The sequence below is a fragment of the Microcoleus sp. D2_18a_D3 genome, from assembly GCF_036702455.1.
In the GTDB taxonomy this organism is placed as follows: Bacteria; Cyanobacteriota; Cyanobacteriia; order Cyanobacteriales; family Microcoleaceae; genus Microcoleus.
Window position 1 is genome coordinate 1 of sequence record NZ_JAUBTK010000039.1, and the last position, 57,498, is coordinate 57,498.

Sequence of the window (57,498 nt, forward strand, 5' to 3'; positions counted from 1 at the left end):
TTAAGTTATTAATACATTACTTGAAGTTTGACGATATTCCCATTCCTGGGGCATTCATACCTTGATTCAGCAACGCCCGATCGTCATCACAGACCTCATCCAAGCTAACCTGGAACCGTTGGGGATTCCCTGTCCAAGAACAATTCTCATAGTTGGATTCACACTGATCGCTTATATTGTGGCATTTAGCGGCACTCGCGCCCTAGGAATACTGCACGCATTTTTCGTGTTCCCAGCAATTGGATTTCTACTGGTGTTTGGCATTCAAGGGATGGGGTGGTTAGCTTTATCTCCAGAGAGTCCCGGACTTTTCCCCAGCAGTTGGCCAACCTTAACCTTTGTGGACTGGGCTAAGTGGTCGTGCTTCGCGATCTACGGTACTTGCGCCTGCGAAACCGCTTCCTCTTTTGTCGCCGACAGCCGTCGTCCCAGTGAAACTTTGCGGTTTCTAAACTTAGCTGCGGCGCTAATTGTGCCAGTATTTCTAGCCAACTCCTGGGTACTAATGCGCTTAGCCACCGCTGAAGGACTGGGGGAAGACTCGTTTAAGAATTTATTAGCAGCCGCCGTACCATTTTGGGGCCCATCAGCTTCATTAATCGTGACACTGTTGCTGGCTTCAAGCTGTTTTCTAGCTTGCGCCACTGCGGTTTCTAACTCTCCCCGAATTTTGTACCAACTCGCTCTTGATGGATATGTGGCACCCGTTTTTGCGATCGTTTCCCGACGAGGTGTTCTGCAACCGGGCTTGATATTTTGCGTTTTAATTAATTTGATCGGTTTACTTTGGATAGATATAACTCGGCTATTGGTCATTGGTTGTGTTGCCTTCATCGTAATGTTAATGTCGCTCTATTTCGGACTCTGGCTGCGGCGAGGATCTCCAGAGGTACGATGGCCTTGGTGGGCATTAGGCTTCTTGATTTTTGATGGTGTGGTGTTGCTGGTTGGAGGCTTAGCTTGGAGTCGGGAAGATGTGCTGATTGGGTTGCTGTTTCCTGTGGTTATTTTCGTAGTGGATGCGGCTATCCGTCGCATTCCCTTTGCACCGTTTCATCCAGAATGGTGGATTCAGCGTTATCGGCAAGAGCGCAAGAGCTTGATACCAGATTTTGTGGCGTTTCAGGTTGTAGTCGCGATTTTACTGATTTGTAGCGCCGTTACTATCGGCTGGTTGTTTGGTATTCCCTTAGAGGCTAACTCAAGTCTTGCCTCTAATCTTTTGGTAGTGCTAGTCTTGAGTATCACCTTCGTCGGGGTAGCAGTTGCCTGTTGGACGAGCATATCCCAGGTTGTCTTAATGGACGAGGCACGAGAGGGAGCACAACAGCTTTTTACCATTGCCCTAGATGCTATTGTAGTGCTGGATGAAAAAGGTGTAATTCGTCAGACTAATCCCGCTGCTGAAAGCGTCTTCGGAATAGATATTTCAAGGCTAATTGGGTCTCACCTCAACAAATTACTACCCGGATTAGCGGCTCAGCCAGAGCAGTGGCTCAGTCGCAGCGAACAAACCCTCAACTTACCCGATGGAAACTCGCGCATCCTCGAAGTTGCCATCTCAAACCGATTCTCTCAAGAAGCTTCTCTTTCCAATCAGGATCTGCAAGAATATGTGGCGATCGTGCGCGATATCACCGATCGCAAGCAAGCCCAAGAAGCACTGCAAAAAGCTAATGAGGAACTAGAAATCAAAGTCGAGGAGCGTACATCTGAACTCACCCATACGGTGCAGCAATTGCAGAATGAGATTGAAGAGCGCCAGCGGATAGAAGCAAATCTCAGAGCTATGCAAAATCAAATTGTTGTCCAAGAAAAACTAGCTTCTCTGGGCAGTTTAACAGCAGGGATTGCCCACGAAATCAGAAACCCCTTAAACTTTGTCAACAATTTCTCAGAACTTTCTGCTGAATTAACAGAAGAACTGTCTGAAAAAATTGAAAATCAAGCAGAACGTTTAGATCCTGAAACCAGTGAGGATATTGCCGAGCTATTAACCGACCTCACAGCTAATCTTAAAAAAATCAATCAACACGGTCAAAGAGCAGACAAAATCGTTGGCAATATGCTTTTGCATTCGAGGGGGCAAAGCGGTCACTGGGAAGCTACAGATATAAATAGTTTATTGGCCGAATATATCAATCTAGCCTATCACGGGATGCGAGCGAAGGAAGCTGCTTTTAACATTACCATAGAAACCGACTATGACAATGACATTGGCGAAGTAGAGGTCGTGCCACAAGATATCGGCAGGGTTTTTCTTAACATTATTAGCAATGCTTGCTATGCAGCCTATAAAAAGCAGCAAGAAATCGGAGAAGAATTTTCACCGCTGCTTGACGTTAGAACTAGAAATCTTGGTTCCGCGATTGAAATCCGCATTCGCGATAATGGCTCAGGTATAGAACCAGAGGTACTCGATAAAATTTTCAATCCCTTTTTTACTACAAAGCCACCAGCGGAAGGTACTGGTCTAGGTCTTTCTATCAGTCAGGATGTTATCGTCCAGCAACATCGAGGAGAACTAAAAGTCGAAACAGAAGTAGGAAATTACACAGAGTTTATAATCATATTGCCCAAAAAAATTAGCCGAAATTAAGGAGGAAAAAAAATGAAAGTAATGGTTGTAGACGACGAGGAAGATATTCAGTCACTGTTCAAGCAGAAATTTAGGAAAGAAATCAAAGCAGGGCAAATTCAATTTCATTTTTGCCTATCAGCAGAGGCAGCTTTGACCTACTTAGAAAACCAGGAAGAAGCGTCTATAGTCTTGATTTTATCGGATATTAATATGCCCGGAATGAATGGGCTAGAACTGCTCAGGATTCTCAAAAAAAAGTTTCCCGATCTAAAAGTTTTTATGATTACCGCTTATGGAGATGAGAGAAATTACCAAACCGCAATAGCTTATGGAGCTGATGACTATATTACTAAACCTGTTAATTTTGATGTTCTGAAAAATAAAATAATCAATTTGGAGTAAATTCACAAGACCAAATAATTGCTAATTACTACCTTTTTCATTCTCCTCTATTATTGATTCCTTTTACTAGCAACTGAGAGCCTAATATGCCAGCAAAAATACTTTTTGTAGATGACGAGCCAGATTTAGAATCTTTAATTTCCCAGAAATTTAGAAAAAAGATACGCGCAGGAGAATACCAAGTTTTTTTTGCACATAATGGCGTAGAAGCGCTTTCAAAGTTGCGAGAGGAGCCGGATATAGATATTGTACTCACAGATATTAATATGCCAGTCATGGATGGCATGGCTTTGCTAGCGAAACTTAACGAGCTAGTTACTCTGGTCAAAACAGTAGTTATATCTGCTTATGGCGACTTGGGAAATATTAGAAAGGCAATGAATGGTGGGGCCTTTGATTTTTTGACTAAGCCTATAGATTTTCAGGATTTAGAAATTACTATTAACAAAACATTGCAGCACGTGCAAGAACTAAAAGAAAACGAACGCTCGCGCCAAGAAAGAGAGGATAAATTGCGGCAATCAGAAGTGCGAGAGCGAGAAAAAGCTATCCAACTAGAACTCGCAATGCAAAATTTACAGCGCACCCAAGCTCAGCTTATTCAGACTGAGAAAATGTCTAGCTTAGGACAGTTAGTTGCTGGTGTTGCCCACGAAATTAATAATCCAGTTAATTTTATCTATGGCAATTTAACTTATGTCAATGAGTATACTCAGCATTTATTGGGTTTAATCAACCTTTACGAGCAGCACGATGCTCATAATCACCCTGAAATCGAAGCTTTAATTAAGAACATAGAGCTAGAATTTATCAGAGAATATCTGCCTAAAATGCTATCTTCGATGAAAGTAGGGGCTGAACGTATCCGTCAGATTGTGCTGACGTTGCGGAACTTCTCGCGCCTTGACGAAGCTGAGATGAAACCCGTTAATATTCACGATGGCATCGACAGCAGTATAGTCATTTTGCAGAGTCGGCTCAAGCCTAAGCCTGATGGTCCACCTATTCAAATTATTCAAGAATATGGAGATTTGCCAAAAATAGAATGTTATGCCGGTCAGTTGAATCAGGTATTTATGAATTTGCTGAGCAATGCAATTGATGCCTTGAATCAGTATGATAAAAAACGCAGCCCGGAGCAAATTAAAAACGACCCAAGTACGATTACTATTCGTACTTCTATGCTGAATCACGATTGGGTAAGAATCAGTGTTAAAGACAATGGGCTGGGGATAACAAACGAGGTAAGAACCCATCTATTTAGTCCTTTCTTTACAACTAAACCTGTGGGTCAAGGCACTGGTTTGGGATTATCTATTAGCTATCAGATTGTGGTGGAGAAGCACGGCGGAGATTTGAAGTGTTTATCACAGCCAACAGAGCGGGGTGCAGAATTTGTGATTGAGATTCCCATTAGGCAGAATAATCGGGTAGATAGGAAGGAAACTTAAGGGGAATTAAACAAAAAATCAGGGTAAAGTCTGGTAAAGTCTCTAATCGCGATCGCACTTCCCCAATTTCTCTGTAATTTATGAAGCCTCCCAAACACAGAACGACCTAGCTGAAGCCCTCAATAGTAGGTAGATTTTGAGTGGTTTGTCAACTTGTCAGTGCCCCGGACTGGCAGAGGGTGAGGGCGCAAGCACGCCTTCACCCTTTGCCAGTTGCGTAAGTTTTGAACTAATAATTAATGACTAATGACTAAGGATTATCTTCCTCCGACGACGACATTTTTAATCCGCAAATGGGGGCCGCCGACACTTACCGGCAAACCGCTCTGGCCGCCTTTACCGCAACCGCCGTAGGCATAAACCGAGTCGTTTCCTATAGACTCAATATCCTTTAAAGTCTGAAATACATTGCCGCTTAAAGTGACATCGCTCACAGGTTCAGCCAATTTACCGTCGCGAATCATAAACCCTTGAGCCGCCGCAAAGGTAAACATTTCGCCGTTGGTTTGTCCTCCCAACATCCGCACTGCATACACTCCTTCGTCAATGTCGGCAACCATTTCGTCAAAAGAATGTTCGCCAGATTCGATCGCAGTATTAGTCATCCGCACCAAAGGCATAAAAGTAGCGCTCAGAGCCCGGGCATTTCCCGTCGGACTTTCGCCCATTTTGCCCGCAGTTTCGCGATTGTGCATCCGAGCCGCTAAAACTCCATTTTTAATTAAATGCTTGCACTGAGCGGGCACGCCTTCATCGTCGTATTTCAAAGTTCCCGGCAATCCCGGCACAGTTGCGTCGTCAATTACATTCAATTGTTCGATCGCCACAGGCTTGCCCAAAGTCAGCAATTCCTGCATTTTCGGGTTTTCGTAAATGCCGTCTGCTTCCGACAAATGCCCGAAAGCTTCGTGAATAAAAACCCCCGACAAATAAGGGTCTAAAATCACCGGATACTGGCCGCCTTTTACCGATTTAGCCTCTAGTTGGCCCACTGCTCGAACGGCCGCACTCTTAACACGATCTTCAATATTTGTCAAGACATCGTAATCCGAGCGCGAGTGAATCGACTCAAACCCTTGGCGGACTACACCGCCCTCGCCGCGGGCGATCGCCCCGAAACGCCCGGTCACGTCCAAGCGCTCTTGAGCGATGCAAGTACCTTGAGAATTCACAAAATAAGTAATCCCGAATCTGTCGCTGTAACCGGCCATTGTCGTCTGAATTCGCGGGTCATAATCTAACAGCAACTGATTGTAAGATTCGAGCAATTTCCGCTTTTCGGCTAAAGTAATAGAGCGCGGGTCGCGGCCCAATTCCACCGCTACATAATCTTGAATCGGGCTGACATCTGCTAGTAGAGTTTTTTCGCTGCCAACCAAACGAGACTGCACTACAGCTTCTTCAATGCGGTCTTTTAACTCAGCTAAACCGTTAAAAGTTACAAAACTCCAGCCGCCTTTGTGACAGGCGCGGATGCCGCCGGCGAGACTAAAACTGCGGTTGACAGCATCTAACTGAGGGCCGCGAAAACTAATCGCAGTTGACTCGCTTTGTTCGAGGCGAACTTCCAGATAATCCACGCGATCGCGGTAAGGTGCGATCGCTTCCATCAACTGTTCTTGCATCAAATTGCCCCTATGAATGATTAGCCGTAGCGCTGAAAAAAATTATTGCTAACCCTATTTTAGCTAATAACTCCCGTATTTCGGGTGCGCGCTGCCCCACCGCTGTGGTGCGGGAGCATGGCGCGTCCTACCCGATCTAGGGCGAGTCAGTCGATTTTAGATTTTAGATTTTAGATTTTAGATTTTAGATTTTAGATTTTAGATTTTAGATTGATCCGTCCTGAGCCTGCGCGTTGGAATGAATCCGGGGGCTTATGACCACATTACTTTCGGTCAGTCGATGGTAGATTTAAAACTTTTTCCATAGAATTGATGATGAGAGGCTTGCCGATCGCCCACGTTCGGCGGGTGCCCTAGAACACCACAAACTCGCGCCCGCTTGCGAAAAGCCCGGTATGCCGAAAATCTTGGATTTGCTTAAAAAAATCGAACTAAACTAAATCTATCTAAAGACGTAAAAAAATACCTTAACCCCCGGCAGATGGAATACTTTAAGGTTAAAAAATTCCAAATTTCACCGTATTTAGCAGCTATTTCGGCATCAATAGCAATTTTGGTCGGAGTTGGCATTTTAGATCGATCGGAACAGCGGCGGTTTTTTCACTACAACCGCGCTAGCACCCTCGATCGCCTCAGCACAGTCCGTTCTAAGCTGGAAGGATCTTTGAATTCTCGCCTGTTTTTGATGCGGGGTTTGGGGGCTTACCTTTCCAACAACCCAAACATCACCGAAGCTGAGTTTACAGCGACGGCGAGAATTCTGGTGGGACAGCAACCGGGCATTCGCGCCATCACTTTAGTTAAAGGCACGACGGTCGCTTACATTTATCCCCGGGAGGGAAATGAAACGGCGATCGGGGTTGACTTGACGGCGCTACCCGAACATCGGGAAATGGTCAAAGAGGTCATCGGCACCAAAAAAACTTTGCTTGCCGGGCCCGTGAAATTATTGGAGGGGGACGAGACTTTCATCAGCCGATCGCCGATTTTTCTCACACCCTCCGGCGTCGAGCCCGAAACAGGAGTTTACTGGGGCTTGACAGGTTTGATCATCGACAAAAATTCCCTGATTGAGGAAGCAGGACTCAACGACTCCTCAGCGAAGCTGCAATACGCTCTGCGGGGCAAAGACGGGAAGGGAGCATCCGGGCCTGTGTTTTTCGGTGACGGGTCAATTTTTCAGCACAATCCCGTGCTGCTGGAAGTGACTTTGCCCAACGGTTCCTGGCAGTTGGCAGCAATTCCGGCGGGAGGATGGCCTGCGAATTCGCCGTTTCGGGGGTGGCTGCTCTTTGGAGGCGACTTGCTGGCACTTTTGACTGGGGTGGCGGTTTTTAGCGGGGTGTACGGTCGTGCGAAACTGCGTTCCAGCGAAGTTAAGTACCGGCAACTCGTTGAGAATGCTAACAGCATGATTGTGCAGTTAGACAGTGAAGGCAAGATTACTTTTTTTAACGAGTTTGCTGAAACTTTTTTCGGGTATTCAGAAGCAGAAATCATCGGCAAAAGTGCGATCGGCACAATTATACCGAAAACAGAGTTATTTGAAAGTGACCTCGCGACAAAGATTCGAGACTGTTTGGCACAGCAGGAAAAATACTTCCAAAACGAAAATGAAAATATCCGCAGCGATGGAGAAAAGGTGTGGATAGCGTGGACAAATAAACCTTTACTAGACGCGAAGGGAAATGTGACCGGACTGCTTTGTATCGGGACGGATATTAGCGATCGCGTCTTAGCAGAAGCCGCGCTGCTTGAGAGCGAATCTCGCTATCGGGCAATTATTGAAGACCAAACCGAACTGATTTGTCGTTTTTTGCCGAGCGGAGTTTTGACTTTTGTTAACGATGTCTACTGCCGCTATTTCAATAAATCGCGATCGGATTTGGAGGGCCATACTTTTATGCCCTTAATGCCGGCCGAAGACCAAGAAATTCTCAGCCGCAGTTTCAGTTCTATAAGCCTAGAAAACCCCGTCGTTACCTGTGAACACCGCGTCGTTCTCGAAACAGGGGAAACTCGCTGGCAGCAGTGGACGAATCGGGGGATTTTTGACAGTACGGGCAGCTTGATTGAGTGTCAAGGAGTGGGGCGCGACATTAGCGATCGCAAACAAGCTGAAATCGCCCTACAAGCTTCTGAAGCGGAACTTCGAGCTTTGTTCGCTGCCATGAACGATGTAATTTTTGAGCTCGATATTGAGGGACGGTTCCTGAAAGTTGCCCCGACCAATCCCCAATTATTGTACAAAGAGACGGCGGAATTTGCCGGTAAAAAAATTAACGATTTATTCGCTCCAGAAAAGGGAGAATTTTTTTTGGAGCAAATTCGCACCGCCCTCGCTACAAATCAAACCTGTACTTTTGAATATAACCTGGAAATTGCCAGCGTACAAAAGTGGTTTGCCGCTACCATTTCGCCACTGAAAGAAAAAACTGCTCTGTGGGTAGCCCGCGACATTACAGAGCGCAAGCAAGCTGAAAATTGGTTAACCGGTCAAAAACAAATTTTAGAAATGATTGCTAAGGGCGCTCCTCTGGGCGATACTTTAAATACCTTAGTTGAAATTATCGAGCAGCAATCTAGAGATGTCATCGGTTCGATATTGCTTCTAGCTCCAGATGGCAAACATTTACTGCACGGAGCCGCGCCCAGTTTGCCCGACAGTTACAATGCGGCTATTCATGGCATAGCTATCGGCCCGGATGTCGGTTCCTGCGGCACTGCTGCCTTTACCCGCCAACAGGTGATCGTTACAGATATTGCCAGCGATCCTTTGTGGAAAAATTTTCGAGATTTAGCCTTGAGTTTTGGACTGAGAGCTTGCTTGTCTACTCCTATTTTCTCATCTCAGGGTCAGGTCTTGGGAACTTTTGGAATGTATTATTCCCAACCGCGCAGCCCCCAAACTTTTGAGCTGCAATTGATAGAAGCGATTATTAATTTAGCAGGAATTGCGATCGAACGTAACCAGGCAGAAGAAAGTCTCAAACAGCTCAATCAAGAACTAGAAAATAGAGTCAAAGATAGAACGGCTCAATTGATGCAAACTGAAGAACGCTGGCAGTTAGCACTCAAAGGCAACAATGACGGCATTTGGGACTGGAACTTGCAAACAGGGAAACTTTTTGTGTCCGATCGCTTTAAGGAAATCACTGGTTACGAAGATAGTGACATTAGCGATTACAATAAGACATGGAATACGAGTTTACATCCCGATGATTTAGCGATTGCTCAGCAACTTCTTCAAGAACACTTGGAGAGAAAAACGCCGCATTACATCACCGAATACCGCTTGTGGTGCTACAACAGCGCTTACAAATGGATATTGAGTCGGGGACAAGCTTTGTGGGACGCATCTGGAAAAGCAGTCCGCATGGTTGGTTCAATTACTGACATTACGGAGCGCAAACAAGCAGAGGAAGCACTGCGAGAAACCGAGGCAAGATTCCAAAAGCTGTCTGCTAATGTGCCGGGAATCATTTATCAATTTTTGTTGTGTCCCGATGGCTCTTTCAGTTTTCCTTACATAAGTGGTGCTTGCCGAGAACTTTTAGAGGTAGAACCAGAAGATGTTCTGAAAAATGCGGCTTTGGTAACAGATTTAATTCATCCCGAAGACCGCCAAAATCATGACGAATCTGTTGCTATTTCTGCCCAGAGTTTGCAACCTGGGCAGTGGGAAGGACGGATGGTGCTGCCTTCCGGCAACATTCGTTGGTTTCAGATAAATTCGCGTCCTGAAGCTAAGGACAACGGCGATATTCTTTGGGACGGCATCGCCGTTGATGTTACAGATCGCAAACAAGCTGAATTAGCTTTGCAAGAAAGCCAGCAGTTTATTCAAAAAGTAGCCGATGCTACTCCCGGTATTTTGTATCTCTACGACTTGGAAGAACAGCGAAATATCTACGCTAATAGTTCACTGCTAGGGCTTTTGGGCTATACCCGCGATGACATTACAGCGATGGATTCGTCAGTCATGCCTCAGTTAATACACCCCGAAGATTTGCCGAAAATTGTCAAACATCACGCGAGCTTTTTAGGAGTTGAAGATGGCGAAATTTGGGAAATTGACTACCGAATGCGGGCCGCAAATGGTCAATTTTTGTGGCTGCAAAGTCGGGATACTATTTTTAGCAGGAATCCTGACGGTCAGGCTAAGGTAATAATTGGATTTTGCCAGGATATTACGACTCGCAAGCAAGCAGAGGAAGCACTGCGACAAAGCGAGGCGCGAGAAAGAGAAAAAGCTCGAGCTTTAGAGTCCGCGCTGCTGGAATTGCGATCTACTCAAACTCAGCTCATCCAAACTGAAAAAATGTCTTCTTTGGGGCAATTAGTTGCTGGAATTGCTCACGAGATTAATAATCCAGTTAACTTCATTTACGCTAATATTGATTATCTCAACCAGTATACAAAACAGTTGCTCGATCTGGTGAGTCTTTACGCAGATGAGTATCCCGAACCTAATTCAATAATTGTGGATCGCATTCAAGAGATTGATTTAGATTTCATGGCTGAGGATTTAATAAAACTTGTGGGTTCAATGCAGGTAGGAACCGAGCGCATCCGGCAAATTGTGTTGTCCCTCAGAAATTTCTCGCGACTGGACGAATCCGCAATGAAGCCGGTCGATATTCACGAGGGAATTGAAAGCACTTTGTTAATTTTGCAGCACCGCTTGAAGAGTCGGGACAGTCGCCCGGAAATTGAAGTAATTAAGGAGTTTGGAAAACTGCCACTGGTGGAGTGCTATGCTAGCCAACTGAATCAGGTGTTTATGAATATTATTGCTAATGCAATTGATGCTATTGAAGAACGATATCAAAAGTTATCCGTTCGGGAAGCAGATACAAAGAGTGGCCACATTACTATTTCCACTGCTGTAACCCCCCAGAAGACTGTGAGGGTAGAAATTTCGGACAATGGTACGGGCATTCCCGAGGGGATAGTCGATCGCATTTTTAACCCGTTTTTTACTACAAAAGCTGTGGGGAAAGGTACGGGGTTGGGAATGTCTATCGCGCACTCGATTGTGGTGGAAAAGCACAAGGGCAAGATTGACTGTATTTCGTCCATAGGATGCGGAACAACTTTTAAGATTGAGATTCCGATCGACAAAGTGTAGAAATAGTAGGGGCGTCAGTCGATTTGAGATTTTAGATTTGAGATTTGAGATTTTAGATAGACTCCGCAGTGGTAGGGGGCGTCAGTCGATTTGAGATTTTAGATTGACTCCACAGTGGTAGTATGCGCCAGCAGTTCTTGATTTTCAGGCGCGCAGCCAGGGGCCATAAGCTGACTCACCCTACAATTTAAAGACTAAAATAGACGGAAGCTGCTAACGAAGCGGTGCTGCATCAAACCTTTAATTGTATAAAAATTGACATGATGGGATTAATCCTGGAAGCCCTGCAAGCAATGGGACACAATGTCCGCTGGATGTCTTGGAATTTGTTTTTGGCTTTAGTGCCGCTGGGCCTGAGTTTTTGGCTGTTCCGCAAACCTCGATCGCGCTGGCTGCTGTGGGGTACGGGCTTTCTCTTGGGCGCTACTTTTTTGTCCAGTACGCGCCCTGTTTTTGCCTATCTCAGGCACATAGTGCAAGATGTGGGCAAAACTTACGTTTTGGGGGCGATCGCGATTACGCTGGCACTGATGGCTGTAGACATCTGGGTACTGCGGCAGCGCGGAGTTCGCTCTCTCCGGTGGTGGGGCGGTTTTTTCTGGTTTATCGCATTTTTACCCAATGCGCCCTACGTTTTAACTGATATCATTCACCTGATCCGCCAGATTAAAGAGGGGAACTCGGTGTGGACTGTGACTCTGGCTTTGATTCCCCAATATCTCGCGTTTATGCTGATCGGGTTTGGGGCTTACGTGCTGTCGGTGATGAATTTGGGTTACTATTTGAAGCAACAGGGTTTGAGTAGATTTATCCTGGTAACGGAGATAACTATACACGCACTTTCGGCGATCGGCATTTATTTAGGGCGATTTATCCGCTTCAACACTTGGGACATTCTTACTAACCCCGATGCGCTGGTTAACAGTGTAATGAACGATTTGATAGGCAAGCGTCCGGTTTTGGTAATGGCTGTCACTTTTGTAGTAATTGCTGTTTTGTATTGGCTAATGAAACAAGTAATTTTAGGGATTAGCCAACGATTTTACCCCAGTAAATTGCAGTCGGACTTGGCCGGCGATAGCGCAACTTCTTCCAGCTAGAGAGATTTGAGATTTGAGATTAAAGAATTGATTCAACAGATGAATATAAGAGCTTGAACTAAACTCCCAAATTTTTGGTCTCCACCACTTAACTCGGAAAACAAGTTTCCGTCTGTGGGTGAGACAAATTTTTTCGGGAAACTTCGACATAAATTACTGCTGCAGTTTGTCACAAGACTTGATATGTTAGAACAGTCAAAGTAGTTTTGTAAACAGCAAAGATGAATCGATTTGACCGTCAGTTGTTGCAGAGATTTATTGCGATCGCCCAACCTTACTTTTATCCTTTAGAGCCGGGAGGCTGCAGAATTTTTTTAGGATTAGTGGCGCTGTTGTTGATATTTCTCTTCGCTGCGATGTTTGTGTTCGTCAGCGCTGTATGTTTGGGTACTCAAGTTTTATTTCCAGAGGCTTTTAACGGGGTTGCGGCTGGCTTAGCTACTTTGATAAAAGGAATTATCTACTCACCGACAATTGCGATCGTTGGTTTAATGCTAATTCTCCCAATGGCTGCTTTTGTCTTTTTCAGAAGCAAGTTGATACCTCGCTGGAAGCAGTGGGTAATGTTAGCTCTGCTGCTATTTTTGTCGCTTTCTGTTAGCGGAATTAACGTAATTATTAGCTATATTAGTAATTTTTTCACGACAGCACTGGCTGAAAAAGATCAGATGACTTTTTGGCGGTTTATGTGGGTTTATGCTGGAGTTTTTATTATCGGTACCCCGATAGTTGTTATTTACGGGTATACCCAAGAGAAACTGGGATTGTACTGGCGAGAGTGGATGACTGATAGTTTCCTGGGTAGTTATTTTCAAAACCGCGCTTATTACGAAATCAATTCTCAGAAGGAAATCGACAATCCCGACCAGCGGATTGCTGAAGATATCAAATCTTTCACTAGCACAAGTTTAGAGTTTTTGCTGCTGATATTGGGGGCAGTGATCGATATTATTTCTTTTACAGGCATTCTGTGGTCTATTTCCAAAGGTCTTTCGATCGGACTAATTATTTATGCTGTCTTTGGCACGGCAGTCATGGTAATTTTTGGCAAAAGGTTGATATTTTTGAACTTCAATCAGCTCTCCAAAGAGGCTGACTTTCGCTATGGATTGGTTCACATTAGGGACAATGCAGAATTAATTGCTTTTTACCGAGGAGAAGCACAGGAATCTGTTCAGGTGAAAGACCGATTTTTAAAAGCAGTTAGGAATTTTAATTTACTAATTGGTTGGCAGCGGAATTTGGGATATTTTAGAGTTGGCTATAGATATGCAACTTATATTATTCCCTCTTTATTCCTGGCTTCTATCTACTTTGCAGGTGAGATTAGATACGGCGATATTACTCAAGCTGAATTTGCTTTTCGTCAGGTTTCAGAAGCCTTTTCTTTGGTTGTATATAGGATTGAAAGCTTGAGTTTATTTGCAGCGGGAATTAATCGTTTAGCCACGTTTAATGAGTCTTTAAGAGATAAAAAAAGTGCTGCTAAACTAGACTTAAGAACAATCGATACAGTTATAAGTTCGCAATTGACACTGGAACACGTTACTTTAGATACTCCGCAGCATCAAAAAACTTTAATTAGAGATTTGTCGGTAGCCGTGCAGCCCGGTGAAGGACTGTTAATTGTCGGGCAAAGCGGTGCTGGGAAGAGTTCTTTGCTGCGGGCACTTGCGGGTTTGTGGGACGCGGGAACGGGCCGTTTGGCGCGGCCGGAATTGGGGGAAATGCTGTTTTTGCCGCAGCGTCCTTATATGATTTTGGGTAGTTTGCGATCGCAACTTTTGTATCCCAATACCAGCAGCGAGGTTGATGAGGAAAAATTGCGCCGCGTTTTGGCATCAGTAAACTTAGCCGATTTGCCGGACAGATTGGGCGGTTTTGATGCGGATTTAGATTGGGGTGAGATTTTGTCGCTGGGAGAACAGCAACGTTTAGGTTTTGCTAGATTGTTATTGACGGAACCGAGATACACTATTTTGGATGAGGCGACAAGTGCTTTGGATTTGAAGAACGAGCAACATTTATACGAACAATTGCAAGCCACTAAAACTACGTTTGTGAGTGTCGGCCACCGATTGAGTTTAGTGAAATATCACCAGCAGGTTTTGGAACTTGTGGGCGATGGGAGTTGGCGGCTGCTTTCGGCCCAAGAATACCGCGCTAGTGCGACAATTTTTGGCTGATACAGTGCTGCTTTCAAAAATTGTGAATTTACCCGGTTTTGGGTTCGCTGTGGGTTGTGGTGCGGTTGGATATTTATGGTTTGGTGCTATAAATTCAGCGCCGCGCCTCCACTGTACCATAGGTTTTATGGGTAGGAAATAGCAACAATTAATGCCGCTAAACTCCCCGTTCCTCATACCATCTTAGATTAAAGAATAGAAGAATTAAAGAATAGAAGAATTGAAGAATTGGGAATGACTGATTGTGTATTGGTTTTGAGCTTGCCTACAGTTGCATTTTTTTAACTGGTATCACAATCGATAATTGGGTATAAATATCTAAAACTGCCAAAACAACAAAAAGCAAGCTGAACGTTGGTAGATTCGATTCAATTGCTCGCCCGCGAGAACTCACACAATATAATAGAAGATAGATTTTTAGTATAGACGAGATTCCTACCTTGACTACTCCGATTCCTCAAAACTTTGTGCAAACGATCGCCAAACAGCGCGGTGTCACAGATGCCGAGTTAGAAACTCTGTTTATGGCTCTCGACGGTCAATCTACAGCGACGATCGCCACAAAGCTTGGCATTAGCGACATCGCCGTTCGCAAAAGACTCGGCGAAGTTTACAAAAAGTTTCAGATCGGGGGGAACGGCCCTGGAAAGCTTTCGGAATTGAGGCATCAGTTGCTGTTTTCATACCACATCGATCAGAGAACGAGCGATTTTAGTCGAGGTAAAGGCTCCCTATTGAAGATGGCGCTCGGACACCGACAGGAAGATTGGGGCCAAGCACCGGATGTTTCGGTTTTTTACGGACGGACTGAAGAATTAACTACTTTAAAGCAGTGGATTGTATCAGATAATTGTCGCCTGGTAGCGCTGCTGGGTTTGGCTGGTAGCGGCAAAACAACTCTGTCGGTGCAGTTGGCAAAACAGGTACAGAATGAGTTTGATTTTGTGATTTGGCGATCGCTGCGATCGACACCCGCACCATCCGACTTCCTAGGAAGCTTAATTCAACTTTTTTCTAATCAACAAAAACCCGATGTGCCGCTAGACCTCAACAGCCAAATTTCGCGCTTGGTCGAGTATCTGCGGAAACACCGCTGTCTGGTAATTTTAGACGATTTTGAAGCGGTTCTCAGACCCGAAGAATTAGCGGGGCACTACCGGGAAGACTACGAAGGATATCGAGATTTAATCGTGCGGCTGTGTGAGGTCAATCACAATAGCTGTTTACTGCTAGTTAGTTCGGAAGAGCCTACGGAACTGGCTTTGCTGGCGGGAGAAAAAGTGCGGTCTTTAAAACCTGCTATTTCCGAGGAAATAGCGCGGGAAATTTTCCAAGAAAAAGGTTTGTCGCCTCAAGAGCAAGAGTTGGAAATCTTGTTATCCCGGTACGGAGGCAATCTGTTAGCATTAAAGATTGTAGCGACAACAATTAACGAGTTTTTTGAGGGGAATGTTTTAAAGCTTTTGGAAGCTACGGCTTTATTTATTGAAGAACATATCAGCAATTTGCTCGCGCAGCAGTTCGATCGAATGTCGAGTTCTGAACAAGAGATTGCCTACTGGATTGCTATTGCTCAAATCCCGATTTCCCTGGCGACTTTGCGATCGCAGATGTTGGTCAATTCATCGCTTTCAGATTTGCTGAAAAATCTCGATTCTCTGGGTCGTCGCTCACTGATTGACAAAATTAGTGAGGGCGGGGAAACTGTTTTTATGCTTCAGCCTTTGATCGTGCAATATGTGGCAGACCGATTAGTCGATCAGATTCGAGCGGAGGTTTTGGAGACGGTTAAGACGCAAGGAATAGAAAGAATACGGCTGTTGAAAACTCACAAATTGAGCATCAACATTGCTAAAAGGAAAGGGAATAAAGGCGAGCCAATTAGCTCTATTTTAGAATTAGTAAAAAATCGGCTGCAAGTTTTGTTTGCGAAAACAATAGGCTCTGAAGAACCGCTAAATATCTTGAATAAAGTTGCCTCTGATCTGGAGGATAAATCCATTCTTGAGGTGGGATATGCTAGGGAGAATCTGGCGCAGATTATTTCCGAAATTCAGGGCTAACAAAAAAGCGATCGCCCTTTGACAAAAGCGATCGCCCAATTTTCAACACAAACAGAGTTCGATAAAGTTATTTGACAATGCCAAAAACCGATGCAGATTCAGACCCTGTAATTTTGTCCAAAGCAGGCGATTTTTGAGCTTGGGCAATCTTGGGAACCAAAAGTTGATTCGCATAAATCCGAGGATTTTGTTGAGCAATTTGGATGTAAGATTGGCGGACTTCTGCGTTGACTGCGACAGTCTTGGCATCGTAGACTTGCATCGCCATGTTGGGATAAAAACCAATGCCGACAATTGGTATCAAAAAGCAAAATGCGATCGCCACTTCCCGAGGTTTAGCATCAATAAACGGTGCATCACCCGGCAAAACGCAACTATTACCAAAACAAACCGCTTCATCCAGATTGTTTCTCTGATTCTGCAAATTGAGATCCTCAAGGTCGCAAGCCGCTAGTCTCCCACAGTTGTAAAATAACTGTCGCAGCATCGAGAGCAAATAAATCGGCGTCAAAATCAGTCCTACTGCGGCCAGGAACACTGTCACCGCGCGGAAAGAACCGCTGTACATATCGCTAGTTGCGACGCCCACAAACACTGAGAGTTCGCTAGCAAAACCGCTCATTCCGGGGAGTGCCAAGGATGCCATCGCACCTACGGTAAACAAGGCAAACACTTTCGGCATGACTTTCCCAATCTCGCCCATCTCGTCCATGATCATTGTATGGGTGCGATCGTAGGTAACGCCAGCCAGGAAAAACAATACTGAGGCGATTAAACCGTGGGAAATCATTTGCAACAGCGCCCCGTTGATTCCCAAATCCGTGAAGGAAGCAATACCCAACAACACGAATCCCATGTGAGAAATCGACGAATTCGCTAAGCGGCGCTTCATGTTCGATTGGCCGAAGGAATTCAGCGCGCCGTAGATAATATTGACCACGCCGAGCACCGCCATAATCGGTGCAAAGTAAACGTGTGCTTGGGGAAGAAGTTCCAAATTCAGGCGAATCAGTCCGTATCCGCCCATTTTCAGCAATACGCCGGCCAGAATCATCGATACGGGAGAAGATGCTTCACCGTGGGCATCAGGTAGCCAAGTGTGGAAGGGGAAAATCGCCAGTTTCACACCGAAGGCAATCAGCAATCCCGCATAAAGCAGTAATTCTAAACTCAGTGGGTAGTCCTTCAAGCCTAGTTCTACCATGTCGAAGGTGGGGGTGCCTCCGCCGTAGAATGCCATTGCTAAGGCAGCTATCAAAATAAAGATGGAAGCGCCTGCGGTGTAAATCAAGAATTTGGTAGCTGCATAGCGACGGTTTTGTCCGCCCCAAATCGAGATTAGGAGGTACACCGGAATTAGTTCTAGTTCCCAGACGATGAACAGCAGCATGATGTCTTGGGCGACGAAGACTCCTATTTGTGCGGAGTACATCACCAGCATCAGGAAGTAGAAGAGTCGCGGCTTGCGATCGACTTCCCAGGCTGCAAAGATTGATAGCGTCGTCACCAATCCCGCCAACAGTACCAACGGCACAGACAGCCCGTCAACGGAAACAGACCAGTTGAAGCCTAAAGAAGGTATCCAGGGATATTGTTCGACGATTTGGAAAGTAGAGATGCTGGGATCGTAATGAGTCCAAAACACCCAGCACATTAATACAAAATCTGCAATGCCTACGCCTAGGGCATACCAGCGCACGGTTTTGCCGTCTGTATCGGGCACAAAAGGGATGGCGAGGGCAGCTACCAGGGGTAGGATGACAATTGCGGTCAGCCAAGGAAATTGATCCGCTATCATAGTGAGAATAAATACTTAGTTGGAAGTTACCAAAATTATAATACGAAAGTTAATTAAAACTTAAGATTTATTCATAAATATTTTTTATATCTAGGGCGTGTCATTAATTAGGTTGGTTGACAAAACAGAATTAACGTGTAGTGAGTAGCGATCGGAGGGTTAAGCCAGCCCAATGACTGAGGCTGCCAGTAGCGCCGTGTCATCGGGTTTTCCTGAAGCTTGAGTGAGCGATCCGAACCCTACGCACATTCGCCAGCTTTTGTCAACTCGGCTCTCTTGGATTTGTGGTGGGAAGTGTATCGAAAAGTACAAAAATTGGGTAATAAAATCGCTGAAATTCTTACCCAGAGACACATAAGCTATATCAATCACCGGATAGCCAGGAGAGCCGTCAACTCTCTTTTAATTGATGACACACCCTAGATAAACGCAAAGCAAAATATCACGAATTGCTACACAAGTCAATTGATTTTTGATTTTTGATTTTCGATTTTCCAGAAATCGGACAATATCTTTCCGAAAGCAACACATCTTTAGTAACTACATTCACAGCCCCCGCAATTAAATTACCAAAATAGCGGCAACCATCCACACAAGTAGCAGCACCGTGAGTAGTTCGAGAACTTACTGCTGATTTCTCTAGGACTTCCAAAGAAAGGATTTTTCGCATAAAACAAAGGCACGGGAGCTAAACGCATAATCGAACCATTTCCAGCAGTATGAGCATCGGTAGAACCGCAGAAAGGTTGTCTTTTATCTTCAAATTTTCCAAGTGCTTGTCGAACCGTATTGCCAATATTAAAACATTTGCCTGTACTGCTAAAATGACCATGTTGCCACCACCGCCGATAAGTGTCTAATTGATGAAATGGATTGAAACCTTGTTTCTCAATCAAACTTTCAGCTAAACAAAGTGCCATCGAAGTATCGTCCGTCCACTCGCCCGGTTGCAGTCGAAACGGGCCACCGCCAACCATATCGTTAATAGGCGCAAACGTTCCGGGGCGATGGAACTCTAAAGTTGTTCCGAGAGCATCGCAAACTGCTAAACCGAGAAGACTGCCGCGATAACGTTCTATTTGCTGCATATAGTAATGGGGAATTGGGAATGGGGAATTGGTAATGAGTAATTCAGGATTTATGCACCGATAGAAGAAACCGGGTTTTTTACCGAATCTGCCGGTTGCAACGAAGTATTGTTGTAAAAAAACCCGGTTTCTAGACCCCCATGCGTAAGTCCTATAATTGTCTAAAGTGCGCGCGGAGTGCCCGGCTAATGACTAATGACTAATGACTAATGACTAATGACTAATGACTACTCAGGCTAATATTGATGTTAACCTGTCCCTACCTGAACTCAGACCTGTCCATGACACCCGATGCCACCGCCGGAGCCACTTCCGCCCCTGCCACTCAATCAACACCCGAAGTCAGCTTGGAGCTGCAAGTCCGACTCAAAACCGAAGATGGACAGCTACTGTTGCTACTCCCCCCAGAAACCAATAGCGAACCCGCAACAGCCTCCGCCTCTACTTGGACTGAACTTTGGCAGCAGCTAAAAGTCAGGCTGAACGCAGGAGAACGCTTTTGGCAGGCAAATGCCGAAGTACAATTGATGGCGAACGATCGACTTTTAGATATCCGCCAACTGCAAGAAATCGCTGATGCCCTCTCCGAAGTGGAACTGCAACTCAAACGTGTCCACACCAGTCGCCGCCAAACCGCCGTTGCCGCAGCTACAGCAGGCTATTGTGTAGAACAGCAGCCTCCGGTTTCTTCCCTGAATAAAGCCACTGCCGAAAAACCTCAATCGCTGGCGGAACCTTTATATTTGCAGATGACAGTGCGATCGGGCGTAGAAATTCGCCATCCAGGCACCGTCGTAGTTTTGGGAGACGTAAATCCCGGCGGCTCAGTCATCGCCGGAGGCGATATCCTAGTTTGGGGCCGTTTGCGGGGAGTCGTGCACGCCGGTGCCGGTGGCAATACCAAAAGCGTGATTATGACCTTGCAGATGGAACCGATGGTGATTAGGATTGCTAAGTATGTTGCCAGAGGCCCAGAAACCTCACCCGCTCAGTTTTTCCCGGAAGTCGCCTATGTGACTCCTCAAGGGATTCGGATCGGTAGAGCCTCTGATTTTGACAAATCGCAGTTAGTCGGGGGTAATGGTTAGTTGACAGTTGACAGTTGACAGTTGACAGTTGACAGTTGACAGTTGGCAGTTGACAGTTGTTAGTTGGCATTTGTTAGTTGTTACCAATTAGCAATTACCAATTAGCAATTACCAATTAGCAATTACCAATTACCAATTACCAATTAGCAATAACTAATCTAAAAATCGCTTATGGCTCGCATTATTGTTGTTACATCAGGGAAGGGCGGGGTAGGAAAAACCACCTCCACAGCCAATCTCGGCATGGCTTTAGCTAAGCGGGGACGCAACGTTGCCGTAATTGATGCCGATTTCGGTCTCAGAAATTTGGACTTGCTGCTGGGCTTAGAAAATCGGATTGTTTACACGGCATTAGAAGTTCTCGCTGGAGAGTGCCGATTAGAGCAAGCTTTGGTGAAAGATAAGCGGCAGCCGCGCTTGGTGCTGTTGCCGGCGGCCCAAACTCGGATGAAAGATGCCATCAGCGCCGAGCAGATGAAGCAGCTTGTGGGGATGTTGGGACCAAAATATGACTATATTTTGATCGACTCTCCTGCTGGAATTGAACAAGGTTTTCAAAATGCGATCGCCCCGGCCCAAGAAGGGATCATTGTCACCACTCCCGAAATCGCTGCTGTCCGCGATGCCGATCGAGTCATCGGGCTGCTGGAAGCCAACAACGTCAAGAAAATCAACCTGATCGTCAACCGGATCAGACCCGCAATGGTGCTGGCAAATGATATGATGTCGGTGCAAGACGTGCGGGAAATCCTCGCCATTTCGCTGTTAGGCGTCGTTCCCGACGACGAGCGCGTCATCGTTTCCACCAACCGAGGCGAACCATTAGTATTGTCGGAAACGGCCTCTTTAGCTGGAACTGCCTTCGACAATATTGCCCGTCGCTTAGAAGGCGAAAAAGTTGAATTTCTCGATCTAAATCCCCGTCCCGAAAACTTCTTTACTCGCCTCCGCAAGTTCTTAAATACTAAAATTATGTGATGTGCTTATTGGCGATCGATCTTTAACAGCAGCGACCGCATCACAAAAACTAGCCCAAATTTTCCCCCAGTGACACCAGTTCCCAAAAAGAATGAAACTGTAGACCACCTCCCAACCTGACGGGAATCACTGATTCCCCCATCGAAAATCGAAAATCGAAAATCGACCCCATCACAAAAACTAGCCCAAATTTTCCCCCAGTGACACCAGTTCCCAAAAAGAATGAAACTGTAGACCACCTCCAAACCTGACGGGAATCAGTGATTCCCCCATCGAAAATCGAAAATCGAAAATCGAAAATGGTATGACGTTTTCTATGCCTAACCCTTGACAAACCAGCCCGACCCATGATATACACACTTCTCGAACGACTTTTCCCGCGCACCCCTGACAACAGCCGCGACGAGGTAAAACGGCGCCTCAAACTGGTTCTAGCCCACGATCGCTCAGAACTCAGCCCAGAAATGGTTGAGTCGATGCGCCGAGAAATTCTAGAGGTGGTATCTCGCTACGTGGAAATCGATACCACCGGGTCTGAGTTCTCGCTGGAGAGCGACCAGCGGGCCACAGCACTAATTGCAAATCTCCCGATCCGGCGAGTCAGACTCGAACATCCACCGAAGAATTTGCCCGATAATTTGCCCGATAATTTGCCCGATAATTTGCCCCCGAATCGGCCAGAGAATCGACCCGAATATGTACCGGAGTATGTAGTCGAAATTCTCCCCGACACTACGGAGTGATAAGGATTGAGCTTTTATTGTCAGGCAAAGAGTTCGATTCGAGCCGATCGGCATTTAAATTAAACTATAGCAACCGCTTTCGTCGGTTAGAAAATAGACTAAAATTAGTGGCCAGTTTTGCAGAGCGATCGCGCAGACTTTTGGGCCCAAACTGTACATTTATACCTCCTTCATCAGGCCATCCGAGCGATCGAGTTAAATGGCATAAAGAAAATCGAAGTTGCTCCAGAGTTGGGAATCCGTCGCAACACCATCGACGCCACAAGTCGATGGTATTGCAACACAGGAGACTTCCCAGCGGAGGGCCTTGTGGAAACGGCCTGGTAATGGTCACTGGCATCACAAAACAGAGTCAAGTTCCGAGAGTTTGTCAAAATACACAAGCACAATAACCCAAGCTGAGATTACACAACTGTGGGAAGCAGGGCATGATTGCTTTGTACTCATACAAAAAAAAATAATTAAGAGTTGTAATCCCTATTGACATCTGCACAGTTAGCTAATATTCTTATTATTTAAGATTTAAAATTCTCCCACTATTTCCAGCAAAAACTTAATAAAGTTTTCCAGTCCGCGCCTCCCTCCATAACCACTTCTAATTCTAATAAAGAGGAAGATTGAATCATGGCAGTATCTCTGACAAAAGGACAACGGGTATCGCTTGAAAAAATTTCACCCGGTCTCTCAGAAGTATTCGTAGGACTGGGATGGGACGTTAAAGCTACAGACACGGGCTCTGACTTTGACCTCGACTCATCATTGTTCCTCTTAGGTGCTAACGAAAAATTAATTTCTGACAACCACTTCATTTTTTACAACAATCTCACAAGTCCAGATCCCGACAAATCAGTGCAGCACCTGGGAGATAATCTCACGGGGGCGGGCGAGGGGGATGATGAAGTTATCAAAATCAACCTCAAAAAAGTGCCTAATGATGTCCAAAAAATTCTTGTAACTGTAACCATCCATGAAGCACAGCAACGCCATCAAAATTTTGGTCAGGTGCAAAATGCCTTCGTGCGGCTCGTTAATGCCCAAACACAACAGGAAGCTGTTCGCTATGACCTGGTAGAAGATTATTCCATAGAGACAGCGCTGATCATGGCTGAACTCTACCGGAAAGACGGCGAGTGGCGTCTCAATGCAGTGGGATCAGGTTATCAAGGTGGTTTACAAGCATTACTCGATCGCTATAGCTAAAAGGTAAAACACATGGGAATTAACCTACAAAAAGGACAGCGCATCTCGCTTTCCAAAGAAGCGCCAGGGCTAACAAAACTGATGTGCGGATTAGGGTGGGATGTGGCGAAACGCTCCGGTGGAGGTTTGTTTGGGGCTTTTAGCAGTGCTCCAGATTATGACCTGGATGCCTCAGTGATTTGTTTAGATCGAAATGACAAAGTGAATGATATGACCAATATCGTTTATTTTGGCAATCTCTCCCACCGTTCAGGAGCTATTACGCATCTAGGTGATAATCTGACTGGAGCGGGAGAGGGAGATGACGAGCAAATTCTCGTCGATTTATCTCGAATTCCCTCGCAAATTGTCAAACTGGTTTTTACAGTTAACATTTACGATTGCATTGCACGCAAGCAAGACTTCGGACAAGTTCAAAATGCGTTTGTGCGTTTGGTTAATACGTCTAATAATCAAGAACTCGCAAAATATAACCTATCAGGTTCTGAATACAAAGGCATGACGGGGATGCTCATGGCAGAAATCTACAAGCATAATGATGAGTGGAAAATGGCAGCCACCGGTAACGGTGTTAAGGTTAATGGGTTACAGGAACTTGTGAAAACCTATGCTTAACAACTCGCTCAATACCTAGATGCTTTCTACTTGCTGGAATCAGACACTGAATCAATGTCTCTGTACGATCGCCTAGACTTAACCAAACACAATCGCAAGCTAAAACTCCCCCTCTCTCAACGGCTAAACCTGACTAAACCCCCCAAACTCCGCTGTCAGGGCTGTCGTTCCCGTATCCGGCCTGAGTGGGAGTTTTGCCCTTCCTGTGGAAGAGTTCTAATTGATAATGATAGCGATTGTCGCCGTTGCATTTGGGTAGATGTATCAGGAATGGATGTCGCACCCGAAAATAAAGAAGCGATCTTTTCCCTACTGATGGACGCTTTCTCCAAACTCTACGGCGCATTTAGAAGCATCAAAGTATTTTTGACATCCGATCCCCCCGATCGCCAAGAGTGGGGCGAAGATTTTACCCATGTTTATATATTCGTGGATAGCCAGCCGGTTGACTATCTCGGCGTGGCTAGCTTCAAATCGGGTATGGTTACAGATCGGGCGATTATTCGGATTGATCAAGTATTCTATGCTTCTTACAATGCCAGCCTGAGTCTCAATCAACTATCTAACTTAATTGCAAATACCATTGCCCATGAAATAGGACATACACTAGGACTCGATCATTCTGCACTTCCGACCGATGTCATGCACAATGGACTCCTTCATACTGTTCATAGCTTAATGCCTCCCTCATTTCACGCAGAGCAAATAAACTCAATGAACAATGCTATTCGCAGATATAAAGCCTTGAATAATTGATTGGCTAGAACCATAAAATAGCTGAATTTAGAGATCGAATTCCCCAGGATTAATGCCTACAGCATGGCAAGCTTCTTTGACAACCTTCTTTTCATCTTTGTCAAAATTACCATCCGCACCACCGATAATAATGCCAATTTGGATGACGGCACGACCTTGGTCTAGTTTTTTATTAAGTTTCCCTATCGCTTGGATAGCCTCAATTTTACCAAAATCGAAGTCTTGTGATAGCTTCTCACAATAAAAATCAAATTTTTGCTTCAACTCCGACGCCGGAAAAATTTGGAGTGTTTGATTGGAAATTATTAGAGCCGCCGTTTTTTGTCTTTCCTCGGTATTGATAGTGCCATCAGCAGCAGCAATCAATGCACATATTGCCATTGAGGCATCAGCAAAATCATTGTTTTTAAACTTGGAAATATTGGTTTGCAGAGAATCATTGATTTGTGATACGTTCTGCTTTAATTTCTCCCAGAAAGTCATTTTTTCTCCTGTTTGGTGAATGAGATATGATGTTTATGACCGGAGTCACAGTAATCTAAGCTGCTCTTAACTTGCCAAGCAATTGCCAGGCCCTGTAAGACCCTTAAGTTGATGAATTACCCTCCTGTAGTGTATCATGGTTCTTGAGGTTTTAGATTAATCAAGTCTATCTTCATAACTAATCGCTCTTTCACAGGTTTTTTCGTGGTCTATCTTACTTAATAATTAATCGCTCTTTCCAGAGTATCTTGTAACTGAAGTTCTAACGGTCGGTCAGAGCGAATTTTCAAACCCGGTAAATCGTGTTTGACTAACGTTTTGTCGCCGGTTTCAGCAGTTGCCAACGGCCAGAGCACCCAGCGGCTGCCAGGGGAAAGAGTGCTTAAACTTGCAGAGTTTTGAGTCAACCAAATTATCGGCAGTTTCGACCGATTATCGATCGCATCTTCCCCAGCATTAACCGCCGCTAAAGTTTCCAAAACTACCCGGTTCCCCGAAACGAGTCCAGTCCCGGCAGTCCAAAGTTTGACGTTTAACAGGCGCTTGCTAGCATAGAAGTAAAGAGACGCAGCTACTGTCACGGCTCGTTCAAATTCTTCTGGCTGCCACGCCGCAGCGCTGTCGAGAGCAATAATAATTTCTTGACCGCCGGCTGCAACTTCTAACTCTCTCACCCGCAGTTCTCCGTAGCGGGCGCTGGTGCGCCAGTGAATTAGGCGGGTGGGGTCTCCGTGGCGGTAAGGCCTGATGTTGCGGGTGAGGCCTTCGGTAGCAGTTTGCGATCGACTGCGATTGTAAAATTGCGGGCTGTCTTCTTGACCGATACGATCGATCAAAGGACAAGTGCTCAACGGCAAAACTTGTGGATACACAACCGCCACCGCTTTGACTGCGCGACTGCGCCGGCACCAAAACAACCCTAAAGGTGCCGCCGTCCTCAAGTTTACCTCTTGCCAACGATAGACGCCCCGCTGCCGGACTTCCAGATAGTATGTATCCCTGTATATACTGTTAGGCTCTATGACTTCGATCGGGCGGACGATCGGTTCTCCCAATACAAACGGCAAGATGTCTATCACTTGCAACAGAGTCTTAGGTTGGCGGGCGCGATTTTCGATTTCTAGTTCAACGGTGATTTGATCGCCCGCACTCACTGGTTCGATCGGGCGGCGACGGACTTCCAGCGAACGGAGCGATTTTCCCGGCAAAACCGCGGCTACTCCCAACAGCGCCAAACCCCCACCGCTGAGCACGTACAGCCACCCAGACATTGTATTAGTCGCTGACCCAAAAAAGAAAACCGTCATCCCCGACAGCAGCCAACCCGCGTAGGCAGGGGTAACAGCACGATTTTCGAGCCAGTCGGCGATTTTGTGACCGATGTTCATAGGAGTTGAAATTGTTAATTACTCGATCGCCCCATCCAGCCTAATTGTAAATTATTCTCAGCATTTAACACCGAATTAGCTGCGAGCGATAAAATTAGAAATCGGGCATTTTTTCGCAATAAATCTACATTGACCCCCCAAAAAACGGATACAAGCCCCCGACACTCAGTCAGGGTCGATCCCGCAATTTTAGACTCTAGTTCCTGCTCCCAGATTAATCTGTGGAGTAAATCTAAAATCTAAAATCTAAAATCTAAAATCTAAAATAGACTGACTGGAGACCAAAAAATGAACCCATTAAACAATCCTACACCCGTTCAACCAGAGGCTCAAGCCCGCAGACGAACACCGCCGCCGCCCCCGCCCTTGGCTGCAACTCCCGCGCCGCCTCCACCTGCGCCGAGTGCGCCCCCCGCAGCCCAGCAGCAGCAGCAGCAGCAGCAGCGGCCTGTCGAGACACCCGTCAGTACGATCGAACAAATGGTCAGAGATGCCCATGCAGCGAGCGCTTCCGACATTCACATTCGAGTCGGCCAAGTACCTCGATTTCGGATTCGGGGCGTGATGCAAGTAGCAACTAACCACCCCAAAGTAACCCCAGAAATTTTTGAACATTACCTAGCCGAAATTCTCACCCCCGAACAGCGAAAACAGTTTGCAACTACTAAGGAATTAGATTCAGCAATTTTTTACCCAGGCTTCGTGCGGTGTCGGCTAAACTGTTTTGATTCTCTCAGCGGCGGTGCCCTAGTATTGCGGTTGATTAGTTTGGAAATACCTACTATCGATTCATTGAGGTTGCCAGAAGTTTTCAAAAATATCATTTTGCGATCGCAGGGATTAATATTGGTTACTGGCCCTACCGGTTCGGGGAAATCGACAACCGTAGCTGCGATGATCGACCACCTCAACCAGATGGAGCAAAAGCACGTAGTTACAATTGAAGATCCGATCGAATTCATTCACCCTTCTAAAAAATGCTTGGTCAGCCAGCGGGAAGTCGGCTTGCATACCCACGAGTTTCAGCAGGCTTTGCGGGCTGTTTTGCGGGAAGACCCCGATGTGATTCTGATCGGGGAAATGCGCGATCGCGTTACCATCAATACAGCGTTGCAAGCAGCTCAAACAGGTCACTTAGTATTGGGAACTCTCCACACTCGCAGTGCCATTAACGCTATTAATCGGTTGTTGAACCTCTACCCACCCGAAGAACAACAGGCGATGCGGATTCAAATTTGCGATTCTTTAGTAGCGGTAATTGCCCAACTTTTGCTGCCAACAGTTGACAACCGTCGGGTAGCAGTTCACGATATTTTGGTGAATACACCTGCCATGCGCGATTACTTGATGAAAGGTGCTGATGATGAAGCTTTCCGATTAATGGAGCATGATACTTACGAAGGAATGCAGATTATCAACCAGGGCCTTTATAAACTGGTGCTTGAAGGCAGAGTGACGATCGAAGAAGCAGCAAAAACTTCTCCTGAAGCCAGCGATTTAGACCGCCGCTTGCGGACAGGAGGCTACGATGTTGCCGACGCTCGCGGCTTTGAAGGCAGCAAAAAAGAACGCACCGTTCGCGCCTAATAGCAGCACACATACAGGGGTAGGCACTGCAGGACTACCCCACCCATCAAATAACAAGATTTTCCGCACACGGAAATATTCGGTTAAAGCTTTTGTGCGTATTTTTACTTAAAGTTTAACTTTATTTAGTAACAATAAATACATTTTAATTAAAGAGTAAAATGCTATAATCAGTGTCGAGTTTATTGTTAAGTTTTTTAAACGTAGACCTTACTTTACATAAACTTTAAAATTGCGTGAAAACTCGCAGGTGATTGCAAAGAAATAGTAAAGATATGTTCTGAGTATTGCCAACACTCAACCATTTAAGTATATAGTTGTAGTGACCAATTTTGGACAGAGAACATTCCGACTTTGCCGATATTTGCCGATCGCAGAAGTAAGCAGGTTAAAAAAGCGCTTAATAAAACTACAAGCAGCGCCGATGGCGTGTTTTTCTAATTAAGTAGCTTTCCGTCGAAAAAATCCTAAAACCAAGCAGACTTTTAAAGATTCTGTCCCTCGAAAATTTGTTTAACAACGCGCTTATCAGCAACGGTATTTCTAGAATTTAAAGGAGCAAAAAAAGTGAAGAGTGCATTTAACCAAAGAGAAGTGTTTGAAGGTGCCAGCAAAGCGGAAATAATTGAGCGCATCCAGCAGCTAGTTCCCCCCGGTTCCCCGGAGCCCCAAGATCCTGAAATCCTCGCGGTCTTACAAACTCTCACCGCACAGCTAATCGCAGCCTATCAAGCCGACGGACAATTAGAAAGCGAACCTTTTAGCGACGTGCGCGATCGCACTATTCACCTATACGCATCCGCAGTCAGTAGCCAAATCAAAGGAAAAACCATCCTTATCACCGGAGGAGAAGGATGTGTCGGTCGTTTCTTAATCGCAAAACTCCTCGAATTCGGCGCAACTAAAATCATTTCTGCAGACAACGCCCGATGTCAAAACCCTGAAGAAAATCTCCCGCTTTTTGCCAGAGAAGGTGCTGTAACTTTCTATGCCGTCGATATTCGCAACCTCGACGCGCTCAAACACATATTTGAGGTAGAAAAACCAGCAATTGTTTTTCACCTAGCAGCCCAACGCCAACCCGGACTAGCTGAAATCAAAATCCGAGAAACAGTTACAACCAGCCTGTTAGGATGTAAACACATCATCCAACTCTGCGAAGAATACGGCGTAGAACACTGCATCTTCTCTTCTACCGGCAAAACATCTCGATATTTTACAACCGAAGTTTACGCCGCCTCGAAGAAGTTTGCCGAATGGCAATTTGCCAAAGCAGCTCAAGAAGGAGATGTCACTTACGGGATGGTTCGCTTTACTCATATGTTGGAAAATAGCTTGTTCTGCGAGCAAATGTCCAAAAAAGTAGAGCAAGGTAAAACTGTAAACGTTCACGCTCCCCACCGCTACGTAACTGCTCAAAATCTTTTTGAAGCCGTACATTTATTGCTGAATTCTCTGGTTGTGTCCGTTCCAGGAAAACTGAAATTTGTTGCCGTAAGTAATCTCGGTTGGCCGACAGAAACCTTGGAAGTAGCTCTTTATAAAATTCTTGAATCAGGCAAAAATCTGCCGATTTATTTTCAAGGACTTTTGCCGGGATATGAAGAACCGTTTTTCCTTGGACAATTTGACTGGAAAAAGCCTACAGACATTCACCTCTTAATTAATGTTTTGGAAGATCCTTTTAGAAGTGTTAACGATACTGGCGACATGGTGAGTGTAGAATTAGCTCCTTTTTCTTTGCCCGTCTTAGATAAACAAGTGTCGAAGCTGGAAAGCTTAATCATTGATCCTGATTTCCCCGAAGTGCAAATCAAGCACGCTCTTGTCGCAGCGGAAAAAGAAGTGATTGCTTCCTCTTTTGCGTGGAGTGCCCCTGAAGACTTGTTGAAGATTTTGCAGTGGGGAATCAATCCGAAGAAATTGCAAGGTTACGGAACGGAAATCGCTGACTATAGCGAGATTATCGAACTCCTCCTGCAAGGAATCTGCGGGCGGCTTAACCAAGAAGTCTTGCACAGTGCTGGAGTTACGGCAGATGAGTTTGATGACTTAGTGGAGAGTCTTTCTACGCTGGATGTGATTCAAGCAGAAGTGGGATATTTGCGATCGGTGTCGAGATATCTCAGAGAATTTGCACCCCCCGCACAATTCACCACCAAAAAATCTGAACCTGTTGCTATCCCCGATGCAGCGTAGCTGGAACATAGTTTTGAGTTGGGAGATAGCTTCCTGAGTACCCACCCACGGGGGATGAATGAGTTATATCAATTCCGGTTGCACTCCTCGAAATGATTGTTGACTGTTGACTGTTGACTGTTGACTGTTGACTGTTGACGGGCGGGTCGAAAAACTGAATGGTTGAGTGTTAACTGTTGACTCGATTTTATGATTCCGATGCAACCGGATTTGATGTTAAACATCGACGAAGTGTTTAGTTGATTAAAAATATAACACCCAGAAACCAGGTTCCTTTTAGAAACCTGGTTTCTCCAGTCTGGGCTTGTTTGAGGTTTAATTAAATTGAGTGACTTAACATTGTAAGAATAGACATGATATGATATTATTGGCTACCGCACAACCGCAATCAAATTAATTTGTAGTGAGAACGATCGTCCTAGTAGTTTTAGGAGGACTTAAGCCCTCACAACAAAGGTGATAACGGTGATTTTTTGCAGGCATGATAGGATGATACTTTAGATAGAGTGGCGCAGTGAGTTAACAAAGGTGCAATAAGATTAAATAAACTCAATGAACGCAAGAAATAAAATTAAATTAAGGTACTAAAATTGTGGAAATTAATCAGCTACTCTTCCTATTGATTGATGTTGTGCTATTGGCGATCGCCCTGATCCTTCTAATTCCCGTTGCAGTTCTATTTCTAGAATGCAGTGCAGCTTTCTTGTCCGGCCAGGGCGAGACAGCGGAAACTAAAGCGCCCCGCCCCAAAGTAGCAGTTTTAATTCCCGCTTACAACGAAGCAGCAGGAATTGCCGCCACCATCTCCACCATATTGCCGCAGCTAACACCTCAAGACCGGCTGTTAGTGATTGCTGACAACTGCACGGACGCCACGGCAGAAATCGCCCGTAACTGCGGTGCAAGTGCGATCGAGCGCCAAGACACACAACGCAAGGGCAAAGGATACGCACTGGATTTTGGCTTGCAGGCGATCGAATCAGACCCCCCAGAAGTAGTAATCATGGTTGACGCAGACTGCATCTGTCAGCCAGACTCTATAGAAAAATTAGCCCGGGTGGCAATGGCCGAACAAAGACCAGTACAAGCGACTTATTTAATGGAACAGCCACCCAATCCTACCCCCAAAGATTCCATTTCTGCTTTAGCCTTTCTCGTGAAAAACTTAGTCCGTCCCAGCGGATTAAAACAGTTAGGATTCCCATCTTTACTAACAGGAACAGGCATGGCTTTTCCCTGGTCGATAATTCGATCGGTTTCCCTAGCTAGCGGCAATATTGTTGAAGATATGCAGATGAGTTTGGATTTGGCGATCGCCGGACATCCGACAGTATTCTGCCCCGAAGCAAACGTCACCGGGTGTTTGCCACAGCAGCAGCAAGCAGCTAAAAGTCAAAGAACCAGATGGGAACACGGTCACATACAGACATTGTTAACTCAAACTCCCCGGCTGACAGCAGCTTCAGTCGAGCAAAAACGTTTTGACTTATTGGCGATCGCCCTCGACTTATCCGTCCCTCCCCTATCGCTTTTAGTCGCTCTCTGGCTAGCTGCTTTTGCCGCCTCTTTACTAGCAGCAATTTTGGGAACATCCCCAATTCCCGCCGTCTTGTTAGCAGTACAAGGATTGCTGATTTTAGTTTCCATTGTCGCCGCTTGGGCAAAATTCGGGCGTGCGAATATTTCTGGATCTACTCTTTTATCTGTACCTTTTTACATCCTTTGGAAAATCCCTTTGTATCTGGGTTTTATCCTGAAGCGGCAAACTAAATGGGTGCGGACAGAACGCGATGTTTAATATTAAGATTGAGAATTTTTAACCGCAGATATCAGCCGATAAACACAGATGAACGCAGATAGAATTGTATCTGCGTTCATCTGTGTTTATCGGCGGTTAAAAAAACTGTAAGGATTCAGGTCTTTGATTGGGGAATAAGAGAAGGGATGAAAAAGTCACAACAATGGGCAGATAGAGCATCACGGAAAAAAGCCATTGCGCTTTTACCTTGAAACCGACAAGTCTGAATCACAGACAACAAATCAGCAGTTTGTTCAAACCGAGACATTGACCGGGAGCCCCCAGATACCTTACGTTTAGTCACGGCTAATCGCAAAGAACGTTCTGCCAAATTATTATCAGGGGGAATTTCTGGGTGGTCTAAAAAGTACCACCATTGATGTGCTTTCTCACGTAACGAGCGCAGTAACAGTCCAGCAGCATGACCAACATGACCTTGCCAAGTATTTAACAATTCTGCCAATCTCGTCTTAAAGTCCCTCGCCCAAGTGTGATAATCAATCTCTTGGGGGTGTTCCCGCCATTTTCGATGTTGTCGAAATGCCTCATCAATTAATTCCAAAAATGCAGAAGCGACGACACTGTTATTACCGTGGCGTATAAGCAGAACTTTCTTAAAATGTCGCCGTAGATGGGCTAGACATTTTTGTTGCGCTCCCACAATCACACCGTTATATACGCTAAAATCATCGGAACTCAACACACCAGCAAATTCATGCCCCAGCATTGTCTCTAATTCGGCTCTACTGCGAGTGTCTGCGGCATGAAACAGGCAAAAATCTTGACCCGTAGCTGTCCATAACCATTCTTTAACTCCCTTGACACACCACGGAGTTTCATCCACATGGACGGAAAGCTTGCAATGGTGCCCATTGCCATAGCTCTTCAACGGCAGGCTTTACAGTATCAGCTACCCGCGCGTTTGTTGCTTGTAATGTCCCTATCCCAATTTCGATTCCACCTAGTTCGCGCAGGAACTCTTGTTGTTTTTCATAGGATATGTGCCCATAATTACCTAACCATACCAATAATGCTTGTAGGTCGATGCTTAAGTCTTGCCCTGGAACTATCCCTGATGCTGGTGCACCCATCACCATTGCTCCACATTCATTACATTGACATTTGACTCGTTGATATTCCACCACTTCAATTGGTAAGGCTGCTAAACACGCTACTTGCTGCTTGCTATAACCAATCGCATCACTTAATTCAGGGCTACCACAATGCTCACAATACTCAGGAGTGCTGATTTGATATCTATCTACTCGCCCAAATCCTTTTCGGCTTTTACCCATATGTCCCGGCTGTCCTCCTGGTTTGCGCTTTGGTTGGGACTCTGACTCTGACTCTGACTCTTTTGAATTGTCAACTTTGGCTGTCTCGGATTTCTGTATCAGATCGCTCGATGGTGGTTTTGATGATGTTTTACTATTACTGGGCTGTCTCTCTTGGAGCTTTTCGAGCTTTTGTTGTAATTTTTCAATCAGCTTCTGTTGGGTGAGCACAATTTTGACCAGCTCCTCACGGCTCAACTGGTCAACTATTTCTAATTTTAGTGCTGCTGATAACTCTGACTTTTCGCTCATCTGACTACATTACCATATTGTTCGGCTCTCTGCGGAACTATTTTTACCTGAATCCTTACAAAAAACTTATATAAAAACTTAAAAAAAGTTCACTGCTTCACGGGAATTTCAATCACAAACTCAGCCCCTTCACCGGGCGCGGAAAAGCACATTAGCTTCCCGCCGTGTTTCTCTACTACAATCTGATAACTGATACTCAACCCTAAACCGGTACCTTGCCCCACAGGTTTTGTAGTAAAGAAAGGGTCAAATATTCGCGATCGTACTTCCTCCGTCATCCCCCGACCATTATCAGCAATATAAATTCTCACCCAGTTTTTGTCGCATACCTCAGTCCGAATGTCAATCTTTCGCTCAAAGATTGGAGACAAAGGATTTTCTAGTTTGGCAGTTGTCCCCGGTCGCCCAACTCCTAACTCCACTGCATCAATTGCATTGCTCAAAATATTCATAAACACCTGATTTAACCCCGAAGCATAACAATTTACCTTCGGCAGTTGACCGTACTCTTTAACTACCTCAATACCATGTCCGACTGCATCCTTTTTCAACCTGTGCTGCAAAATTAGCAGAGTCGAATCAATCCCGGAGTGAATATCCACTGGTTTCATCTCGGCTTCATCCAGGCGTGAGAAATTCCGCAGCGACAGCACAATATTGCGAACGCGATCGACCCCAACCTGCATTGATTTTAGAATTTTGGGCAAATCTTCTTGAATAAAAGCGAGGTCAATATCTTCTGTTTTAGCAACAATCTCAGGATTAGCATTCGGGTAAGAGTCCTGGTAAAGCTCAATCAATCCCAGCAAATCCGAGCTATAATCGTTAGCATGGAGAACATTGCCATAAATGAAATTAATTGGATTATTGATTTCGTGAGCAACCCCCGCCACCAACTGCCCCAAAGAAGACATTTTTTCCGTTTGAATTAGTTGAGTCTGCGTCGAGCGTAATTCGGACAAAGTAACTTCTAATTGTTTCGCTTTTTCTCTCAATTGCCCCTCAGACAGTCGCAAAGCATCCTCCGCTAACTTGCGATCCGTAATGTCCTGTATCGTCCCAAATAACTTAATCACCTTACCGCCATCAAAAATAGCTTGCGCCTTAACATAAATATATCTGACAGCTCCATCAGCGCGCAAAATTCTCATCTCATACTCGCAAGAATTTCCTAACCGACTAATCTGCTCTACTACCTCTAACCACAACTTTAGGTCATCTGGATGAATTTGCTTCCTGTGTTCTAAAATAGTGGGTTCTGGTAGTTTAGGGTCACGGCCAAAAATTCGGAATACTTCCTCAGACCAAGTTAATTGATCCCCCTCCAAATCAAATTCCCAGTTGCCGAGGTGCGCCAGTTTTTGAGCTTCTTGCAGCTTAGCTTCTTTAGTCTTTAATTCCTGCGTGCGCTGTTCTACTCTCACCTCCAGCGTCCGTGAATAATCCTCCAACTGTTCCTTAGCCTCCGACAAATTAGCAACAAGTACCGCATTTTCTAGAGAGATAGCAGCTTGGGAAGAAAGAATTTTCAAAACCTCCAACCTAGTTGGAGAAAACGCTTCAGTAGCTAAATTATTTTCCAGATAAAGGAGACCTACGAGTTTGCTTTGATTCAGAATAGGAGTACAAAGCGCCGATTTCACTTGCTGCCTTTTAATATAGGGATCGTCGGTAAATAGACCTTCTCTAGCAGCCTGACTTAAAACTACATCAGAGTGCGTTTTTTCAACATAATTAATCACCGTTATTGGCAAAACCTCTGCAGGAGATACTCTAGGGCATTGTTCAACTGCAACATCCGAAGACTCCACCGATGCCGCTGCTTTAATCCGTAATTTTCCTTCCTTGGGCATCAGGAGAAAACCTTTTTGGGCCCCAGCATTCTCGATCGCCATTTTCATTAACTTTTCTAACAAATTATCCAGCACAATTTCGCTAGCTAGCGCTTGAGATGCTTTAACAACAGTTGTCAAATCCAATAAACTGCTTTGACTGTTGCTCGTGCTATAATTAGTGCTAGTAATAGTTCGATCGCTACTAGATTTGGCCGCAGATGCAGGGGGTAAAGACATCGGATACTCTGACTCCAAATGTTTGACCTTGGCGGTTGCTCCCCAATGAATATAGCCGTAGTAAGCATCTATCAGATAACTCTGAGCCACTTTGTTTCGACCGCGAGCAAGATAAAATTCTGCCGCCCGTTCGTTGGCTAGCGCTTCTTCGTGGATGTATTCATTCTCCGAAGCTCCTTTCACCGCTTGCTCGTAATACAGAGCAGCTTTTTCATCTTGTCCCAATACTCGCGCTTTCTCGGCTTCTACTAAGTCATATTTGTGCTTATAATTTTGCGGGCAGTGAAAAGCCCAATGCTTCATTTTTTTCTGAAGCCACCCAACTTTTTTTAAATATTTTTTCTGTTCTATTTTTGAAGCTGTGGGATACAAAGCTAAGAGGGCTAGGGAATAGTAAAAATTGTGCAGAGGAACATACATCATGGACATCACAGCCTCAGAGTAATTTGATGCTGTCATGGCATTTTCAGCAGATATAGCATAATCTTTAAATAGATAATTTAGCCATGATTTAAAAAAACATCCTAAAAATATTACCAGATTATTTTTACTCTCCCTTAAAGCGGGCAGCATAGTTTCTTCATTAAATCTCTCGCCAACTAACAGGCAAGGATTAGCTGTTTTACCTTGCAAATTTAAGACAACTTGAGCCCCTATAATGGTATGATTCATCATAAATTCATTTTGGTACTTCACCAGCATTTCAATACATTGACTCTGCTTACTGGCTACGGAGTCCAGAGGTTCGCCGCTCAAAAATATATAATTGCTGTAAAGACCAGCACAAGAACAAGCATTGCTGACATCTCCGGTTTCTAGTCCGCTCTGAATACCCTCAAGCAAACCTATAAGACTTTCCCTGACCTGCTCAGACCAGTGACGGATAAAACCATTAAAAAGCATTGAAACTTGAGATTTGTGCAAGTTGGTGTGGAAGCGTTCTAAAAGTGCCTCAGCCATTTGACCGTATCGGTATCCAGAATTAATATCGCCTAACACCCCACAGTGGATCACACCATAGTTTGCATAGGCGCAACTAGCCAGTGGCGCATTCCCGTATTTAAGAGAAAGTGTAACCATTTTAAATATGATCAGTGGGAACATATCGGGTGCTACTACAAAAGCAGCGGGAGTCATATTCGTTAGAATTCGTAGAGCAGCAATTTTATGAGGGTCAGTCATTGGCTGCAGTTCCACTAAATCCTCAATCTGCTTATTTCTTAAAGCTAGTTTTGTTAGAAATAGCTCCAGGGAAATATTCATTTTGTGGGGATTTATCGGGATGTACACTTCCAGCATTTTCAAAGCTTTTAGACCTATATCTATCGACGCTTGGAATTGATTTAGCATTAAATAATAAATTACTTTTAGTTCATAAACTTTTAGTTTTTCTAGCAATTTTTTAGCGCGCAATATAATCAGATCCGATAGCTGCAATGCTCGCTCAAAATCAGTATTTATATAGGATAATTCCAGCGCTTCCAGGTGAAGTTCCATAATTAAATTGTAGTGACTCTCCCAAGCTGGTTCGGGTAGAAGTTCTCGACCCGCATTAAAATATTTGAGTGCTGCTTCATAGGCGGCAGAACTCTTAGCTTTCTTGCCAGCTATAAGATTAAAGTTAGCTAGTTCATCTCGCTTTTCTTGATTTGTGATGAATTCGCGCCCGATATTGAGTTGGTTGACAATATCAAAGATATTTTCTGCTATCTCGGATGCCGTAGGGGCGGTGCCCCCGTGCTCGCCCTGCAATAGCAGAGAGCCGATTTTTAAGTGAGTTTGTTTTTTCTGCGAGTCAGGGATGAGAGAATAGGCGGCTTGCTGTACGCGATCGTGCAAAAACCTGTAAGATATTGCGTATTGAGCGCGACTCCCAACTCCATCCCCATGCCCTGGCCGCCCGGAGTCGATTTCCTCAACCAGAGGGATTTTGTAAGCATCGCTCATTGGCAGAATTAAACCAGCTTGAAGCGCATCCCATAAATCTGCCGCCGTTTCCGAGCCGGATTTTTCCGTAACAATTGCCAAATTGTCTAAACTAAAACGGTTGCCCATACAAGCAGCTAATTTTAATACTTGCTGCGTCTCCTCCGGCAATAGTTGAAGATTCCGAGCAACTAATTCAACCACACTGTAATCTGCAATGCCAGCGGCTTCAATTTCCCTAATGTCCCACTGCCATGCACCAAAAGTGAAATCAAAAACTAACAGTTGTTCTGAGTGAATAGTTGAGAGCAGTTGAGTTAGGAAAAATGGATTTCCGCCAGTTTTATGAAAAATTAACTGTGTCAAAGACTTTAACTTTTCGGTTTCATTACCCAACGTATCCTGTACTAGCTGCGTGACGCTGCTCAACTCTAAACATGGGAGCATAATGTGATGCACCTGAGCACCCGTCTGTTGAATTTTTCCGACAGTTTGAACTAAAGGATGAGTCGAATTGACTTCGTTATCTCGATAGGCTCCTATCAGTAAAAAATATCTGCTCTCCAAGTCTGTTACCAGTTCCTGAATCAATTTTAAGGAAGCTAAATCTGCCCACTGCAAATCATCCAGAAAGAGAACTAAGGGGTGTTCTGCTTGGGCAAACACCTTCAAAAATTCTTTGAACAATCGATTAAAGCGATTTTGAGATTCTGTCGGCCCCAATTGGGGAACAGCAGGCTGCGAACCAATTATTAGTTCGACAGAAGGGACAACATCAATAATAATTCCACCGTTATTACCCAGCCTTGACAAAAGCTTTTCTTTCCAAATTGCCAAATCTTCTGAGCTTTTTGTTAATAACTGCTGCATTAATGATTCAAAGGCTTGAGTTATTGCAGCATAAGGAATATCCCGCTTAAACTGGTCAAATTTGCCAGTAATAAAATAACCCCGCTGCCGTACAATTGGTTTGTGAATTTCACTGACAACTGAAGTTTTGCCGATGCCTGAGTAACCGCTTACCAACACCATCTCTGTTTTCCCAAAGCTGACTCGCTCGAAGGATGCCATCAAATCAGCGACTTCTTGTGTGCGGCCGTAGAGTTTTTGGGGAATCAAAAATTGACCTGATTTATCAAGTGTCCCTGGAATGAAATTTTCTATTTTGCCAGTAGTTTGTAGCTGGGTTAGACAATTTTCCAGGTCTGCTTTTACTCCAAAGGCACTTTGATATCGGTCTTCGGCATTTTTAGCTAATAGTTTCATGACAATGGATGAAACTACCAGGGGGACTTCCTTGTTTAACTGATCTGGAGGAACTGGCGTCACCGCAATGTGGCTGTGAATTAATTCTAAGGGGTCGGTTGAATTAAAGGGTAACTCTCCTGTAAGCATTTCATAAAACGTGATGCCTAGAGAGTAAAAGTCAGTTCGGTAGTCGAGGTCGCGGTTCATCCGACCAGTTTGCTCTGGGGATATATAGGCTAGAGTACCTTCTAGCACGGTGATATTGCTATTTTGGTGAACCTCTCTAGAGAGGCGCGTTGCCATGCTAAAATCGGTGATTTTTAGTTTTTCAAAATCGGGTGTAATGATAATATTTGAGGGTTTAATATCTTTGTGAATAATCTGGTTTTGATGCACTTCTCCGAGAGTTTGAGCCACTTGAATAGCCAGCGGCAAGAACTTCGGAAGTTTAATACTTTTACCGACTTGATAATGCTTGAGAGATTGACCGCCACAATCTTCTAATATCAGAGCGAAACAGTTGTTATATTTTTCTAAGCTATGGGGTTTAACAATCCCTTCGATTAGGAGCTTCGAGCTAATTTTGTATTCATGTCTCAAACGGGTAATTTCTTCTATTGTGGGGTACTCGGTATTGAGTGTTTTAATAATGACTGAGGCTCGATCGGATTCCCTGACTGCGCGATAAATTATGGACTTCACACCAAGTTGAACAACTTCTGTGATTTTGTAACCGGGAATTGCATTCATGGTTTTTATTTTCTGACTAACTCTTAGGTGGCTAAAATCGCGCTTGATGTGGACAAGGGGGCGGGGCGGAAGCTATTTAAGTATTTGTAGAGTTTTATGTAATTTTTTATACTTTTAAAAATAAGTAATTACTCGCAGTAGGTAGAGAGTACATAGATAGGTAAAGGTTTAGAGGGTGGGGACTCGCGCACAGAACATCTGCTGGGGGATCTGGCTAAATTATGTGCGGCATGACACTTTACTCCGTGGAGCTTCATATTATTGTAACAAAGTCGGTTCTGCCGATCGCACACATGACGGACTGATCCATATAACTTCAAGGTTTAGCTCTAGCTTTGAGCCTTGTCACCAAGAACGAAGGGAAAGCCAAGGGATCGAAAACCTAAGTTTAGGCGACAGACAACACATTTAAGTATGTCGTTCTAATTAAACGTCAAGGGCTGTTCTTTTAGCTCCCCGACAACTTCTGCGAAGTCGGGAAGCTGGGTATTCTCTTTTATAGTTAAATAAAAATCTTAAAAACAAAAAGTCTGAAGCTGGAAAATTCCAACTTCAGACTTTTACTAACTCCCCGGGTAGGATTTGAACCTACGACCAATCGGTTACACTTATCCCAACGTTTCCGAAGGGCGCGGACTATTTCATCATCCCTACAAATCATGTTTGTGATCTGTCGTCGGATGTCGGGCGCTATGAGATTTATCGGTTAGGCTCCTCATCTCTAGTCTCTGCACCTTTCCGGCTACTTGCGATCGTAACCGCTGCCTTTCGCCAGACTTGGCTCAAGATTGCCGCCACCCGAAGTGCTGCGGTTTCCTTGAATTCACCCGATTTTTCAGTATCCGTTACCGGATAAAGCTGCTATGTCACTAGGGCTTTTGGTTGATGCCAAAGGCTTGCATTCATTACAGCCGACCGCTCTGCCACTGAGCTACCGAGGATTGGGGGTTTTTGTTACCCACATTTACTAACAATAGCTGAACTTACTCGATTTGGCAAGGCCTTTGAGAAACTTTTTTTTTATCAGACAGCGAGCGGGTTTCAGCAGCTAATGCAGCCCCATTCTCAACTTGGCGAGGCGCTGCTGGGATTCTGGATCGAGGGAACTGGCGAGAAAGCGACTGGAATTTTGTTTGCGGGATTTGTGCCGGCGCTCGCTGCGGCGGGCGGTGGATTCTACGTCAGCCGCTAGTTGTTCGGCGGACATCCATTCGGCACCGTAGCCGACTACGGTCAATTGCTGCGCTCGGTCTGATGTGGCGACAATCATGCGGCCTTTGCCTTTGACCGATCGCAACTCATACCGCAAACTAGCACAAGATTTTTCAATATAAGTATCTGCTGTCTGACCGAAGTCAGTGTAGTGCACCGATAAATTTTTAGTAATAATTTCTTTAACGCCGGGAGTATCTCGATAGTGTGCGTCAAATACAAGTCGAGCCTCAAAATCTTGAACAGCGCTGTAGTTAACTAAAACCTCAATCAACTCGCGGCGAGCTGTTTCGAGTTCGTCGCGATCGCGCTTCTCTCGGAGTCGAGGCCAAAGTCCAATTATGTTATAGCCGTCTACAAGTAAAACTGCTTGTGATACATAGAGTGACATGGTTCAAGGCTGAAGAGCTCCAGCACGTATAGGACATTATTTGCATTGTTCATCAAAGCTTTTGTTCAATAATATTACCTATTGATGTGTAATGGCTAGGTTACATCGCAATAATTAAACCCCCCAGAGCCAGCTTTACCTGAGTTTTGGGGGGTTTGATTAACCTATAAATTTTCCGGCTTATTCGCCCGATTCCAGCGATACGGGCGATGGCTTACGCCCCGCTTCGCTACGTACAACTGTCGGCAGGGATATTTTCTCAACAGCAGGAGTACAACCGAGCCACTGCACCGACAACTCGGCAAACTGCTGCGGGGGGCCGCTCACGCAAAAACGAGTCGGTAGCGCAGTACCAGGATTCCGCAGCCCCAAAAGCTCCAATTCTCTGGCTGCAGCAGCCACCACCCGTACCGCAGGATCGATCAATGTCACCCCAGCAGGTAAAAGCGAGCGAAGCACAGGAGCCAACAGCGGATAATGAGTGCAGCCGTAAATCAGCGTATCGATGCGCTGCTGAATCAAAGGAGCCAAATATTCCCGAGCCACCTCACAAGTATAAGGGTCGTGAATCCGGTTTTGTTCCACCAGCGGCACAAAAGCCGGACAGCTAACCTGCCACACCAAGCAAGAATCGTCCATCTCCAAAATCGCATTTCGATAAGCATTGCTAGCAGCCGTAGCAGGAGTTGCTATGACCCCGATCCGCTTGCCTTGCTGCACCGCAGCCTGCGCCCCCGGCAGAATTACTCCCAGCACCGGGATATCAAATTCCGCCTGCACCATCTCCATCGCCAAAGCAGAACTGGTGTTGCAGGCCATAATGACCATTTTCACATCCTGTTCCACCAACCAGGCCATAATTTCGCGGACAAACTCCACAATTTCCGACGGCGTGCGAGTGCCGTAAGGCAGCCTCGCCGTATCTCCAAAATAAAGTATAGATTCGTTGGGCAATTGTCGGTACAACTGGGTCAAAACAGTCAAACCGCCCACGCCGCTGTCAAAAATACCGATTCTTTGTTGTTCAGAGTCTGTTGTCATTTGTTAATAGTTAGTTATCTGTTGGCAGTTGGCAGTTGGCAGTTGGCAGTTGTCAGTTGTCATTTGTTAATCGTTTGCAGTGGCTAATAACAGATAACCAATAACATTAATCAACAGTCAACAGTCAACAGTCAACAGTCAACTGCCCACTGCCCATTATCTTTGTTGAAGATAAAGCAAAATGCCACGAGCGATCGAAGCCGCCATTTGACTGCGGTAAGCTGGGTCAGAAAGCCTAGCAGCATCTTCAGCACCCGTAACAAAACCCACCTCCAGCAAAACAGAAGGCATAGAAGTCTTCCTCAAAACATAAAATCTCGCCTGCCGCACCCGGCGGTCAGTCGCCCCCGTACCCTCCAAAATACTGGCGTGAATCACCCTGGCCAAATCTTGGCCGTTATTGAAATAATAAGTCTCAACCCCACTGATATCAGGCCGACTCATATTAATCGCATTAGCGTGAATGCTGACAAACACACTAGCATTCACCCGTTCCGCCAAAGAAACTCTGGGTTCCAGGTCGATTTCCCTGTCGTCAGTCCGAGTCATCACCGCCTGCACCCCTTGCTGTTCCAGCAGCCTCGCCACCTGAAGCGAGATATCCAAAACAATCTCCTTTTCCTGAATGCCCTGAATCCCGACTGCCCCCGGATCGCGGCCACCGTGACCAGCATCGATCACTACTACGGCGCGGCGGTTAGAAGCTTGGGGCAACTCATCGGTTCCGAAAGTCCTTCTCGGCAAAGGCTGCAAATTGGGAGTGCGAGTCAAAGGCTGCGCGCTAGCATTCGATCGCAACTGCAAAGACAGCAACTGCGGGTTCGGTCTCGTCACCCTGCCTACCTCTACCCCCGATCGTGGCTGCACCCAAACCACCACAGTCTCCGCATCTTCTTGGCTGGCACTAAACGATACAGGACTGTTGGCATCGAGCTGAGGAATTTCGCCCGTCAGGACACTAGAGGCGATCCTGATCCAGTAAGCTCTCGACGCCTGATCCCACCCGCTGGTATAGGAGACTTGGCGGTCAGTTCTCACCACCAGTTGCGTGCCGTTACTGGCTAAATCAATTGACTGAACTCTCGCTAAATTTCCTTGAGCTTGTCTCGCCGGAGGAGCTACAGTCAGGCTGCGGGAAACCGAGGGCTGTCTTACACTTCCAGGCAATAGCACAACCCCGCCCAAATTGCTCACAGACGCCCGCCACTGAGTATTAGAATTCTTCATCCGCAAAGTCACGCGGGTAACGGGCGGGTCTGTTGGCAGTTGCCGGACTTCAATCTTGTCAACCCCGTGCTGGCCGTTCGTTTGAGGCTGTTGGCTGCTTAGGCCCGGCGCTAAACTCGCTCCTTCAATATCCAGGGTGGCGATGTCCCCGGCCCGACTTTGTTCAAAATTAATTTGGGGGCGACCGCCCGCAGTGCGGACTAAAAAACCGTCCGCCGTCACCTGAACGTTCTGAACTACAGTCGCCTCGGCCGACTGGGCTTGGGATGCTGAAGGTTCAACCGATAACCTTTCTCCCCCTGGCTCTGAAATCGGATTTTGAGTTTCTCCCCGCACCGGCGTTGGCAAATCCACTGTCCACTCGCTCGGAGAAATTCCCCGGAATTTTACTTGCTGAGGGTCTATAGTAAACCCGTCTCTGATCTCGACCACAATTCTGGTCGTATCGTTGTCAAACTGCCCTACCCGCACCGATTCGATCGCCCCTGAGAGCGGTTTGCTGACCGAGGGACGGCCCAGACTCGTCCCCGGCAAGTCGATTACCAACCGCATCGGGTTGAAAATCAGTTGAGCCTTGGGTTGTACTCCCCCCTCTGTTGTAATGTAAAGCCGGTTCTCTGAAGCATCAAACCGCCAAGATTGCAGTCTAGCTGCTTCGGCGGCTCCGGCGAGCAAAAATACACTTAAGAAACTCGGTAGTAGCCAGTGGAATTTCACGACAGTTTTTTCCTCGTTTGCGTTACTGCCAAAAGCTGGAAGGGCGCTGCTTGCCCGATCGGCTTTCAGCAGTTAGCCGCCAGCAGACCGGGGGCACGGGGGCCGTCAGTTGTTGGCTAAATTGACTTTTTTATGCGTTAACAGGCTCCCAAATGCCAGATCCCGGCATTTTTGAACTTTTCCGTATACTTGGGGGCGATCGGTTATAAGCAGACTGAAAGATTGTTGGCACAAGGGAAGGTATTTATTTTTAGGAGCAAGAGACAAGGTGTTTCTTGAAGTTAGAAGGTACAAGTTAGAAGGTAGAATTTTACCGATCTTCCAGGGAGGGGTTTCATAGCTCTTTAATGTTGGCGAAGCTCGTTACGGTCAGGGTTATAATCCGCTTTACACTTGCGTTTTGTTCTAACTTTTCCTAAACTACCTCAATAACTTAACAACTTACCTCCGGAACAATCCGGATTTCCCAGATTTAGGTAACTTTTCAATGCCGCCAAATGTTAGTCCCAGACAAACTGGCATATTCTTTGGGAAAAGCTTTTTTGCTACTTTTTTGCTAACAGATTGACAGTTGAATACAACTACATATCGCCCCTGCTCTCTTTTTTTCTGGATTTTTTAGTCAGGGATTTTCGGTGCTGCTTGAAACTTAGTAGGGCGATCGCGCTCGCGCCCGCCAATTTAACACTATGATAGTTAGTCCATGTTTTCAGCAGTCACCGGAGAGTTTTGTGTGTTACTTGGGCCTGCAATGCTTTGTCATTTAGACTCTTTTTGAGTGCACGATCGACAGCCAGAGCATTGGTTGGTTGACCTGAGAAAAAGTTTTGACCGTAAATATAGTTATCGCAGTTGTAAAGTTTGTTGGACAGCAAAGACAATCGATCGGCTTCTGGGTAAAACCTGTGATTTGGTTTAATGACTTGCCTTTCGACTAACTGCATAACTTGGATGTGTACTACCAGTTAGAGAAGATACACTATCTTGGTGATTGTGTCAATCTCTCACCTTCTAAAAAAAGTGGCCATCAATAACAGTAGATACATGACATCACAGAAAGACGGAGACTTACTTTCCTGCAGGAGTCGTCCACAGCAAACAAGTGGTTTAGGTTAGTTCAAGCCTCTAGATAGTGGCTGGGGAGTCAATCGATTTTAGATTTTAGATTTTAGATTTTAGAGGCGACCCCACGGATAAATGCGGGGGCTTGAGGATTTTCGATTTTCGATTTTGGATTGATTCCACGGATAAATCACGTGGCGGGTACCACCTTTGAAATTCGTGGTCACTCTCGAACCTCAAATCGACTGACTCTCAAGATAGGGAAGTTTTGTAATATCGCAACCGCCCTGACGGTGAGGACGTTCTTAATTTTTGAAACCTAAGCGGTCGATTACGCCTTCTTGCAGGACTTCTTTTTACCCGCTCCGCTTCGCCCCTATAGCCTTCAACATCTGCTATACCATACCACCGGTGCGATCGAGTTCTAGCAAATTTATTTTTGAGCGGGATCGATACCTGCAAGTTATTTTTTTCCCCTAGTAATCCACGGCCCCATGTCTAATCAACAGTGCTGCAATTCGCTCTCGCCCATAGGTGCAAAATTCCGGCTCATCCAGTTCAAAATTGCTTGATTTACTTGTTCCGGGCATTCATCCTGGGGACAGTGGCCGGCGTTGTCTAATTCAACTAGCTCTACATAATTGGGATTGCATTCGACAAATTGGTGGGGTTGGGCGAACCGAGGGGGAATCATCCGGTCTTGTTTGCCCCAAATTAACAGCATCGGGATTCTTAAATTTCGCAGCACAGTCTTGACACTGGGGCCAAATTTTGAACTGCCTACAGCTTTAAATAAAGCGCAGAAGGCGCGGGCTGCTCCCCGATCGCCTGCTGGCCCTGCTAGAATTTCCACTAATTCGTCGGTAACAGCTTCGGGGTTGGAGTAGGCAAAGCCAACCCAGCGGCGGACAAAGGAAGGCTTGCGGGCAAAATAAAACAGAGGCCTGAGTATGATCGGGGAAACAAACAAACTTTCAACCGCTTCGATCGCCGGAAGCAGCCATCCGGGCACCGCCTCGGCTCGCACAGAGGGGTCTGGGAGGCTAATCATCACCGTGCCGGCCACCATATCCGGGTGAGCAGCAGCTACGGCCAGACAAATTAGCGAGCCGATCGAGTTTCCTGCCAATATTACTGGCTCTCTGATAAAAGTTAGCCAAAAATCATAAACTTGATCAACCCACAAAGACACAGAGTAGTCGATCGGAGCTTTTTGGGAAGCGCCAAACCCCAACAAATCCAAGGCGTAAACCGTTTGGTTTTCGGCGAGTTGGGCGAGATTTTGTCGCCAGTGACCGATCGAAGCTCCAAACCCGTGCAGTAAAATAATCGGCGTTCCCGATGCGCGCGGGGCAATTGGTTCCGCCGCAGAATCTTGAGATTCCAGCGCGCCTTGATTTCGTACCCCATCGGGCCGCAAATAAGTGTAGCGAGTTTGCCAACCCCGCCACATCCAGTCTCGTTGAGTTCCCACCCGTTGGTGCCACAGCAGAGAATTTGTCAATTTTGCCTCTGATCGCAACATAAATTTACACTTGCTTCTACCTATTGTACAAGGCAAATCAGGCGACTTGGGGGACTTGCCAGACCGGGCGAGATGGGCTAGGAAAAGCGGTTTTACCTCATCCTTAAGCTTTTACCCTGAATTTTTGACCGTTTTGTCATCGATCGGGCAAGGGGGCGGGCGATCGTGTGTGAAGTTAAAATAAAACTAGGCAGAAACTCAGCCAGAGTGAGTAGAATAGCAAGTATTGTAAGAATTCATTTACGATCAGTCCAAATATTCCCCAAGGCTTTAGCGGAGGGGACATAGGGCGCGGTAGTACGTCCGGTAAGGGTAACACCTTATAAAACAGTTCGATCGTCAATCGTGAAAAATTGACCGCTCAAACCTGTAACTATCAAGAAGCTTCGCTATTAAACTACTGCTTGTAAAACCATTCATGCCTGTGATTGAAAGAAGACAAAATCGCAACCTACCTCAGATTAACGAAAATATTCGATACCCCAAAATCCGGGTAATCGATACCGACGGCGCGCAACTAGGGATATTGACGCCTGCAGAAGCGCTGCGCCTCGCAGAAGAAAAAGAACTCGATCTCGTACTTGTCAGCGACAAAGCTGACCCGCCCGTATGCCGGGTAATGGACTATGGGAAGTACAAATTCGAGCAGGAAAAGAAAGCGCGAGAAGCAAAGCGGAAGCAGCACACTGCTGATGTTAAAGAAGTGAAGATGCGCTACAAAATTGAAGAACACGACTACCAAGTGCGCCTCAAACTAGCAGACCGCTTTATCAAATCTGGGGACAAAGTAAAAGCCACGATCATGTTCAGAGGTCGGGAAATCCAACACAGCAACCTAGCAGAGGACTTGCTTAAGCGCATGGCCACAGATTTGCAGGAAATCGCAGAAGTGCAGCAAGCCCCCAAAAAAGAAGGACGCAGTATGATGATGCTGCTGTCGCCAAAGAAAGTATAAATAGATAGTCATTAGTAAGCAGTCATCAGTCATAAACTGGTGACTGATAGCTGATGACTTCCAAAGTTAGTCAGGAATAAGCTACCACACAGGGAAATCAACGCTGCATGGAAAATTTTCAAATCAGCGGTTCGGCGGGAGTAAGACAAGGAGTGCTGCGATCGCTCAACCTGCGATCGGAAGAAGTAGAGCGAACCGTACTGATGTTCGTCGTCTACACTCTAACCTCCGTCGGGCTGATCTGGCTGGAACTGAGCACAGTAGGTCTTTTTCTAGATGAATTTGGTGCAGACAAAATGCCCTGGATTTACATAGCCAGCGCGTTTATCGGTTCTGGCTTGGGATTTGTCTACTCGTGGCTGCAAAAAATCCTGCCGCTAAGGCGCACCGTAGTGGTTGTTCTGGCAATGATGTCGATACCGCTATTTTTGTTTCGATTCGGCATCGGCTACGAAAATACTCAGATAGCTGGCGTCAGCATCGCTTTTATTACTATTTTTTTGATGTGGCTGTGGGTAGAAGCTTGCTATGTCCTCAACGACCTTAATACTTCTATCACTTCCAACCAACTGTTTAATATTAGAGAAATCAAGCGCACCTATCCGCTAGTCAGTAGCGGCTATCTAGTAGCTGGAGTAGTCAGCGGATTTTCTCTGCCTGTTTTGCTGTACGTAGTCGGACTCAAAAACGTTACCCTCATATCGGGGTTGATGGTGGCGACAGGCTCGGTGTTGCTCTACTACCTCACGGAAAAATACAGCCAAGCATTCCCGGAAACGGCTCACTGGACGGATGACGACGAAGACGACGACCAAGAAGAATTTACCGCCCGCAAAGTTACAGGCCCGCTCCAAAAATACGCCGTACCTCTAGTCAGTTTCTTCATCCTCGCAGAAGTCGTCTACGTGCTGGTAGATTTCCAATTCTACAGCCAGCTAGAATACCAAAACCCGGGGGACGGAGCTAGCTGGATCGCTAGCTTCCTGGGCATTTATGAAGGCATACAAGGCCTGTTTCAAGTGGCGACTCAGTGGTTCGCTTCGAGCCGGTTGGTGGAAAGAATCGGTGTATTCGTGACGGCGATGATTTTGCCGGCGGGCATCGCTATACTCGGAGTGCTGACCATAGGAGCATCCCTAGGCCAGCTAGTATCTGTGTTCATCGGGCTGATATTGCTGAGATTTTTAGACGAACTGCTGCACTACACGCTGTTAGAAACCGTTAGCCCGGTTTTATTTCAACCGATTCCCGACAATATTCGATCGGGCATTCAAACGCTGGTCAACGGTGTAGGCGAACCTTTGTCCACCGGAGTTACAGGAGTCGGCATCCTGATTATGCTGTGGGTGACAGGCACGATACTCCCCCAGCAAGATATAGATGTATTTCACGACCAGCAAAGCTTGATATTTATTGGCGCGATCGTAATATTGGCCCTAGTGTGGGTGTTTGTGGTCTGGCTGATCCGCTCTCAATACGTGGGTTTGTTGGTCAAAAGTGCAGAACGGGGGCGCTTGGGCGTCACAGACGTTGACCTCAAAGCTCTCAAGCGCGCAGTGGTGGAAACTCTACAAAAGCCAGGGGGCGAAGATGAAAAGCGCTCTTGCATAGAACTCCTGACGCAAATTGACCCCAAAAATGTCGGAGAAGTTCTGGCTCCCATCCTCGATTCGCTGTCCCCAGGTTTGCAGCGCCAGAGCTTGGAAACGATGCTGCAACACCCGAACCCCGCATATTTAGAAGCTGTTCGCGCACTCTCGCAGCAATCCTTGCCGCCGGAGGTGCTGGCCTTGGCTTTGCGCTACATCTGGCTGACGGAAGCTGAACCGAATATTGAGAGCTTGCGGCCTTACTTGCAGCCGACGGTCGATCCGGTGGTGCGGGGTACGGCGGCTGCTTTAATTATGAGAAGGGGCGATCGCCAGCAAAAGGCAGAGGCTACTAACACGCTGCGCCAAATGCTGACGCACAAACAAGAGCGGGAACGTGTTATGGGGACGCGGGCTCTGGGAGAGGCTGATTATTTGCAAGGACTGCGGCTGTACATCCCCAATCTGTTGCAAGATGAATCTCTGCGAGTGCGCTGCGCTCTGTTAGACGTGATTTCGTCTACTCATTCGGAAGAATATTATCCTTCGCTGCTGCGCGGACTCGGTTACAAATCGACGAGGGAAGCGGCTTTGCAGGCTATAGTCAAACTTCACAACGATGCCATTCCTTTGCTCGTGTATTTGGCTGAGGACATCCACAAGTCGGATTTGGTCAGGTTGCAAGCTTGGACGGCTCTGGGTCAAATTGGGACAAATGAGGCGATCGACATTTTGGTGAGCAATTTGATGACGACTTGGGGCACGACCAGGCGCAACATCCTCCGCATCCTTTTGAAAATGCCTTCGGAAGCGGGGATAGAAGGGGTTCTAGACCGCATCGGCCGCAGCGGCTTGGAAACTCTTATCGAGCAGGAGTTAATGTTTATCGGTCAAATTTATGCAGCTCTGGTAGATTTGTCTGGGGTAACAACCTACGGCAATTTCTCGGATCGGGAAGCCAACAGCACCGGGGCACCTGGGAACGATACGGCTCAATTGTTACAGCGGGCTCTGGCGGGGTTGGAAGCGGACGCTAAGGATCGGTGTTTTTTGCTGATGAAGTTTCTTTATCCGCTGGACACAGTACAAGCGGCTGCTTTCAACATCGCTTCTGGCCAACCTTCTTTGCTTGCTAGGGGATTGGAAATTCTCGACAATACTGTGGATATAGCTAGGAAGCGATCGCTCATCAATTTGTTAGATCAACACTCGGAAAGAGAAAAATTGAGCAACCTCTCGGAATTGATGGTTTACAAACCTCTAGCCCCTAGCGATCGTTTGCGGCGCTTGCTAGAATTGCGTCACTTCCTTTCGGATTGGGCCTTGGCCTGCTGCTTTCACTTGGCGAGAGAAGCGCGCTGGAGTCTTACGGCTCAACAAACTCTCGTCTGTCTGCAGCACCCGACGGGTTTTGTCCGCGAAGCAGTGTTAGCCTATTTGAAAATAGCCTCGCCCCGGGCTTTGGTCGAATTGTTGCCCAGGCTGCAAAATGACCCCGATAATTTGGTATCCGCTCAAGTTGGAGAGATGATGGCAGAGTTGGGTGCTGGGGGAAAAAGGTAAAGAAGGAAGAAGGAAGAAGGAAGAAGGAAGAAGGAAGAAGGAAGAAGGAAGAAGGAAGAAGGAAGAGGGAAGAGGGAAGAGGGAACAAAAAGAAACTATGCCCAATGCCCAATGCCCAATGCCCAATGCCCAATGCCCAATGCCCAATGCCCAATTCCTCTTCCTTTGTTTAAGTTTAAATTAATCATTGCATCTCATTATGTTAACCAGCGTCGAACGCCTATTGTTTGTGAGGGAGGTTCCGATTTTTAAGGAACTGCGGGATGATTTTCTCGTGCGTCTAGCATCGGTAATGGATGAACTTTCGTTTCCTTCTAAGCACAGGATTTTTACGGAAGGACAAGAAGGTCGATCTCTCTATATTTTGGTATCGGGAACGGTGCGGGTGCATATAGGCGATCGGGATTTGGCACAGTTGAAAGCGGGGGCTTGTTTCGGGGAAATGTCGCTGTTTGATGCAGAACCTCGATCGGCTTCTATTTCTACTGTCGAACAATCAGAGTGTTTGATGCTGACTCAAATGCAGCTATACGATGCGATTGATGAAACGCCGGGAATTGCGGTGAATATTATTCGCTTGCTGTCGCGCCGGATTCGGGAGTTGAATCAAAAGTTGAATGCTAAAGAGGCAATTATGCCTCCTACAGAGACTGTGAGAGTTCCTGAGATGCGATGAAATTTGGGAATTGGGAATTGTGTTTTTAGTCGATCGGTAATTCTGCACAATTTATCTTCTGTAAGGTGTCAATAGCGCACAATTTCTCTGGCTAGTGTCCGCTATTGGCACCTTACGAATAGCCAGGGTAAACGCATCTAAATTAATTTGACAAAAAGGTGAATTTGTGCATTACTAAATAGGGCTTACTGAATAATTGATCGCTTTTTGGCGATGGGGAGTGATTGATTATTCAACCAGAGTTAAAGATGAGTTTTTCCAGCCTCATTTTGAGTAAAATATAAACGCAAATTATGTTAAGCCCAAAAACAGGCATTGTTTTCCCCGAACCGCATAAAAACATACAAAAAACCCGGCGCCACCCGGTAGAAAGGTTGATTACTAAAAAAGTGATAGCAATAGCTGTAGTAGAGGTATTCTCAAGTTTTGTCATTACCAGATTCAGGCTAAATCTTCGTTGACGCAAGCCCCAAATTTTCCTTCAATTGCCTGACGAATCCTCTCATCTTCCTTTGCTTGCTTCTTTTTTTCTTTCCTCACATTTGCTGGAGGTCTTCCTAGAGGTGGTTCACTGATTCTAATTCCTTTTTCTTTACACCAAGCTCGGTTTTCTCTTGTACGAGAAATCCGCTCTGCATGAACTGACTCTGGATAATATCCTGTGAAGCTATAATAAGCTTCTACTTGTGCTTTCAAGTCTCCTGATTCGTTAAAATTCTCCCAGCTCATCCGGTCTACAAATACATATCTTTCAAATTAAGATTTAATTTGATCGCTGGTATTTATAATTATGAACTTTCTTTAAAGACTAAATTAGAGCTCGCCTGAGACTTTCGCAAGAGGTCTAATGATACTATCATCAAAAAAAATGTAACTGTAGACAAGCACCCAACTCGAATATTCATCAGTCATAGCCAATCTAAAATCTAAAATCTAAGATCTAAAATCTAAAATCTAAAATCTAAACTGGCATGACTATCGCCAATAAGGCCGGCCCTTCCAAAAAACTCCCACCGTAACTCCGATTAGTGCAGCTTCCGATAAACTTGCTAATAAAGGAGGTATGGGTAGGAATGACTTTAACACCAAACCCAAGAGCACGCACAAAACTAAAACCCACAAACTAATTCGGTTGAGCAAAAATTGTTGTTGCCAATACTCTAAAAAGTACACTGCTAAAGCTCCCATTCCCACTGCGGCTGCAAAAGGTATCAACATCCCCAGGGAGGAACCGTAGAGAAGCGTCACCCCGTTGCGGATTGGCCGCGATTGCGTGAAACCCCAGGCTAAAAATAGCTCCAGTCCAATCACGATTGAGTTGACGAGGGCGGCAATTTGCAGCATTTCTCGCCAAGGTAAAAGTTTTAAGCGCCGCAGAAAATTACTCACGATCGGCAGATTAGGTAGGTTGCTTTGATTTTATAACAGTTTTGCGTTGGCGATCGACCTTTGATGACAATTTGTGAAGTAAAATAAAGATATAGAGCTGTCTCTTGACAAATTCACCCAGAGTACCTGCCTATTAGTTGTTGGAACCGTCAAAGGAAAAAAGTTATGGTGGAGAACACTGTCGATTGTGCTGTAGCTTGCGTCAATGGCTGCGTTCTGGGCGACAAGTGCCCGAAGCGGGAATACGCAGAAGCAACGTCCCAGTTTATTGAAAATACTTCTCTGGATAAAATGCTAGAAATAGCAGAGGAAGCGGTGAGAAGGAAACGGACGGAACCCCCCAAATGGATAATTCCTGATTTTCCAGAATAGAATTAGCCTCCCCATTAAAAAGCGATCGCCCTTGTCAAACGGGCGATCGCTTTTTGTATTCCCAATGAAATAGCCGAGCGTAATCCATATATTTCCTGGGATAGAAGCTTTTAGCTTAAATAGCAATTATGATGCCACTTAATGACAGAAATTGGCAATAACTAAAAATAATTCAGCTCAAGCGAAAGTCGGACACTTTTAATTTAATTGAGTTCAAAAACCAACAGGAGCAAGTCTCGTGGCACAGCAAAAGGAACGCAACGCAAAAACAACAAGAGATGGTGATAATTTGGGCGAATTGCCTCAAGAAATTACTGAATCTTACGGTACGGGCGTCATCGATCAACCGGGATTGAGCCAAGACGACATAACAACCCTGCAGGACAGCAGTTCGGAATACTCTTCCACGAGTTCCCAAATCGGCGGCGAGGATGGCGATCCGGCTGCGGAACAAGAAAGTGCCACTGGCGAGCAATCGGTGGGCGGAACTGCGCCTACTCCCGACCTGGATATGGTTGACGAACTCGGAGCCGCTGCGGGCATAGAAATGCCCGATGGCGCTATTTTGAACACAACAAATATGCTTGAACATCGAGATGAAAGTCGCTGGGAATTAGACCCGAGTTCTGCAGAAGATTATCAGGAACGACCGGATTTATAGGTGTCTTTGGTACAAAAAAATAGGTAGTATAATAGGAGCGGGTTCACCAGTATCCATACTTCATATCCCAAGTATTTGTAAATCCGCCCCTCCTCACTTTTGCTCTCGCAACACATATCCAACTCCCCGAACAGTATGCAGCAGGCGTTTTGAGTTACTTGCTTCTAACTTAATCCGTAAGGCACGAATATACACTTCAATAATGTTTGACACGCCCATAAAATCGGAACCCCAGACTTTTTATAAAATTGGCTCGCGGGTAATGACTTGACGGGCATTTTGCAGCATAAATTCTAACAAATTAAACTATTTTTTAGTGTATCAATTAGTTAATTAATTCGATAAATTAAAGGGGTTAAACCGTTAAAAATTAGGTCTTCAAATTATAACTTATCCGGGTAATTTGGTTGAGTTCGGCGCCGACGTGTTTTCACTCTCGCGAAGAGTTATTCCATAATGAAAGGCTGTTGTAAACTATCCCGATCCGCACAGGCTACAACATCCTCATTAGTTGACACATAAATAATTTTCCAATTGCTAACTTTTTTACTCATCTCCGCGACCTCCGACACCAGATTATTCAGCATCACCGGATGCAAACAAAAGTGCAAGCTGCCACTATCAGGCCGTCCCAAATCGACCAAATCTTCTAACCTCCGAAGCGTGGCTTCAGTTTGGTCAACGGCTGTTTCCAGTGCTTGTTGCTGATAGTTAATAAGGCTTCCACAAACTTAAACTCTACAACTATTTCATCTAAGGTTGCACAAGCCAACCCTTGTGACGCCTGGAAAATCGTTAATGGGAAGCTTGAGCTCCACTACGACAAGAAAGTACAAGCACACTGAATGGGGATATCCCTCGTCACCTTGCTTTAGCTAACAAAAATTGACCTACTATTCTGAATAACAAAGAACTGTTCCGCTAAGCTCAAAGTGATGCAGGCAATTAGTCGCTAACCGCCAGCAGTTTTCATTTCCCTGAGAACAAGGTAATTGTAATTGCTCCATTGCGTAATTGAGAAAGCTGTACCTCACCCAATTGACAACTGCTATATTTTCTGATTTATGAACATTTCCGGTGAGTCACCCTTCATAAAGCGTGTTTGTAGTCAGGACTTCAATCCTCTCTATGTGGCTGAATAATCACTATTAGTCCTGACTACAAACTTACTGTGGTTAGATCGCCGGATATGATATTATGTATGGCAAAAACCGGGTTGATGAAGCCAACCCTCCTCAACAAAAAGGTTATTTATGGAATTTAAAGATTTTCTGGGTTTGCTGCATCCTATTTTAGCTGTAGCGATTGTTTTTCCTATGCTTGGTATTGTTCTCAATATGGGGTGGCAAACTATGCAGCGTCGCAAGCAAATTGCGATCGACACCAAGAGCACAATTCCACCTGTAGTCGGTTCAGAACACGTCCAAGCAGGTCGAATTCTGTCAGGTTCTGTGGTAGGAGTGACGTTGTTGGGTCTAGCCTACCCGATTTTTGAGCATATTTTGAGCAAGGATGTTTGGAGCAAAAACTCGTTTCAGGTCATTTTCATTGTGCTGATGTTTGTTGCAACTGTCGCCTCTTTGGTCATGCTATATCGAGCTACACCCGCTTTATGGCGGGGCATATTTGCGACCCTAACAGGTACGGGTTTGGTAATTCTTGGCACTCAGGATGGCGTTTATCGGCGAACGAATGAATGGTATTGGTCTCACTACTACATTGGCATCGTCGCTGCGCTAATTATGGTTTTCTCCCTTGCCATCATTCAAGACATTTACAAAGACCGTTCAAATCGCTGGCGCACTATCCATGTCATCTTGAGCTCGATCGCTGTGCTGCTCTTTCTGGGACAGGGAATGACCGGAACCAGGGATTTATTAGAAATTCCTCTGAACTGGCAGAAACCCTATATTTATACCTGTGATTTCGGCAATAAGACCTGCCCAAAGCCGTGAGCGATCGCATTACTTCGAGATTCCAGTCTAAAATTAGTATAAATTAGAAGGGCGGGCGGGACACCCCACAAGAAATTTCATGTATTGTGGAACAGGCATCTTGCCTGTTTTTGAGATTTTATGTATTGTGGAACAGGCATCTTGGCTGTTCTTGAGATGAGAATGTTGCAATATCTCGGTCACTACCAATCAGTCCTAAACCTTAATCATTGCGAGTCAAACCCTGAAGGCTAACTTGTAAAATCGACAAACCCAAAATCAGCAAAAACAAAACCAGCCCGATCGTACAAGCATAGCCAATTTCTAAATCCTTAAAAGCCCGTTCGTAAAGATAATAAACAACAGTCTTAGAACTATTTCGCGGCCCGCCCTGAGTCATAATATAAACTTCTTCAAAAACCTTAGTAGCAGAAATCGCCGAAATCACGGCTACCAAAACTAAATAAGGCTTCATCAGCGGCACAGTAATATCCCAGTGCTTTCCCAAACCATCAGAACCATCCATAGCAGCCGCCTCATAAAGTTCTGCCGGAATAGCTTGCAGCCCCGCCAAATAAATCACCATGTAATAGCCCAATCCTTTCCAGATAGTAACTGCCATGACGCTAAAGATTGCTAACTTCGGATTAGCCAGCCAAGAAACAGGAGGTAAACCCAACAATTCCCCCAACTGATTTAGCAGTCCAGTCTCAGCAAACAGCCACTTCCAAGCAATCCCGGCGACAACCATTGAAATCACCGCCGGCGTGTAGTATGCGGCTCGAAACCAGTTCATCCCCTTAAGTTTTTGGTTGCACAAAATCGCCATTCCCAACGGTAGAACAACCAATACAGGCACAACGCAGGTGAGATAGAGCAGCGTATTCGTCAAAGTTTGCCAGAACGTGCGATCGCCCCACAACCTGTTAAAATTCTTTAAACCCACCCACTGCGGCATTTGAGTTAAATCATATTCGTAGTTGGTAAAACTCAAATAAAAAGCTTGCACCGCCGGCCACAAAACAGTCAAACTCAAAATAAATAAAGCCGGCAGCAAAAACAAATAAGGCGTGAAATAGCGTCGGGAAAAAGTCACAGACATAGTAATTGGTAATTGGTAATTTTACTCGTTTACTCGTTAACAGGCTCTGCCTGGTAACGCATATCCGGAGGCTCTGCCTCCAATTTTCCTACTAACAAGCGAGGCAGAGCCTCTGGACATTGATTCCCAGGCATAGCCTGGGAACCAGTTATAAAACTCGCATTTTACTCGTTAACAGGCTCTGCCTGGTAACGCATATCCGGAGGCTCTGCCTCCAATTTTCCTACTAACAAGCGAGGC

Annotated in this window: 36 protein-coding genes and 3 pseudogenes; 23 read left to right on the forward strand and 16 right to left on the reverse strand. The window is 45.6% G+C overall.

What is annotated here, in order from left to right; all coding sequences use genetic code 11:
• The first annotated feature begins 61 nt into the window (after positions 1–61).
• The 3 genes from QUB06_RS18315 (at position 62) to QUB06_RS18325 (ending at position 4,434) form a co-directional block, all read left to right on the forward strand.
• On the forward strand, positions 62–2,599 hold the full coding sequence (locus tag QUB06_RS18315) for an ATP-binding protein (RefSeq protein WP_333436487.1): 2,538 nt from the start codon (positions 62–64) through the stop codon (positions 2,597–2,599).
• Between the two features lie 12 nt (positions 2,600–2,611).
• Positions 2,612–2,983, forward strand: a complete 372-nt coding sequence (locus QUB06_RS18320; RefSeq protein WP_333436488.1) for a response regulator — start codon at positions 2,612–2,614, stop codon at positions 2,981–2,983.
• 86 nt (positions 2,984–3,069) lie between these two features.
• Complete coding sequence (locus QUB06_RS18325) at positions 3,070–4,434, forward strand: ATP-binding protein (RefSeq protein WP_333436489.1); 1,365 nt, start codon at positions 3,070–3,072, stop codon at positions 4,432–4,434.
• 257 nt (positions 4,435–4,691) lie between these two features.
• Here the strand turns inward: QUB06_RS18325 and QUB06_RS18330 are convergent, their stop codons facing one another.
• Positions 4,692–6,059 carry a TldD/PmbA family protein gene (locus QUB06_RS18330; RefSeq protein WP_333436490.1) on the reverse strand — a complete coding sequence of 456 codons (1,368 nt, stop codon included), beginning with the start codon at positions 6,057–6,059 and terminating at the stop codon, positions 4,692–4,694.
• A 481-nt stretch (positions 6,060–6,540) separates the two neighbouring features.
• On the opposite strand from QUB06_RS18330, the gene QUB06_RS18335 reads away from it, so the two are divergent.
• From QUB06_RS18335 to QUB06_RS18350, 4 genes are all read left to right on the forward strand, one after another.
• Positions 6,541–11,190 (forward strand): PAS domain S-box protein, encoded by a 4,650-nt coding sequence (locus QUB06_RS18335; protein ID WP_333436491.1) that lies wholly within the window; start codon positions 6,541–6,543, stop codon positions 11,188–11,190.
• Positions 11,191–11,450: 260 nt separating this feature from the next.
• A complete protein-coding gene (locus QUB06_RS18340) occupies positions 11,451–12,290 on the forward strand; it encodes a DUF1361 domain-containing protein (protein WP_333436492.1) in 840 nt (279 codons plus the stop codon).
• A 221-nt stretch (positions 12,291–12,511) separates the two neighbouring features.
• Entirely contained in the window at positions 12,512–14,476 is a 1,965-nt protein-coding gene (locus QUB06_RS18345) for an ABC transporter ATP-binding protein/permease (RefSeq protein WP_333436493.1), read from the forward strand.
• Positions 14,477–14,916: 440 nt separating this feature from the next.
• Positions 14,917–16,539, forward strand: a complete 1,623-nt coding sequence (locus tag QUB06_RS18350) for an NB-ARC domain-containing protein (protein ID WP_333436494.1) — start codon at positions 14,917–14,919, stop codon at positions 16,537–16,539.
• A gap of 67 nt (positions 16,540–16,606) precedes the next feature.
• On the opposite strand, the gene QUB06_RS18355 is transcribed toward QUB06_RS18350, so the two are convergent.
• Positions 16,607–18,337 (reverse strand): NAD(P)H-quinone oxidoreductase subunit 4, encoded by a 1,731-nt coding sequence (locus QUB06_RS18355; RefSeq protein WP_333436495.1) that lies wholly within the window; start codon positions 18,335–18,337, stop codon positions 16,607–16,609.
• Between the two features lie 566 nt (positions 18,338–18,903).
• Positions 18,904–19,425: an ADP-ribosylglycohydrolase family protein gene (locus QUB06_RS18360; RefSeq protein WP_333436496.1), complete on the reverse strand. Its 522-nt coding sequence runs from the start codon at positions 19,423–19,425 to the stop codon at positions 18,904–18,906.
• Positions 19,426–19,706: 281 nt separating this feature from the next.
• Here QUB06_RS18360 and minC point away from each other — a divergent pair, with 281 nt between their 5' ends.
• The 6 genes from minC (at position 19,707) to QUB06_RS18390 (ending at position 24,805) form a co-directional block, all read left to right on the forward strand.
• A complete protein-coding gene (gene minC, locus QUB06_RS18365) occupies positions 19,707–20,513 on the forward strand; it encodes a septum site-determining protein MinC (RefSeq protein ID WP_333286912.1) in 807 nt (268 codons plus the stop codon).
• A gap of 171 nt (positions 20,514–20,684) precedes the next feature.
• Positions 20,685–21,491 carry a septum site-determining protein MinD gene (gene minD / locus QUB06_RS18370; RefSeq protein ID WP_333103449.1) on the forward strand — a complete coding sequence of 269 codons (807 nt, stop codon included), beginning with the start codon at positions 20,685–20,687 and terminating at the stop codon, positions 21,489–21,491.
• Positions 21,492–21,838: 347 nt separating this feature from the next.
• A complete protein-coding gene (minE, locus tag QUB06_RS18375) occupies positions 21,839–22,234 on the forward strand; it encodes a cell division topological specificity factor MinE (RefSeq protein WP_445251397.1) in 396 nt (131 codons plus the stop codon).
• A 624-nt stretch (positions 22,235–22,858) separates the two neighbouring features.
• Complete coding sequence (locus QUB06_RS18380) at positions 22,859–23,434, forward strand: TerD family protein (RefSeq protein WP_333347657.1); 576 nt, start codon at positions 22,859–22,861, stop codon at positions 23,432–23,434.
• Between the two features lie 12 nt (positions 23,435–23,446).
• On the forward strand, positions 23,447–24,049 hold the full coding sequence (locus tag QUB06_RS18385; RefSeq protein WP_333436497.1) for a TerD family protein: 603 nt from the start codon (positions 23,447–23,449) through the stop codon (positions 24,047–24,049).
• 54 nt (positions 24,050–24,103) lie between these two features.
• Positions 24,104–24,805 (forward strand): zinc-dependent metalloprotease family protein, encoded by a 702-nt coding sequence (locus tag QUB06_RS18390; protein WP_333436498.1) that lies wholly within the window; start codon positions 24,104–24,106, stop codon positions 24,803–24,805.
• Between the two features lie 27 nt (positions 24,806–24,832).
• Here the strand turns inward: QUB06_RS18390 and QUB06_RS18395 are convergent, their stop codons facing one another.
• A complete protein-coding gene (locus tag QUB06_RS18395; RefSeq protein ID WP_333103443.1) occupies positions 24,833–25,288 on the reverse strand; it encodes a TerB family tellurite resistance protein in 456 nt (151 codons plus the stop codon).
• 218 nt (positions 25,289–25,506) lie between these two features.
• Positions 25,507–26,676, reverse strand: coding sequence for a DUF58 domain-containing protein (locus tag QUB06_RS18400; protein ID WP_333436499.1), 1,170 nt, complete (start codon positions 26,674–26,676; stop codon positions 25,507–25,509).
• Positions 26,677–26,964: 288 nt separating this feature from the next.
• On the opposite strand from QUB06_RS18400, the gene QUB06_RS18405 reads away from it, so the two are divergent.
• The 3 genes from QUB06_RS18405 to QUB06_RS18415 all read left to right on the forward strand — a co-directional run bounded on the left by QUB06_RS18405 (position 26,965) and on the right by QUB06_RS18415 (position 32,260).
• Positions 26,965–28,263, forward strand: a complete 1,299-nt coding sequence (locus QUB06_RS18405; protein ID WP_333436500.1) for a PilT/PilU family type 4a pilus ATPase — start codon at positions 26,965–26,967, stop codon at positions 28,261–28,263.
• Positions 28,264–28,830: 567 nt separating this feature from the next.
• Positions 28,831–30,462, forward strand: coding sequence for a polysaccharide biosynthesis protein (locus QUB06_RS18410; protein ID WP_333436501.1), 1,632 nt, complete (start codon positions 28,831–28,833; stop codon positions 30,460–30,462).
• 592 nt (positions 30,463–31,054) lie between these two features.
• Positions 31,055–32,260 (forward strand): glycosyltransferase family 2 protein, encoded by a 1,206-nt coding sequence (locus QUB06_RS18415; protein ID WP_333436502.1) that lies wholly within the window; start codon positions 31,055–31,057, stop codon positions 32,258–32,260.
• Between the two features lie 115 nt (positions 32,261–32,375).
• On the opposite strand, the pseudogene tnpC reads toward QUB06_RS18415, so the two are convergent.
• The 7 genes and pseudogenes from tnpC to QUB06_RS18450 all read right to left on the reverse strand — a co-directional run bounded on the left by tnpC (position 32,376) and on the right by QUB06_RS18450 (position 47,017).
• A pseudogene (gene tnpC / locus QUB06_RS18420) lies at positions 32,376–33,846 on the reverse strand (IS66 family transposase).
• An 89-nt stretch (positions 33,847–33,935) separates the two neighbouring features.
• Entirely contained in the window at positions 33,936–39,842 is a 5,907-nt protein-coding gene (locus tag QUB06_RS18425) for an AAA family ATPase (RefSeq protein WP_333436503.1), read from the reverse strand.
• A 1,048-nt stretch (positions 39,843–40,890) separates the two neighbouring features.
• Positions 40,891–41,445 carry an NYN domain-containing protein gene (locus tag QUB06_RS18430; protein WP_015176151.1) on the reverse strand — a complete coding sequence of 185 codons (555 nt, stop codon included), beginning with the start codon at positions 41,443–41,445 and terminating at the stop codon, positions 40,891–40,893.
• A 180-nt stretch (positions 41,446–41,625) separates the two neighbouring features.
• Positions 41,626–42,486 carry a glutamate racemase gene (gene murI / locus QUB06_RS18435; protein ID WP_333436504.1) on the reverse strand — a complete coding sequence of 287 codons (861 nt, stop codon included), beginning with the start codon at positions 42,484–42,486 and terminating at the stop codon, positions 41,626–41,628.
• A 156-nt stretch (positions 42,487–42,642) separates the two neighbouring features.
• A complete protein-coding gene (locus tag QUB06_RS18440; RefSeq protein WP_333436505.1) occupies positions 42,643–44,430 on the reverse strand; it encodes an N-acetylmuramoyl-L-alanine amidase in 1,788 nt (595 codons plus the stop codon).
• A gap of 716 nt (positions 44,431–45,146) precedes the next feature.
• Positions 45,147–45,374 (reverse strand): hypothetical protein, encoded by a 228-nt coding sequence (locus tag QUB06_RS18445; protein WP_333286934.1) that lies wholly within the window; start codon positions 45,372–45,374, stop codon positions 45,147–45,149.
• Positions 45,375–45,994: 620 nt separating this feature from the next.
• The gene (locus QUB06_RS18450) at positions 45,995–47,017 is read right to left on the reverse strand and encodes an alpha/beta fold hydrolase (protein ID WP_333436506.1); all 1,023 of its coding nucleotides are present in this window, start codon (positions 47,015–47,017) and stop codon (positions 45,995–45,997) included.
• Between the two features lie 418 nt (positions 47,018–47,435).
• Here QUB06_RS18450 and infC point away from each other — a divergent pair, with 418 nt between their 5' ends.
• The 4 genes from infC (at position 47,436) to QUB06_RS18470 (ending at position 51,800) form a co-directional block, all read left to right on the forward strand.
• Positions 47,436–47,972 carry a translation initiation factor IF-3 gene (infC, locus tag QUB06_RS18455; RefSeq protein WP_006635262.1) on the forward strand — a complete coding sequence of 179 codons (537 nt, stop codon included), beginning with the start codon at positions 47,436–47,438 and terminating at the stop codon, positions 47,970–47,972.
• A 107-nt stretch (positions 47,973–48,079) separates the two neighbouring features.
• Positions 48,080–51,124: a HEAT repeat domain-containing protein gene (locus QUB06_RS18460; protein WP_333436507.1), complete on the forward strand. Its 3,045-nt coding sequence runs from the start codon at positions 48,080–48,082 to the stop codon at positions 51,122–51,124.
• Positions 51,105–51,308 carry a hypothetical protein gene (locus QUB06_RS18465; RefSeq protein ID WP_333436508.1) on the forward strand — a complete coding sequence of 68 codons (204 nt, stop codon included), beginning with the start codon at positions 51,105–51,107 and terminating at the stop codon, positions 51,306–51,308. The genes QUB06_RS18460 and QUB06_RS18465 overlap by 20 nt, the downstream gene beginning before the upstream one ends.
• Before the next feature lie 15 nt (positions 51,309–51,323).
• Positions 51,324–51,800: a Crp/Fnr family transcriptional regulator gene (locus QUB06_RS18470; protein ID WP_333042796.1), complete on the forward strand. Its 477-nt coding sequence runs from the start codon at positions 51,324–51,326 to the stop codon at positions 51,798–51,800.
• Between the two features lie 232 nt (positions 51,801–52,032).
• Here the strand turns inward: QUB06_RS18470 and QUB06_RS18475 are convergent.
• Both QUB06_RS18475 and QUB06_RS18480 read right to left on the reverse strand, forming a co-directional pair.
• A pseudogene (locus tag QUB06_RS18475) lies at positions 52,033–52,553 on the reverse strand (transposase); the annotation flags it as partial.
• A 222-nt stretch (positions 52,554–52,775) separates the two neighbouring features.
• Positions 52,776–53,189 carry a peptide chain release factor 1 gene (locus tag QUB06_RS18480; RefSeq protein ID WP_333436509.1) on the reverse strand — a complete coding sequence of 138 codons (414 nt, stop codon included), beginning with the start codon at positions 53,187–53,189 and terminating at the stop codon, positions 52,776–52,778.
• Between the two features lie 165 nt (positions 53,190–53,354).
• On the opposite strand from QUB06_RS18480, the gene QUB06_RS18485 reads away from it, so the two are divergent.
• The gene (locus QUB06_RS18485; RefSeq protein ID WP_333142901.1) at positions 53,355–53,561 is read left to right on the forward strand and encodes a hypothetical protein; all 207 of its coding nucleotides are present in this window, start codon (positions 53,355–53,357) and stop codon (positions 53,559–53,561) included.
• 238 nt (positions 53,562–53,799) lie between these two features.
• Positions 53,800–54,222 (forward strand): DUF6335 family protein, encoded by a 423-nt coding sequence (locus QUB06_RS18490; RefSeq protein ID WP_333436510.1) that lies wholly within the window; start codon positions 53,800–53,802, stop codon positions 54,220–54,222.
• Positions 54,223–54,315: 93 nt separating this feature from the next.
• On the opposite strand, the pseudogene QUB06_RS34715 reads toward QUB06_RS18490, so the two are convergent.
• Positions 54,316–54,528, reverse strand: a pseudogene (locus QUB06_RS34715) (winged helix-turn-helix domain-containing protein); the annotation flags it as partial.
• Positions 54,529–55,475: 947 nt separating this feature from the next.
• On the opposite strand from QUB06_RS34715, the gene QUB06_RS18500 reads away from it, so the two are divergent.
• Positions 55,476–56,177 carry a DUF4079 domain-containing protein gene (locus QUB06_RS18500; protein WP_333436512.1) on the forward strand — a complete coding sequence of 234 codons (702 nt, stop codon included), beginning with the start codon at positions 55,476–55,478 and terminating at the stop codon, positions 56,175–56,177.
• 202 nt (positions 56,178–56,379) lie between these two features.
• Here the strand turns inward: QUB06_RS18500 and QUB06_RS18505 are convergent, their stop codons facing one another.
• Positions 56,380–57,258 (reverse strand): sugar ABC transporter permease, encoded by an 879-nt coding sequence (locus QUB06_RS18505; RefSeq protein WP_333436513.1) that lies wholly within the window; start codon positions 57,256–57,258, stop codon positions 56,380–56,382.
• Positions 57,259–57,498: the final 240 nt, after the last annotated feature.

Excerpts from the sequence above, each read along its gene's own strand:
- QUB06_RS18320 (WP_333436488.1), top strand. The coding sequence starts at position 2,612 with ATGAAAGTAATGGTTGTAGACGACGAGGAAGATATTCAGTCACTGTTC.
- QUB06_RS18325 (WP_333436489.1), top strand. The coding sequence starts at position 3,070 with ATGCCAGCAAAAATACTTTTTGTAGATGACGAGCCAGATTTAGAATCT.
- QUB06_RS18330 (WP_333436490.1), bottom strand. The coding sequence starts at position 6,059 with ATGCAAGAACAGTTGATGGAAGCGATCGCACCTTACCGCGATCGCGTG.
- QUB06_RS18335 (WP_333436491.1), top strand. The coding sequence starts at position 6,541 with ATGGAATACTTTAAGGTTAAAAAATTCCAAATTTCACCGTATTTAGCA.
- QUB06_RS18340 (WP_333436492.1), top strand. The coding sequence starts at position 11,451 with ATGATGGGATTAATCCTGGAAGCCCTGCAAGCAATGGGACACAATGTC.
- QUB06_RS18345 (WP_333436493.1), top strand. The coding sequence starts at position 12,512 with ATGAATCGATTTGACCGTCAGTTGTTGCAGAGATTTATTGCGATCGCC.
- QUB06_RS18355 (WP_333436495.1), bottom strand. The coding sequence starts at position 18,337 with ATGATAGCGGATCAATTTCCTTGGCTGACCGCAATTGTCATCCTACCC.
- QUB06_RS18360 (WP_333436496.1), bottom strand. The coding sequence starts at position 19,425 with ATGCAGCAAATAGAACGTTATCGCGGCAGTCTTCTCGGTTTAGCAGTT.
- minC (WP_333286912.1), top strand. The coding sequence starts at position 19,707 with ATGACACCCGATGCCACCGCCGGAGCCACTTCCGCCCCTGCCACTCAA.
- minD (WP_333103449.1), top strand. The coding sequence starts at position 20,685 with ATGGCTCGCATTATTGTTGTTACATCAGGGAAGGGCGGGGTAGGAAAA.
- minE (WP_445251397.1), top strand. The coding sequence starts at position 21,839 with ATGATATACACACTTCTCGAACGACTTTTCCCGCGCACCCCTGACAAC.
- QUB06_RS18380 (WP_333347657.1), top strand. The coding sequence starts at position 22,859 with ATGGCAGTATCTCTGACAAAAGGACAACGGGTATCGCTTGAAAAAATT.
- QUB06_RS18385 (WP_333436497.1), top strand. The coding sequence starts at position 23,447 with ATGGGAATTAACCTACAAAAAGGACAGCGCATCTCGCTTTCCAAAGAA.
- QUB06_RS18390 (WP_333436498.1), top strand. The coding sequence starts at position 24,104 with ATGTCTCTGTACGATCGCCTAGACTTAACCAAACACAATCGCAAGCTA.
- QUB06_RS18395 (WP_333103443.1), bottom strand. The coding sequence starts at position 25,288 with ATGACTTTCTGGGAGAAATTAAAGCAGAACGTATCACAAATCAATGAT.
- QUB06_RS18400 (WP_333436499.1), bottom strand. The coding sequence starts at position 26,676 with ATGAACATCGGTCACAAAATCGCCGACTGGCTCGAAAATCGTGCTGTT.
- QUB06_RS18405 (WP_333436500.1), top strand. The coding sequence starts at position 26,965 with ATGAACCCATTAAACAATCCTACACCCGTTCAACCAGAGGCTCAAGCC.
- QUB06_RS18425 (WP_333436503.1), bottom strand. The coding sequence starts at position 39,842 with ATGAATGCAATTCCCGGTTACAAAATCACAGAAGTTGTTCAACTTGGT.
- QUB06_RS18430 (WP_015176151.1), bottom strand. The coding sequence starts at position 41,445 with ATGTCACTCTATGTATCACAAGCAGTTTTACTTGTAGACGGCTATAAC.
- murI (WP_333436504.1), bottom strand. The coding sequence starts at position 42,486 with ATGACAACAGACTCTGAACAACAAAGAATCGGTATTTTTGACAGCGGC.
- QUB06_RS18445 (WP_333286934.1), bottom strand. The coding sequence starts at position 45,374 with ATGCAGTTAGTCGAAAGGCAAGTCATTAAACCAAATCACAGGTTTTAC.
- QUB06_RS18450 (WP_333436506.1), bottom strand. The coding sequence starts at position 47,017 with ATGTTGCGATCAGAGGCAAAATTGACAAATTCTCTGCTGTGGCACCAA.
- infC (WP_006635262.1), top strand. The coding sequence starts at position 47,436 with ATGCCTGTGATTGAAAGAAGACAAAATCGCAACCTACCTCAGATTAAC.
- QUB06_RS18460 (WP_333436507.1), top strand. The coding sequence starts at position 48,080 with ATGGAAAATTTTCAAATCAGCGGTTCGGCGGGAGTAAGACAAGGAGTG.
- QUB06_RS18470 (WP_333042796.1), top strand. The coding sequence starts at position 51,324 with ATGTTAACCAGCGTCGAACGCCTATTGTTTGTGAGGGAGGTTCCGATT.
- QUB06_RS18485 (WP_333142901.1), top strand. The coding sequence starts at position 53,355 with ATGGTGGAGAACACTGTCGATTGTGCTGTAGCTTGCGTCAATGGCTGC.
- QUB06_RS18500 (WP_333436512.1), top strand. The coding sequence starts at position 55,476 with ATGGAATTTAAAGATTTTCTGGGTTTGCTGCATCCTATTTTAGCTGTA.
- QUB06_RS18505 (WP_333436513.1), bottom strand. The coding sequence starts at position 57,258 with ATGTCTGTGACTTTTTCCCGACGCTATTTCACGCCTTATTTGTTTTTG.